Genomic DNA, 57,671 nt, shown 5'->3' with positions numbered 1-57,671 from the left:
TACTAGTGAATGACGGTATAAATTCACTGATAGAGGAAGTAGCGCATATCCACCATGAAATGAAGATGGTTATGATGCTTATGAATGCTGCCGTACCACATGAGTTAAAAGGACAACCTTATATTTTGCTCGGACATACCAAAGAATGGTATGACCAAAGGATTCAATAAGTCTATGACGATTTGTCATAGACTTTTTCTTATTATAACGGGATAAATGAGGAGCCCTTAGCTTTTTTATTGAGTATGTTTAAATGATGTGGGAATCACACATAATAGATGGTGATAGAGGGGAGGGGGAGAAGTGGGAGCTACTTTTTACTGGTATGCCTGGATTCTTACGATTATCGTGTTTTTCTTTATTGGAAAACGCACATTACGCCATGACTTATTAATCTTCACTGGTATTTCAATGTGTACATATACGCTTTTGACATGGAGTCCAGCTAGTCATTTATATATACATGTCTCCTTTCTTCTATTATTCGGTACTCATATATGGATCAGGAGAAAAAGGCCGTTCTTCCACCATTTTTGGCCATTTATATTAAGTGTCGGCTACGCATCTATCAGCATGTTTTTTGTCATCCACCCGGTTTGGAGCAACTTTCCAGGGGTGTCGGTTGGATTAGTGGTTGCCATCATTTTAATGCGGATGATTATTTCAGATATTGAAGGCCTTATCGGTATTTGGTTGTTAATAAATGCTGGTGGCACACTGTTTTCTTACGGTATTTTTGCCATCTATGGAAATGAAGGTTTAATTGAGAGTCAAATGATGATGGTATTTGTTTTAAAAGGTATGTTGGTCCTTTTTTTGTTTCATGGCATCGATCATTTAAAAAGGATCAACCTGAAGAAAAAGAAATCCTCATCTAAAGGAGCTGCTTTAGTTTGAATGAATATACTTATCCAATCCTTTTCGGTATTCTCGTGGGGACAGCATTGCGTTTATTTATGCTGCGGACGGATTACCGGCAATACCCTACTTATTTGCATGGGAAAATCATCCACTTATCTCTTGGTTTTATCGCAGCAGCTCTTGGCACTATCGCCATACCATCCATTATGGAAAAAGAATTCACCGCCGTGACATTCCTGACGTTAGCGGCATCACAGTTCCGGGAAGTGAGAAACATGGAAAGGAATACGTTGACGGAAATGGATGGATACGAGCTTGTTCCGAGAGGGAATACTTATATAGAGGGGATTGCCGTCGCTTTTGAGAGTAGAAATTACCTAGTGATTTTCACCTCCTTCCTTGTTACTTTATGTTACTTAACATTCAATATATGGGCAGCGATAGGGGCAGGGGTCGTCTGTTTCATTATTTCAAACTTCTTGATGAGTGGTTCTAAATTGTCAGATATCGTAACAGTGGAACACTCGCAGATTTCCTTTGATGGAGCTGGGCTGTATGTAGATAATATCTATATAATGAACATCGGTCTTCCTGAACGGCAAAAGGAAGTTATGGAATATGGGATGGGGTTTATATTAACTCCAAAAGACTTTAGTGTCCGTTCTACCATAGCGAATCTGGGCCAGCGACAAGCAATACTCCACGATGTTTCTGTAACCCTTGGGGTATTCCGCGATTCAGGGACTCCTGCTCTTGTTCCGCTTATCAAGAGGGATTTGAATGACGGAAGGATAGGAGTGTTTATTCTTCCTCAAGTCAAAGATCCAAAAAGAGCGAAAGAAATCATCGAGCATGTCCCTGTCCTTGAAAACGCGATCCAGATGCCTACAAAGAAATAGTAGGAGGAAGATGTAAATGAAAATGGAGAAAGCGATTTTAGCTTCCGTAACAACACAAGAGGGTAAAGTGCATGGGAGTGCAGCTGTTTTCAAATGTGAGACAAAAGAAGAGATGGAAGCTATAGCAGCAAATTTGGAGGCAATCCTAGATGGAATCGCTCATGCGCTTAGTGATCAGCTATATATTATCGTAAAGCATTGAATGAATACTAGAAGTATAAATTGTTTCTTTTCGTAAAATTTGCTAAGATAAGAAAGTTAATGGCTTCCTGCTGTTCGTCGGATCATGGGCTTATTAACCATGCCACCGGAGAAGAGCAGTATTTTTTTGCTTTTCACTACTGACGAAACATGAAATAATTAAAAATAGAAATAGAGAAAGGATGATCCTTTCATGAGAAAATCAGTGATAGCTATCGTAGGACGACCGAATGTTGGTAAGTCTACAATTTTTAACCGTTTGGTCGGTGAAAGAATTTCAATCGTAGAAGATACCCCAGGGGTTACGAGAGATCGAATCTATGCGGAGGCAGAATGGCTGACGACACGGTTTAACATTATCGATACAGGTGGTATTGAACTAGGAGATGAACCGTTGCTTGTCCAAATGAGAGCTCAGGCACAAGTAGCGATCGATGAAGCGGATGTTATTGTCTTCATGGTCAACGGACGTGACGGCATAACCGGAGCAGACGAAGAAGTAGCTAAAATCCTATTCAAATCAAACAAACCTGTCGTACTCGCAGTAAATAAAGTAGATAATCCAGAAATGAGAGAAAATATCTACGAGTTCTATTCTTTAGGTTTCGGAGAGCCTTACCCAATTTCAGGGACACATGGTTTAGGCCTTGGAGATATGCTTGATGAAGTCGTCAAGCATTTTCCGGAGAAAATCCAGGAAGAAATTGATGATGACACCATCCGTTTCAGCTTAATAGGAAGGCCCAATGTCGGTAAGTCGTCTCTAGTTAACAGCCTGCTTGGTCAGGAACGCGTGATTGTCAGTGATATAGCTGGAACCACAAGGGATGCCATTGATACGCCATTCTCAAAAGATGACCGGGATTATGTCATCATTGATACAGCGGGCATGAGAAAACGTGGGAAAGTGTATGAGTCTACGGAAAGGTATAGCATCATGAGAGCATTGAAAGCCATCGAGCGTTCGGATGTGGTTCTTACCTTGATTGACGCAGACGCAGGAATTCAGGAACAGGACAAGAAAATCGCCGGATATGCACACGAAGCAGGTAAAGCGGTTATTATCGTTGTCAACAAATGGGATACAGTGGAAAAAGAAGAAAAGACAATGAAAGAGTTCGAAGATAAAGTCCGAGACAATTTCCGTTTCTTGGATTATGCTCCAATCGTTTTTCTTTCTGCAAAAACGAAAAAGCGTATCCACACATTGCTTCCGAAAGTGTTAGAGACTAGTGAGAATCACGCTAAACGTGTTCAGACGAACGTGTTGAACGAAGTGATCATGGATGCATTAGCCATGAATCCTTCTCCATCGATCAAAGGGCAAAAATTGAAAATATTTTATGCCACTCAAGTGGCCGTCAAACCACCTAGTTTTGTTGTTTTTGTTAATGAACCGGAATTGATGCACTTCACTTATGAACGATTCCTGGAAAATAGAATCCGTGAAGCCTTCGGTTTCGAAGGGACTCCGATTAAGATCTTTGCACGAAAACGGAGCTGAATGGTTATCTAGGAAGGGAGTAGGTAATATGGGAAAAGTTGCTGTACTTGGCGCAGGGAGCTGGGGAACCGCCCTGGCTCTTGTTCTTGCGGATAATAAACATGATGTTCATTTATGGACCCATAGAGAAACGCTGGCAAACGAAATCAATCGAACACATAAGAACGAAAAGTATTTAAATGATGTAGAGTTACCTTCATCTATTAAAGCAAGCAATGATTTAGCATCTGTAGTAAGTGGAGCAAAGCACGTTATACTTGTGGTTCCTACGAAAGCCATGAGAGAAGTTTGCGGTCAGTTGAAACAGGTGTTGAATGATAAAACGATTCTCACTCATGCTTCTAAGGGCATAGAGCCAGGTACTTTCAAACGTGTATCCGAAGTGATTCGGGAAGAGATACCTTCACACCTTTATGAGGATGTTGTTGTCTTGTCTGGGCCAAGTCACGCAGAGGAAGTAAGTCTAAGGCAACCGACAACAGTGACTGTTTCTTCGAAAGAGCTCGAAGTTGCTGAAAAAGTTCAAGACTTATTTATCAACCGTCAATTCAGAGTTTATACTTCACCTGATTTGGTCGGCGTAGAACTTGGTGGAGCATTAAAGAATATTATCGCTCTGGGCGCAGGAATTTCAGATGGACTAGGATATGGAGATAATGCAAAAGCAGCGCTTATCACCCGTGGGTTAGCGGAAATTGCCCGTCTAGGGACATCCATGGGGGCAAACCCATTGACTTTTTCAGGGCTGACGGGCATTGGAGATTTGATTGTTACATGCACAAGTTCCCATAGTCGGAATTGGCGTGCAGGAAATAAATTAGGCCAAGGGTACCCTTTGGATGATGTACTTGAACAGATGGGGATGGTCGTAGAAGGGGTGCGAACAACCAAAGCAGCCTATCAGCTTGCTCAAGGACAGAATGTAGAGATGCCGATCACTTCAGGTATCTATCGCATTTTATTTGAGTCAGCGGAACCAAGGGACGTTGTAGACCAGCTGATGACAAGGATTCGCCGTCATGAAATGGAGGACCTGACGAATATTTTAGATGAAAAAATGAATGAATGACACATATCTGCCCTCGTGCATATACTACACAGAACCTAATGCACGAGGAGGTCAATGATTCATGAATGATTTTCAGAAAAATATTTTCGATCATCTGAAGAAAAAGGCGAACATCGATCCGGATGATGTGTTCAAAGTTGCGAACTCTATGCAGAATGCAGACTTCAGTGATGAAAAGACTGTCCGTCGGCTAGTGCGTCAATTAGCTAAAGTTGCAAATAAAAATGTATCGAAGCAAAAAGAAGACAAAATCGTTGAAGCAATTACAAAGCAGAATATGCCTCTTGATATGAATACGTTAGGCAAATTTTTGAAATAAAATGCTAACCAGTAGGCGCCTGAGGAGGCGGTCCTTCTAACGTATGCATAAGATATTACGCAGCAATCATTACACATGAGCTAGTTAGGGAATTGTTTAGTCACCCGGGGCAAAGGGTATTGCCCCGCTTTTTTTTTGCTCTATTTTCCCTTTTACCCGGTAATAAAGACTTGGGGGCAAGCTTTAAGAGGACACGACAGCTATTCTTGTCAGGCAGATAAGTAAGTTAAGATAGCTTTAACTTTTCTAACTGTTCTTTTCAAATAAAACGACACTTATCTGCATCTGCTCATGTAAAGCGGTCGATTCTGTCGGGGAAGAGTGACTTATGGTATAATATCCTAAGCAAAATGTGCTTGAAGGAGGAAGAAACGTTGTCAGAATCAATGCTCAAAATGTACATATCATTCGCAGGGATTATTTCCTTGTTCCTGGCGGTTGGTCTGATTTATTTAAGCAGACATAAATTAAATGGAGTTTTGGCTGGAGTCGTCGCTACCTTTGCCTACTTGTTTATGATTTTCGGTGGTATTATTATTTTCTATATTGTCTTGAGCGGGCCGACAGCATGAGGAAGGAGGGCTCTGCATGAAACCGCTATTATATTTTCTGCTACCATTGACCGCCTTGTTGCTCACAGGGTGTTTATATCCGAATAATGAACTTCAAAAAAACAAAATACCGAATCAACAGCAGCTGGAAATGGTCCAAAATGCTGTGGATACTTATCAGGAACGAAAAAACGGCCTACTGCCAATCAAAACGAAAGACCAGGATACACCTATTTTCCAAAAATATCCTGTTGAGTTTGGAAAGCTTAAAGAATTGAACCTCATTGGGGAATTGCCAGGCACTTCTTTTGAAAATGGAGGGCATTATCAATATGTGATCATTCATCCAGACACGGATCCGACCGTCAAAGTCCTTGATCTTCGTACAACAGAAGAAGTACGCTCATTGCAAGTGAAAGTTAAGTTTTATAGAGATAACAATAGGTATCCGCCTTTAGGTGATTTCGTAGCTCCTGGGGTTTATGAGCTGGATTATGAAAAACTGGGTATGGACGAACCTCCTATGATCAACAGTCCATACTCTGAGCATAAACTTCCTGTTTTTTTAGACGAACAGGGACAAGTATATATTGATTATCGAAAAGACTTATACACTTACCTCAGGGAAGAAGAACACAATTATGAAACAGGAGAAGATATTCGTTACTTATTGACGGATCACACACCTTTTGTTCCTGCTTATTCTACGACATATACAGTAGAAGATGGAGAGCCGGTATTTACGAGTGATGAACCATCTACATGATATTTAAAACCGCTTCTTGCATAGAGAAGCGGTTTTTTTCATAGATTTCTAGGAAGCCTAAACGAGATTCTTAATGAAGATCATAGGAGGATAGGGTTAAGCTAAGGAACTATGGCACCATTCCTAAGTGGTCTCCTTTCCGAACTTATTAATTTCTTGCATAATCCACTAGGACAACGTCATAGAATTAGATTGTCTAGGCTTGTATGATGGTGAAATTTTATTTGGGAGGGGATCCTTTGGAGAAGGTTGATATCTTCAGTGATATTTCCAAACGGACAAATGGAGATATTTATTTAGGAGTCGTCGGGGCTGTTCGTACCGGAAAATCCACATTTATAAAGAAATTTATGGAGCTTGTCGTTTTGCCCAATATGGAGGAAGAATCAGAGCGAGAACGAGCATTAGATGAACTGCCTCAGAGTGCGGCAGGGAAAACAATAATGACTACAGAGCCTAAGTTCGTCCCTAACCAAGCGGCTAACATCAACATCGATGATCATCTGGATATACGAGTACGTATGGTTGATTGTGTCGGGTATGCCGTCAACGGTGCTGTCGGGTATGAAGATGAACATGGACCGCGTATGATCCATACACCATGGTATGAAGAAGCTATTCCTTTTCATGAAGCAGCTGAAATTGGTACCCAGAAAGTTATCCAAGAGCATTCGACAATTGGGATAGTGGTCACCACGGATGGAACGATCGGGGAAATTGCCAGAGAGGACTATGTAGAAGCAGAAGAGAAAATCGTGGAGGAGCTGCGGGAAGTTGGAAAACCATTTATCATGATAGTCAACTCTGCTCAGCCTCACCATCCGAATACAGAGAAGCTGAGAGAAAAACTCTCTGAGAAATATGATATTCCTGTTCTCGCCCTTTCCGTTGAAAGTATGCGGGAAAACGATGTCCAAAGTGTGCTCCGAGAAGCGCTGTTCGAATTCCCTGTACTAGAAGTTAATGTGAATTTACCGAGCTGGGTGATGGTATTGGATTCACGTCACTGGCTGCGAAACAATCTTCAGGAAGCAATTGAAGAAACTGTAAAGGATATAAAGCGTCTCCGCGACGTAGATACAGTTGTCGGTAATTTCGACCAATATGAATACATCACCGGGGCACACATTTCGGGAATGGACCTTGGGGAAGGGATTGCCGAAATCGACCTTCAAGCACCGGAACATTTATATGACCATGTTCTAAAGGAAATTGTAGGAGAAGAGATACGCGGCAAAGATCATTTGCTTGAAATCATGCAGGACTTTGCCCATGCGAAGAGAGAGTATGATCAAGTGGCTGATGCCATGCAGATGGTCAAACAAACGGGATATGGCATAGCGGCCCCTACGTTAGAGGATATGACCCTTGATGAACCAGAGATCATCAGACAGGGCTCCCGATTCGGTGTCAGATTGAAAGCAGTAGCCCCTTCCATTCATATGGTGAAAGTGGATGTGCAGTCTGAATTCTCCCCAATTATAGGTACAGAAAAACAAAGTGAAGAATTGGTTCGCTACTTGATGCAAGATTTTGAAGAGGACCCATTATCGATTTGGAACTCTGATATCTTCGGTAGATCCTTAAGTTCGATTGTCCGGGAAGGGATTCAAGCTAAACTTGCTTTGATGCCTGAAAATGCCAGATATAAACTAAAAGAAACACTAGAACGAATCATCAACGAAGGTTCTGGTGGTATGATTGCAATCATATTATAACGGCTCCGAGGGGGCCGTTTTTAATTTTTTTCAGCAAAATTTACTTCATAAAGAGGAGTTTTCCATATGGATGTCGTAATTAGCAAAGAGAAGAAGGGAAAATGCTCTTAAATCCCGTCATGACAGGCTTCATCAGTTTTTGCGTAATGCTCGATATTTTGTTACACTACATGTGAAATGAAGGGGTATTCAGCCCTGAAGTCGCGTTGTTACGCGATTTTCAAAGGATTATCTATTGAAATTCGGGGAAAACTCGTTTATGATAAGGCATGTCATCAAATGATGACTGTTAAATAAACATTTGAAGCGGTTCTCACACTGCTTTGAAAGAGTTTAACCTTCTCGGGAGGAGGTGAATGTCATGAATAAAACAGATCTAATCAATGCTGTATCTGAAAAAGCTGATCTTTCCAAGAAAGATGCTACACAAGCTGTAGATTCTGTATTCGAATCTATCATGGATTCACTAAAAGACGGTGATAAAGTCCAATTGATCGGATTCGGTAACTTTGAAGTACGTGAGCGTGCGGCTCGTAAAGGTCGTAACCCACAAACAGGAGAAGAAATCGAAATCTCCGCAAGCAAAGTACCAGCGTTCAAACCTGGTAAAGCCCTTAAAGATGCGGTTAAATAATTAGCTACATAGGGCTTCGAAAAAGGGTGCATGTGCACCCTTTTTCTTTTTATTCCCATTAAATCAATATGTTTATGGCCATACTGGTTGTAATACAGCTCGAAATATGGGCTCTCAAGGTGGATGTTTTGACAAAAGTCCGCACAATAAGAGATAGTAGTGATAAATAGAAGGAGGCAATTCTAAATGTCTACATCCAATAATGACTTTTTTGTAATTAAAGCTCTTGAAGATGGGGTGAATGTCATTGGATTGACAAGAGGTACGGATACAAGGTTTCACCATTCAGAAAAGCTAGATAAAGGGGAGGTCATGATTGCCCAATTCACTGAGCACACTTCTGCTGTCAAAGTTCGTGGTAAAGCTGTCATACAGACTAGCCATGGAGAGATGAACAACGACGCAGAGTGATCCTCCCTCAGGAAGACATACATAACGAACGAGCGGTAGATGGTGAGTTATGCTATAATAGGAGTGTTAAAAAGTGTTCAGGAAGGGACCAGGTGATCATGTTGAATACTGCAGATAACGACATAAAACAACTTAAAACGAAAATCGCATCGAAAGTTCGCCACCCTTATTTAGTTCGATTCATCCCTGAGCCGGCAATCGACGAAGATAAGCTTGTCATCTTGTCATCCATTATGGATCACACCAATCTCTCAGATGTAAAAAAAGAGCAATACATCATTACGACAATGCTAGTGCAAGTCGCACTGGACACCCATGATCTCGTTACACTTTCCGATGAGGACGATGATCGGGAAACGGTAAGAAATAGGCAGTTGACTGTTCTGGCAGGGGATTATTACAGTGGCCTGTATTATTATCTGCTGTCACAATTGGATGACATTCCGATGATCCACACACTCGCTGGTGCCATTAAAGAAATTAATGAATTGAAAATGGAACTTTACTATAAAGATGTCGAATCCTTTCAGGAATTCTTGGATGGACTGAAGAAAATTGAATCTTTACTTATTCAGAGAGTCGCCTCTTATGTTCAAAAGACAACTATCAATGATATGGCAGGGGAATGGCTGCTCACAAAAAAGTTACTAGTAGAGAAAAGAAGCTATCAGGAAGGGAATTTTTCTCCCTTGATTGACGCTTTGATCAACCGTTCGTCATTACTTGGTAACAGTACACAAATATTGGTGAACATTGAACAAATGATTCAAAACCATGTGCATCGGTTGGAAACCACTGTTACTCAGCTCCCTGTACATTTCAATTGGTTGAAATCGTACATGCACACTGCGATTCACCATCAATTCAACCATAGAAAGGTTGCGGAAGAAGGGTGAAAATGGAACCACAAACGAAAGAAGAACGAGTACATCACGTATTTGAAAAAATATACAACCGCTATGACAGTATGAATTCCATTATTTCTTTTCAACAACACAAGCTTTGGCGAAACGATGTAATGAAACGTATGAATGTGAAAAATGGAAACCGAACGCTGGACGTCTGTTGTGGAACGGGTGATTGGACAATGGCTCTCGCAATGCAAGTGGGTACTAAAGGCAAAGTCATTGGACTTGATTTTAGTGAAAATATGCTTTCTGTCGGTATCAAAAAAAAGCTGGCCGGAAAAGTAGGACAAGTCGAATTTCAACATGGAAACGCGATGGCTCTTCCATATCAAGACGATCAATTTGATTTTGTAACCATAGGATTCGGCCTGCGTAATGTCCCTGACTACAAACAAGTGTTAAAGGAAATGTACCGGGTCGTCAAACCAGGCGGGAAAGTCGTCTGTCTTGAAACTTCCCAACCTACGAATCCTGTGTTCAAGAGATTATATTATCTCTACTTCGGTAATGTAATGCCACTGTTCGGAAAGTTATTCGCTAAAAGCTATCAAGAATATAGCTGGCTTCATGAATCAGCGAAAGACTTTCCAGGGAAGAAAGAGTTAAAAACGATGTTCGAAGATGTCGGTTTTGTTAATGTAAAAGTTAAATCCTATACTGGCGGCGTTGCAGCCATGCATATGGGGGAAAAGCGATAACTAAGGATGAAATACCATGAAACTAGCTATGATCTATTCTTTTTTAAAAAATGATTTAGCCGTCATTGAGAAAGCTGTCAATCAAACGATTCAGTCAGACAATACGGTGCTGAGGGAAGCGTCAAGCCAATTATTGCAAGCGGGCGGGAAGAGAATCCGTCCTGTATTTGTCCTGCTCGGTGGTAAGTTCGGCGATTATGATATAGACCGGATGAAAGCTGTAGCCGTTTCCCTTGAACTCATACACACTGCTTCTCTTGTTCATGATGACGTTATAGATGAAGCGGAGGTAAGGCGTGGCGAACCGACCATCAAATCTCGTTGGGACAATCGGATAGCAATGTACACAGGAGATTACATATTTGCGCGCTCCCTGGAGAATTTATCCGTGCTTGAAAACCCTCGTGCCCACCAAATTTTAGCAAACACGATGGTAGAATTATGCCTGGGTGAAATAGAACAAATTAAAGACAAATACAATACAGAGCAAAACCTCCGTACATATTTAAGAAGGATTAAACGGAAAACGGCCCTACTAATTGCTGCAAGTTGTCGCCTTGGGGCTATAGCTGCTCATACGAAAAGTGAATATGAACGAGCGTTATATCAGTATGGTTACTATGTTGGGATGTCTTACCAAATTATCGATGATGTATTGGACTTTACCGCATCTGAAAAAGAACTTGGTAAACCCGCAGGAAGCGACCTGCTCCAGGGGAATATCACTCTCCCTGTTCTTTTGTCTATGGAAGATCCTAAATTCAAAAATGATTTGGAAATCGCTTTTGAACGGAAAGAGGACTTGACAGCTGAAGAACTTCAACCTTTGATTGCAATGGTTCAGTCCAATGGTTCCATCCAACGCTCCCTTGAAATTAGCGATCGATATTTGAATAAAGCCTATCAATCTCTAGCTAAACTTCCAGCTAATCGTTCCAAGCAGACATTGAAAGGAATCGCTAGATATATTGGAAAAAGAAGGGCATAATCTATTGCCTTTCTTCCTTTTGTTTGATAGACTTTTTTATGGCACTTATAAAAGCGCTTTCAGACTATACATAAGATGAGGTGTTTGTCATGGAAAAAACTTTTTTGATGGTTAAACCAGATGGTGTACAACGCAATCTAATCGGGGATATCGTAGCAAGATTTGAACGAAAAGGCTTTAAATTAGCAGGAGCGAAATTGATGGCCATCCCTAATGAGCTGGCTGAAGAGCATTATGGTGAGCATAAAGAAAAACCCTTCTTCGGAGAACTGGTAGACTTTATTACGTCAGGTCCTGTTTTCGCTATGGTGTGGGAAGGCGATGATGTAATTGCCACAGCACGTAAAATGATGGGTGCCACAAAGCCTGCAGAAGCTTCTCCTGGTACGATCCGTGGTGACTTCGGTGTCACAGTCGGTAAGAACGTCATTCACGGTTCTGATTCGAAAGAAAGTGCTGAACGCGAGATCGGCTTGTTCTTTGAAACAAGCGAACTCGTTAATTACGAAAAAGACCAATCTACTTGGGTTTACTGATTTCCGATCAACCACCTTCACGTGAGGGTGGTTTTTTTGTTGTTTAGTTTTTTGATTAGGGCTCTTTTACCAGCGGCGCTTACCTTCTCGTATTTTCAGAGCATCTATTCGTTCCTGAGAGACTTTGTTTAAAAATGTGTTGGGCAAGCGTTTATTCATTTACAAGAGGGACATGCTGGAGTACTCTTAATGGGAACAGACAGGAAAGTAAGGAGATTCAGAAATGAGTAACGATTATTTAAGTTTTGTAAAAAAAAGTCCATCAAAAGACAGGTGTAGATTTATCCCAATATAAAGAAGCACAGATGAAGCGGCGTTTGACGTCATTAAGAGAAAAGAGAGGATATAACAACTTCGGCTCTTATTACGAGGCTATAGTGGAAAACTCCTCGCTCATGGATGAATTCTTAGATAGGATGACAATCAACGTATCAGAATTTTACCGTAACCGTAAACGCTTTGAAGTGCTTGAACATAAAGTGATTCCGTATTTACTGGGTAAAAAGAAACGATTGAAAATTTGGAGTGCTGCATGTTCCACAGGAGAAGAACCTTATACTTTGGCTATGATATTGAGTCGGTACATATCTCTTGATCAAGTTGATATTCTTGCTACGGATCTTGATCGTAATGCTCTCGATCGTGCCAAAGAAGGCTTGTATCATGAAAGGTCTCTGAAAGAAGTTACACCGCAAGTTAAACATAACCATTTCACAAAAGAAGGCTCCTATTACCGTGTTGGGAAAGATATAAGAGATAGTGTCACATTTAAAGAACACAATCTTCTTGCGGACAACTACCCGGGCGGTTTCGATCTCATCGTTTGCAGAAATGTAATGATTTATTTTACAGAACAAGCGAAACAAGTCATCTACCAAAACTTCAGTCAGGCTATGAATGAAGAAAGTATTTTTTTCGTTGGTAGTACAGAGCAGATTTTTTCCCCACAAAAATATGGCTTTGAAGTTTATGATACATTTTTTTACAAAAAAGTATAGAATGTTTTACAGAAAGCGCTTTCTGGTCATTTTTATAAAAATTCCGATATTTTGACGCCACAAATCTACATCCATATGATATAGTAGTATCTAAAATTTATAACAGCTGATCATTCAACTGAAAAGCTAACACATAGGAGGTACGTTATTGATGCGCTACTTAACCGCTGGAGAATCACACGGTAAACAATTGACGACAATAATCGAAGGGGTGCCGTCTCATCTGCCACTCCTCAAAGATCAAATAAACGAATCATTACTCCGACGCCAAGGCGGATATGGGCGTGGCAAGCGTATGCAAATCGAGAAAGATCTCGTGGAAATAACGAGCGGTGTCCGCCATGGATACACCTTGGGCTCACCGATCACACTCGTTGTACATAACGATGATTTTAAACATTGGACGGATATCATGGGGGAAGATCCTCTTCCTGAAGAAACACAAAAGATTCGACGGACAGTAACAAAACCACGCCCTGGTCATGCGGATTTGAATGGTGGCATGAAATATGGGCATAGAGATATGAGGAACGTGCTAGAACGCTCATCTGCTAGAGAAACGGCAGCACGAGTTGGTGCTGGAGCAGTAGCTAAAGTGTTATTGAAAGAATTAGGGATTGAAGTAGCCGGGTATGTCAGGGAAATTGCCGGCATTGTATCTGATGTCGACGAGAATTTGACATTGGCGGAACGACGAGAGATATCTGAAGCTTCTCCTGTGAGAACATTTGATGAAGCAGCTGCAGAAAAGATGATGTCTGCAATAGACGAAGCGAAAAAAGAAGGAGATTCAATCGGTGGAGTAACAGAGGTTTATGTGGAAGGGATGCCACCAGGATTAGGGTCTTATGTACAATACGACCGCAAACTGGATGCCAAGATTGCAGGTGCAGTCATGAGCATCAACGCCTATAAGGGTGTGGAATTCGGAATCGGATTTGAAGCCGCTAGAAGAAATGGCAGCAAAGTGCATGATGAAATATTGTGGAATGAAGAAAGAGGCTATTACCGCCGTACGAATCGTCTCGGAGGATTCGAGGGTGGTATGACGACAGGAATGCCGATTGTAGTCAAAGGAGTAATGAAGCCCATTCCTACGTTGTATAAACCATTGCAAAGTATTGATATCGAGACAAAAGAGCCATTCAATGCAAGCATCGAACGCTCCGATTCATGTGCAGTACCTGCCGCCTCAGTAGTCATGGAGCATGTCGTAGCGTTTGAAATCGCCAAAGCCCTTACAGAAGAATTTCCATCTGATTACTTCCCTCGCTTAAAACGAGCTGTTGAAGATTACCGTCAGGAAGTACGTGAATTTTAATGGCTGCACTTACAATACATGCGAAAAGCCATGATTATGATGTCCTTGTTGAGCGAGGAGTACGTCACAAGGTAGGGGAATTCATCAAAGGGCGATATGCTTCGATCTTTATCATTACAGATGAAGCAGTCGAAAAATATTATCTGGAAGATGTTAAAAAGAGCCTGAACGGAATCGCTGATGTGTCTACAGCAGTGGTTCCCCAGGGTGAATCTTCGAAAAGTATGAGGCAGTACGAGCATTTATTGAATAGTTGTGCAGAAGCGAAACTTGACCGGAAATCCTTGATCATCGCTCTAGGTGGAGGAATGGTCGGAGACTTGGCAGGATTTGTGGCATCCACTTATTTACGAGGTGTCGACTATATGCAAATGCCGACAACCATTCTTGCTCATGATAGTAGCGTTGGGGGAAAGGTTGCCATCAATCATCCCAAAGGCAAGAATCTGATTGGATGCTTTTATAACCCTGAAAAAGTGATCTACGATATAGAAACAATCGAAACATTATCAGAAAAAGAAATCCGATCAGGCTATGGTGAAGTGGTTAAACATGCAATGTTAAGTGATGATGTATGGTTTAATGAACTCTTGGAAAGAGATATTCTGGATTTCTCTGATAGCAAATTGGAATCGGATCTTACGAAAGGTATTCAAGTAAAAGCTGCAATCGTTCAGCAAGACGAAAGAGAAATGGATCTCAGAAGACACTTGAACCTAGGTCATACACTCGCACACGCAATCGAAACAGAGTTAGGGTATGGGGAAATTACACATGGGGAAGCTGTAGCTATCGGTCTACTATTCACACTGAGATTAAGTGAATCGCTTTTTAATGTCTCATTGCCTGTTGAGGAGTATCTCACATGGTTACAGAATAACCATTACCCGTTATCAATCATATCGGAGCTTGACACAGAAGCTATCGTTGAGCGTATGAAATGGGATAAAAAGACGGTAGATGGAAGTATTAATTTCGTCTTAATCAAAAAAATCGGGGACATTTGTGTCGAACCTGTTCCAAATCAGCACCTGTCCGAACAATTGAATATGTTAAAAGCCGAGGTGAGCGGAATATGATCAGAGGTGTTCGTGGTGCAACGACTGTAGATAAGAATGAGCATGACGAAATAATATCGAAGTCTCTCGAAATGTTACAGGATTTAATAAACTTGAACAATATTACCGCAGAGGATGTTGTGTCTGTTTATTTTACTGTAACCGCAGATATTGATGCTACTTTTCCTGCGAAATCCTTACGCATGGTAGAAGGGTGGACCTATGTTCCTGTCATGTGTATGAGAGAAATTCCGGTACCGGGAAGTCTGGAAAAATGCATCCGTGTAATGGTTACAGTGAACACCGGTAAATCACAAAAAGAAATACACCACATCTATCACTATAAGGCAAAAAAGTTAAGGCCAGACCTTAAGCGTTGAGAGGAGATTAATCCTATGAAAGCAAAAGATATACTAAAAAATATGAAACCATATAAACCCGGAAAAGGTATCGAGGAAGTCAAAAAAGAATTTGGTTTGGAACGCATAGTGAAATTAGCGTCCAATGAAAACCCTTTTGGTTTTTCACCTGTCGTTGAAAAAGAGTTGCCGAAGCTGATATCGGATCTGGAAATTTACCCGGATGGTTATGGCGCTGAAATCCGGAAGAAAGTTGCTGCATTTATTGGAGTAGATGAAGAGCAGCTAATCTTCGGCAATGGGTCCGATGAAGTCGTCCAAATCATTTGTAGAACGTTTCTTGAACCGGGGGCAAATACGGTTATGGCCACCCCCACATTCCCTCAATATCGGCATAATGCCCTGATTGAAGGAGCAGAAGTAAGAGAAGTTCCTCTCATTGACGGCCACCATGATTTAGAATCAATGCTTGAAAACATTGATGATCAAACTCGTGTACTATGGATTTGTACTCCGAACAATCCAACAGGTGTACACATTGATCAAGACACATTACAAAATGTGCTAAAGCGAACTCCGGATCATGTGCTTGTTGTTATTGATGAAGCATATTTTGAATATTTAGAAGCAGAAGATGCTTTTGATTCTATCTCTGCATTAAAAGATTATCCTAATCTGATGGTTTTACGAACTTTTTCTAAAGCCTATGGACTTGCTGGCTTACGTATCGGTTATGGGGTGGGACATCCGGATATCATCCAAATTCTTGAACCTTCTAGAGAACCTTTTAATACATCAACCGTGGCCCAAGCTGCAGCAATCCTCGCTCTCGATGATCAAAAGTTTATTGAAGAGACAGTAAAAGAGAATCAACAAAACAAAAAAGAGCTTATGCGTTTTTGTGACGAAAATGGTCTGGGCTATTACGATACGCAGGCTAACTTTCTGTTGGTTCAACTGCCATGTACTGGGGACGAGATGTTTGAATATCTCCTGACGAAAGGGTTTATTGTGCGTTCTGGTGAAGCGCTTGGCTTACCAAATACCATTCGTTTAACTATTGGTAAAAAAGAAGATATGAAGGAAATCCAAGAAGCGATAAAACAGAAGGTCGCTTCTGAAGCAAGACAATGAAGCAGACTGTCCTGATTGTCGGTTTAGGATTAATAGGCGGTTCAATAGCCATGAACATAGCAAAAAAAGAAGAGGTCTTCATTATCGGAATCGACGGTGATGAAGATACTTTGAACATGGCTTTAAAACAAGGCGTTATTGATCAGGCGTCATTTAATTTCTCTGAGTCCGCTAAAGAAGCGGATATATGCATTTTGGCTACACCGATCTCCATCACTATTAATTACCTACAGCAACTACAGTCGATTGACTTGGACAAGCCATTGCTAGTAACCGATGTCTCGTCCGTCAAGAATCAAGTGTTGGAAGCGGCAAATAGATTAGAACATCCACTCTTATCATTTGTGGGTGGACATCCGATGGCCGGGTCCCATAAGCAAGGATATACAGCAGCAAAGCCGCACCTCTTTGAAAATGCTATTTATGTTTTAACGCCGTCGGTTCATGCTAATCAGAATGAGGCAGAGCGTTTGAAGGATTTATTGTCTGAAACCAATGCACGTTTTCTTACGTTTACAACGGAAGAACACGATGAGATGACGGCTGTTATTTCCCACTTTCCTCATTTGATCGCATCTTCCCTTGTTCACCAGGCGAAAGAATGGCAGGCAAGGCATCCTTATATTAAACATCTAGCCGCAGGTGGTTTTAAAGATATAACCAGGATTGCTTCGAGCAATCCTAAACTTTGGCAGGATATCTTTTTTCAAAATAAACGGCTTCTTATATCGATGCTAGAAGAGTGGATAGGTGAGATGGAACAGGTGAAAGAGTTTCTGACTAACGGGGAGAAAGAACGTACCTATCAGTATCTATCGGATGCAAAACAATACAGGGATGGGCTGCCTAGTAAAGAGAAAGGTGCAATTCCTGCATTTTACGATATTTATGTTGATATACACGACCAACCTGGGGCGATCCATGATGTTATCGGGATTCTTGCTGAGGTAGAAATTAGCATTAAAAACATACAGATTTTGGAGATACGAGAAGGCATTACAGGCGTATTAAGGATCAGTTTTGCTTCAAGTGAAGAGCAAAATATAAGCAAGGAAGTTCTTGCTGATCATCACTACGAAGTAATGATTCAACAATAAAGGAGGGTGTATTTTGTCCAGTATTGAGTTACAGCCGACTAAAAAGAGACTTAACGGGGAACTGCGTGTGCCGGGAGACAAGTCCATCTCCCACCGTTCTGTCATCTTTTCATCCCTGGCACACGGTACATCATACATTAGTAATTTTTTGACTGGAGAAGATTGTCTCCGCACAGTAGAAGCCTTCCGTCTAATGGGAGTGGAAATCGAACAAAAAGAAGATCAGCTGATTGTACACGGGAATGGTATTACCCATTTGAAAGAACCTGTTCATCCGATCAACTTTGGAAATTCTGGTACAACGGCCCGCTTAATGAGCGGTGTTCTTGCGGGGCTGCCTTTGTTCACAACGGCATTTGGAGATGAATCACTTTCCAAACGACCTATGGATCGTGTTGTTGTCCCCCTTAAAGAAATGGGAGCGGAAATTACAGGTAGAAATAACCACTCGCTTCTGCCACTTGCATTCAAGGGAAGAAAACTAAAAGGTATCCGCCATGAATTGAAAGTGAAAAGTGCCCAGGTCAAATCTGCTTTAATTCTAGCTGGGTTGCTAGGAGAAGGGGAGACCGAAGTTGTAGAACTCGGTGAAACCAGGAATCATACAGAAATGCTTCTTCCTGAGTTTGGTGTCCAATTGAAGGTCAATGGCCGTTCGATAAAAATCGAAGGAGGTCAAGAGCTGCAAGCCTCTAACATTAAGGTCCCTGGAGATATCTCATCTGCAGCTTTCTTTATTGTGGCTGCTTCTATTACTCAAGGTAGTGACCTGCTGATTCGGGATGTGGGCTTGAATTCAACCAGGGATGGAATTGTCCGGGCGATGAAACAGATGGGGGCGGATATTGAAACCAAAGTACATACACATGTGGGAAGTGAACCGGTGGGAGACGTTAGGATCCGTGGTAGGATGCTAAAAGGAATCACCTTAAAAGGAGACATTATCCCAAACCTTATAGATGAAATACCGATCCTTGCGCTAGCTGCAACACAAGCAGAAGGAGAGACAGTCATCAAAGATGCAAAAGAACTCCGCTTCAAGGAAACAGATCGAATTGAAGCAGTTGTTCAAACGCTCCAATCTTTAGGTGCGGATGTAGAAGGATTAGAAGATGGTATAATCATTAAGGGAAAAACGCAACTTAAAGGTGGTATAATCGATTCTTATGGGGATCACCGAATCGGTATGATGGGTGCCATCGCCTCTTTGATCAGCCAGGAGCCGGTTACTATTCAAGACAAAGATTGTATCAATATATCTTACCCTTCATTTTTTGAACATTTAAATGAAACGTTAAGCTAAATTAACTTCATAGTTTATGTAAAGCTCTCATACGATATAAAAAGCCTACTTGGAGGTTTTGTCGTATGGGAGCTTATTGGTTTCAAGGATATGTAGAACAAGACACAGGCCCTTGTTTCAGTGAACGGACCGTATATCAGGAAAAGTTTGTCAGAGATCGAATTGGTAAGGGACCTTATAAGAATATGGTGCTGGAAAATTTCTACGTTACTCCTGGCCGTGTATTAGTGGATCGAAAAGAACCGATTGCTACCTCTGACTCCCCAAAACTTAGTGCAGAAGGCTACATAAAAAGAGGGTGTACCTTGTTGCTCATACAACACCTAGTGACTAGCTTACGTCATTACCGAGCACATTATGACCACTTTTTAACAAGTTTAAAGGAACTACCTGTAGACTATATGGTAATTCCAGTGGTTCCGGCAAGAAGACTACGGCCTGAGTTGGTACGTTTTTTTGCCAGGAGAGGGAGCCCCTTTTTATGTGTAGAAGTGCAGGCTGGTGAGGAATTGTCAGAAGTATGTTGGGAATGGGTGGCTCAGGCGCAGGGATATAAAAGGATGCCATTGACATTGTTCGTCAAAGATACAGAAAATACGTCGGATAACTATTCAGAAATGTGGTCATCACTTTGCGAACAATATGGTATCATTAAGCTAACAGACGTACAGGACGATGACATGTTATCTTTGCAAAACCTGAAAGATAGTGGGATCTATCCTAAGAAGGGGAGTTTACTCCCTGGAAGTCAAGCAGATTATAATCTTTACTACTTGAAACAGGGCCCAACGTTTGATGAGCAGGAAGATTTCAGATATCATAATGCTGTTCCGAATGTAACGATTATGAATGGCCAAGTAAAACAAGTCGATCAGATTATTATAGATCGTGAGTCAGGGTCTCATATGAAAGTTAAGATTCACAAGCATTTTGTCTAATTTGGAAAGGATGTCATCATGGAGGAAATTCAAAAAGCTATCCGTCAAATGGAAGCACATAAGACGGAAGACGCAATAAAAACTTTAACACAATACCTACCAGAAGCTGATGAAGAAGAACGGTTCACGATAGCTGAGCTCTATATTCAATGGGGGATGTTGGAGGAAGCGAAATTAGTCCTTCAAGAACTGATCCAACGCTATCCGAAAGAACAGGAATTGAAAGTGATGATGGCAGAGATCCACATCGATTTGGATGAAGATGATGAAGCGATTGAATTACTTGACCAATTCGGTCCGGAAGACGAGGATTATTTACAAGCCCTTGTTCAACTGGCTGATCTTTATCAAGCACAAGGTTTATTTGAAGTAGCCGAGCAAAAACTATTAACTGCTAAGAATGTAGAACCGAATTCTGCGATTATCGACTTTGCTTTAGGGGAGCTTGCCTTCTCAAACGGGGAATATTCTAAGAGTATCCCTTATTATGAAAACGCGATGCATCACCAACCGGTCATCGGGGATATCGAAGTGGCGACACGCCTGGCTGAAGCTTATGCGGCTAACGGTGAATTCGAGCAAGCCCTTGAGTTTTTCCAAAAAGTGGAAGAGGAAAATCCGGATGTCATGTTCCGCTATGGTTTTGTAGCATTCCAGGCCAACCGTAACGATATAGCGATTCACGTGTGGGAAGAATTGATTGAAAAAGATCCATATTTCCAGTCTGTTTATCCCCATTTAGCACAAGCTTACGATTCGGAAGGAATGCCAAAGGAAGCATTGGAAATGGCTAAAAAAGGTCTAGCTAAGGACGAATTTAATAAAGAACTATACCATTTAGCTGGAACACTATCTCACCGGCAGGGTGAAAAAGACAAAGGTTATCAATACATGAGAGAAGCAGTGGCTTTGGATCCAGGCTATAAAGAAGCTATCCTTTTCTTAATTGAAAACTATAAAGCTGACGAATTACACGAAAATATCATTGACTTGATCAATGAACTGATCTCCTTGGGTGAAGAGGATCCGAATTACTTATGGGAACTTGCTCAAGCTTATGAAGAAGAAGAGAAGTTCAGCGACGCTTATGAACAATACAAACAAGCCTATCCATCATTGAAGGAAGATACAGATTTCCTGAAAACTTACGGCTATTTCCTCGTGGAAGAAGGTAGAATGTCTGAAGCACGTCAAGTGTTCGAAGAGTATTTAGCTATCGATCCGACAGATACGGAAATAGAAGAATTCGTTGAGCGACTGAGAGAACAATGAGCTGATTAATTAAGCGCAGGAGGGGCGCCTATGCAAACACCAATCTCTGTGGATGAGAAAAAAGACTTTGTCCGCTGGTTTTTGAATCAATTTCAATTGAAAAAAAGAGAAAGTGTCTGGATTCTTAATTATTTGATGAACCATGAATCTCTCTTGTCCAGTGTCCATTTCGTCCAGGAAGTGAAGTTTTGTCCGCGTGGTATGGAAATAAGCGCACAGGGTGTTTCAGACCCACCTTTCCGTTTTTACAAAGGCCAAGTAATGACGAATGATGCTGAAAAATCATTTCACGATTTGAGAATGAATCAAGGAGAGCCGATTTACATTCAAATGAATTTTGACAATGCTCAGCAGTGTTCCAAGTATGCATTGGTTCTAGAGGAAAACCCATATCTGCCTAAAGATTATTATTTGAATGATCGTGATAAAAATGAGGCGGAGAGGCTGTTGTCTGTCAGTTTGCTGCAACATAGACAAAAGCGTATCGAAGAACGTATCGATGAGGCACTTATTAATGGGGAACGAGAGGTGTTTAAGACCCTTTGTTCGAAACTTGAAAAGGTCAAAGACGATTTGAACACGTTTTTACTAAGTTGAAAAATAACCATTCTGTTATAAGGCAAGATTGATGATGACTCAGTTTCAAAGACATTTTCATTTTCAGAAAGGGATGGTGGGTGGAAAAAACGGCTCTCCTTCCCCGACGCCCCTATCCCCTCACAAAAAAATTCGTCATCCAGCCTTTTAGATAAGGGAGCTTTCATATGATAGTGGGATTCAATAGTTGAATATTCAAAGCCGGGAAGCTCTTGGAGCATTCTCCGGCTTTTATTTTTGTTGTGATGTAGTAAAATGGAGAAAATGATTACATAAAAAAGGAATGATATGAATTATGCGATGGACAAAAGCAGATACTACTCAATATCTACCAGAAAAACAATACATTGACACAGTTTTAATTCCGTTAATTCCATTTGACCCATCTTCGGACCAACATATGGTCAAGCAAGCCTTTCAAAGGGAATTGAATCAAGTGTTCACTAACCTAATTGAAAAACAATATACGGGACGGATCTTCCTTGCTCCCGAATATTACTATATTAGTGAAACCAATCAAGAGGAAACAACCAGAGTGAATACGTGGGTGGAGAAATTCAAACAGCAACCTTTTGAACATGTGTTTCTTTTCACGTTTGATAGTAAATGGAAAAAATTCGAACATGATTTGGCTGGCCATCTTTTATGGGTGCCGGGGATGGGATCAGGGGACATACAATCAACGGAAACCCAATCTTTTGTGCGTGAACAAGCCCATCAAATCAGTGAATTAATCCAGGCCTATTGGTAAATGGTTAAAAGTTCCGACAAGGTTTGATAATTTATTGACCGCGCCTTGAGATTGCGCTATCATGGTAATGTCCTAGTAAACTGTGTGTAATCAATCCATGTCGCATGGATTACAGCATAGAGGGGGGAAAAGAATGAGCGATAAAAAACGAGTATCCCGTCGTCAATTTTTGAACTACACACTGACTGGTGTAGGCGGTTTCATGGCAGCAGGAATGCTTGCACCGATGGTTCGTTTTGCAATCGATCCTGTATTGACGAAGAAAGAAAGTGGAGATTTCGTCTCCGTAGCTTCTGTCGATGAAATCACGAATGAACCGCAGCGTTTCGAATGGACGATTGACCAAGTCGATGCCTGGTATGAATCGGAAGTTCAAAAGACGGCTTGGGTGTACAGAAATGAGAATGATGAAATTGTAGCACTATCACCTATTTGTACGCACCTTGGATGTACGGTAGACTGGGCTTCTAATGAGGAATACCCGAACGAGTTTTTCTGTCCTTGTCACGGGGGCCGTTATAAGAAGAACGGTGAGAATATTCCAGGAACACCGCCTACGGCACCATTGCCACATTTTGAATTCAAAGTCGAAGAAGGCATGCTTTATTTAGGTGAAGCTAAAGACACAGGAGGGGGGGTATAATACATGCTTCAGAAAATTTATGACTGGGTGGACGAGCGTGTAGATATCACCCCATTATGGCGTGATATTGCAGATCACGAAGTTCCAGAGCACGTAAACCCGGCACACCATTTTTCAGCATTTGTCTATTGTTTTGGAGGATTGACATTCTTCATTACTGTTATTCAAATTTTATCTGGTATGTTTTTGACGATGTATTACGTACCTGATATTGAGAACGCTTGGAAGTCTGTCTATTACCTGCAACGAGAGGTTGCTTATGGACAGATTGTACGTGGTATGCACCACTGGGGCGCTAGTCTCGTCATCGTCATGTTATTCTTACATACGTTACGGGTATTCTTCCAGGGAGCTTATAAGAAGCCTCGTGAGTTGAACTGGGTCATTGGGGTCCTATTGTTCTTCGTTATGTTAGGCTTAGGTTTTACTGGGTACCTGCTACCATGGGATAACAAAGCATATTTTGCAACTCAAGTAGGTCTTGAAATTGCAGCTGCTACACCATTTATCGGTGACCAAATTCGAACATTACTTGCAGGCGATCCATCGATCGTCGGTGCACAAACGCTTACACGTTTCTTTGCAATTCACGTATTCTTCTTGCCGGCTGCATTGTTCGGATTGATGGCGTTCCACTTCGTATTAATCCGTAAGCAAGGTATTACCGGTCCACTATAAGATGTAATGTAAAAAAGGAGGGAAAGCTGTGCATAGGGGAAAAGGGATGAAGTTCGTCGGTGATTCACGAATCACGGCAGAACAAAAAGCCAATTTACCAAAAGACTACTCAGAATATCCAGGTCGTACGGAAGCGTTCTGGCCGAACTTCCTATTGAAGGAATGGCTAGTAGGAGCTGTATTCCTGATCGGATTCTTAATTCTGACTGCTGCTCACCCATCACCACTCGAGCAACAAGCAGATCCAAACAACGCAAGCTATATTCCACTACCTGACTGGTATTTCCTATTCTTGTACCAATTCTTGAAGTACCAATTCGCAGGTGGAGATTATATTGTACTCGGTGCTATCGTCATGCCTGGACTTGCTTTCGGTGCATTATTGCTAGCTCCGTTCCTGGATCGTGGCCCTGAACGTCGCCCGCATAAACGTCCAATTGCAGTAGGGTTGATGCTATTAGGATTTATTGCAACGTTCTGGTTGACTTATGAATCTGTTTCTCACGCTGATTATGAAATGCGTGCTGAAAAGTATGGGGTTAACGTAGAGGCTGTTGAATCTACAATTAACAAGGAAGACCCTGGTTATGCCGTTTATGAAGCGAACTGTTTGAGCTGTCACGGTGATGCTTTACAAGGGCAAGGGAATTATCCTTCTTTGATTGATGCAGAACTTACTGTCGATCAAGTAAAAGATATTGCAGTCAATGGAATCGGTGAGATGCCATCAGGGATCTTTGGTGGTTCTGATGAGGAACTTCAGCAATTAGCTGAATTCGTTGTCAATGCTGGTGGCGGTGACGCTGGCGGCGGAGAAGGTTCTGAAGGAGAATCAGGAGAGGGATCTTCTGAAGAAGGTGGATCTGAGGAAGGATCTTCCGAAGAAGGTACAGCTGATGAATCGTCAGAGGGAGAGAACTCCGAAGAGGGATCTGAAGAAAGCTCCGATGAATAATTAGATAAGATATTAACTGTTAAGCCGCGCTTTCCATAAGCGCGGCTTGATTTATAGAGGAGGGTCTTTGAGATCATGAGAAACTTTTTAGCTTACATATTGCTCAATAGGACATTTTTGATACTTTTATTTCTCATAAACTTGCTTGGAACGATTTACGGTTACATTTGGTATGAACCACAATTATCCATAACGGACCCCATTTTTCTCATTTTTGTTCCTGATAGCCCTACTGCTAGTCTTTTTTTTACTATATTTCTTGGATTTTATCTGTTTGGTAAAAATGTTCCCTACATTGAAGCGCTAGCTATTATTACATTATTGAAATATGGTATATGGGCAGTAGTGATGAATGCTCTTACTTTGCTGGAATATGGCTCTTTACCATGGACTGGGTATATGCTGGTCATCTCGCATGGGGCTATGGCTGTGCAAGGATTACTTTATGCACCTTTTTATCGTATTCGCTTAAAGCATGTTATGGTTGCAGGTGTTTGGACATTACATAATGATGTCATCGACTATGTTTTCAATCAAATGCCTGTATACCCTGCTATTATGGACCATTTAGAAGCGATCGGATACTTTACCTTCTGGTTAAGTATAGGGTGTATTGGTGTTGCTTACTATGTTATGCGCTTTCAACGTCCATCGGTCTAAATATTATGAACCTCTCATAGAATGAATGTAAGACTCGAATGAGAGGGGAGAAAATACGGTGGGACGGGCAATTATCTTAATCTTAAGCTCCCTTATCCTCACACTGACATTAATAAACAATACTGAAGGCTGGGCGGCTAAAGCTCCCGATCCATGGGAATCCTTTATAGCCCAATATAGACATTTAGTATCGGATGGGAAGGACGAGCTCGCAGAACGCATGTGGAAAAACACATATCCTAAAATGGAAAAATATGCTCAAACGCTAACTCCCGATGAATATAATTTATGGAGTTCCTTAACGGAGGACCTGAATGACAAGAAGCACGATATGCGCTTTAATGTAGAAACGATTTTCTTTTTTCTACAAGTGACTTCTTCCGATAATTCCAATGCAATCATAGTGGAAAGGGTACATCAACTGGTTCGTCAAGTTGAACAGGAGCCTTCCACCTCTAGTGAGATAATCAACCAGTGGAAGTTGGTTAAGCCTGTTATAAACAGTTATACTATAAAAGAAGATATCATTTTAGTTGATGAAGCACTAAGTGATTGGTCTATTGCAAACTCTCAAAATTCAAGGACAGCAGTCATTAACAGTTTGAATAATCTAGTGGAACCTTTAAAATCAGATGAATCTGAAGCCGTGTTTTGGATGGCACTAATTGTTGGAGGCTCTATTACTTTAACACTAAGTTATGTAGGGGCCAGAATGTATCAAGGTCGTTCGAAAAATAGACACAAGTTGAAGAGTGGTTCTAGTTGATTTTTCTAAAGTTTTTGACTAAAATTGACCTATACACATTAAATGCTAAATGCGGAGGAATCCAAAGATGATGAGCTTTATTATTTATTTCGCCCTAATCATGATCATACCAATATGGGCGCAATCTAAAGTGAAAAAGACATACAAGAAGTATTCGCAAGTACCTACTTCATCATCCATGTCAGGTGCAGAAGTAGCTCGTAAAATATTGGATGATAACGGTCTTTATGATGTTTCCGTCGAAGAAGTTCGTGGTCATTTAACAGACCATTATGACCCACGCTCTAAAGTAATACGACTCTCTACAGACATTTTCCATGGACGTTCTACTGCTGGTGCAGCGGTTGCGGCACACGAAGTGGGACACGCGATTCAGGATGCTCAAGACTACGCCTTCCTGCGATTTAGAAGTGCCATGGTACCTGTAGCCAGTTTTGGTTCTAACATTTCCATCTTTTTGATTATTGGTGGGTTTTTATTAGGAATGGCGCAACTTGCATTTGTTGGTATCATATTTTTCGCAGCAGCCGTGCTGTTCCAGTTGATCACACTTCCGGTGGAATTCGATGCTTCTAACCGGGCCATGTCTCAATTAGTTTCAACTGGAGTCATCAGAAATGATGAAGAAAGAAAAACGAAAAAAGTACTCAATGCTGCAGCGATGACTTATGTGGCTGGTGCGCTAGTCGCTCTTGCTGAATTGTTACGTTTCGTGTTTATGTTTATGGGTATGAACGAAGAATAATCAAAAAATCCGATCCTGATTAAAGGATCGGATTTTTTCTAGTTTTATTGTAAAAAACTGGTTATATTGGATTTTGTTCATTTCTCGCATCTATTTCGTTTATTGGATAGGGTTTTTATTTTCGTCGAGAGTGAATCCTTCTCCCATAACATCATGAACATGACTGACTGCTACGAATGCGTGTGGATCAATATGATCAATGATCGATTTAAGTCTGACGATCTCGTTTTTTCCTATGACACAGTAAAGGACATCTCGTTTTGCGCCAGAAAAAGATCCGCGTCCATCAAGAATAGTTACTCCACGGTCCATTTCTTCCATTACCCGTTGCGATATTTCTTCACTTTTCTCTGAAATGATTGTTGTGCCACGGGCAGCGTAGGCCCCTTCCTGAATGAAATCTATCACTCTTGCCCCTATGAATACAGCGACGAGTGTGTACATTCCCCTAGTGTAGTCTAAATAGGTGATGATGGATATGAAAATAACAAAAGCATCGAACACAAACATGGCTCTTCCCATGCTCCAACCGATGTATTTGTTGATAAGTCGGGCGATGATGTCTACCCCTCCAGTAGTCCCCCCATAGCGGAAGATGATCCCTAGACCTACGCCAATAAATACACCAGCAAACAAGGCAGCTAAAGTTAAATCTTCGGCTAAGTCAAATTCGATCATATATCTTTGGGAAATAGCAATGAAAACAGATACGGCCACTATCCCAATAAGGGAATAAAAGAAAGTTGTCCGTCCTAATACTCGCCATCCTATAATGAGAACAGGAATATTGAGTACGATATTCATAATAGCAGGATCCCATTGGAACAAATATAGAAGCAATAAAGTAATGCCAGTAAACCCACCTTCACCTAGCTCATTTTGAATATTGAAATGAATGAGCCCAAAAGAAAAAATGGCAGAACCGATCAAAATCCAGAAAATATTTTTAATTCTTAAACCGTAATATTCCATTATGTCACCTCCGTATGTAATGGACACGATTTCTATTATAGAGAATGCTGCACATGCCGGCAACAATGAATACACCAGCTTGAAGTTCCCTTAAAAAACTCCTTCAACTTGAAGACCTGATTCCAAGGTATGGATAAGTCGATAAGGGGGACGGAAAATGACTTTCTTTCCTTGCCCTATTCCAACCTGAAAAAGTCATCCAATTCCCTAATATAATGGTTGTTTCAATAAGGGAGTTGACAGTTTAAGATTAAAGATTTGTCAAATGGACATGTTTTGGCTAACATTTAGAGAGAGTACATATACGAAACGAGGGTTTGACATGAACTATACGACTGAGGAGATTCAAAAGAGGGTCGATGATTACATATCACAATTCAAAGAAGGTTACTTTTCCCCACTTAGTCTTCAGGCGAGACTGACAGAAGAAGTCGGAGAGATGGCAAGAGAAATTAACCACCGATATGGAGAAAAACCTAAAAAGAATACAGAACAAGATAAAGCACTCCAAGAAGAACTTGGAGATGTTCTATTTGTTCTCACTTGTTTCGCTAATTCCTTGGACATGGATTTGTCTGATGCTTTCGAGCAATCCATGAACAAGATAGAAACGCGGGATAAAAATCGATGGACACGAAAAAACGGAGGTAATAATGATGAATAATATAAAAGTAATTGTAGCTGGCCCGCGTGGTAAAATGGGTAAAGAGGCACTGAACATGATTCAGAAACAATCAACACTTTCACTAGTTGCTTGTATTGATAGAAAAAATGAAGGACTGAAGGTTAAAGATATAGAAGGGCTTCCGAATTTTGATGCGATGATTTACACAGATGCTGCTCATTGTCTAAGTGAGGTAGAGGCTGATGTGCTGATTGATCTAACGACACCAGAAAACGGTTATAAACATACAAAATTAGCACTGGAACATAGTGTGCGACCAGTGGTAGGTACTACTGGTTTTACTGCAGAACAATTGAGTGAATTGACTACACTTGCAGAAGAAAAAAGGTTAGGTGCGGTAATCGCCCCTAATTTTGCAATAGGTGCTGTACTAATGATGCAATTTTCAAAGTGGGCAGCCAAACATTTTCCTGAAGTGGAAATCATAGAAAAACACCATGACCAAAAGTTAGATGCCCCTTCTGGAACAGCGGTAAAAACTGCGGAGCTGATTAAAGAAGTACGAGAGAGCCACAAACAAGGCCATGAAGATGAGGCAGAAACATTACAGGGGGCAAGAGGCGCCGATGTGGAAGGAATGAGAATTCATAGTATGCGTCTCCCTGGTCTTGTTGCACACCAGGAAGTGGTTTTTGGAGGTCTTGGCGAAACGCTCACAGTAAAACATGATTCAATTCACCGTGAATCATTTATGAGTGGAGTGAAACTTGCAGCGGAACGTGTTATGGATCTTGATGTGCTTGTTTATGGTCTTGAACACTTACTTGATTAAAAAGGAGAGCTTTAAGATGAATATAGCTTTGATTGCACACGATAAAAAGAAAGATGATATCATCCGATTTTCCCAAAAGTATCATTCCGTACTTTCCAAACATGAATTATTTGCCACAGGAACAACGGGTATGCGAATTGCCGATGAGGCAGATTTAAAAGTGACACGCTTTCAGTCCGGTCCATTAGGCGGGGATCAGCAAATCGGCTCTAAAATTGCAAATGAGGAAATGCATATGGTCGTTTTTTTCCGTGATCCATTAACAGCCCAACCTCACGAGCCTGACATCAGTGCATTACTTAGGCTCTGCGATGTGCATCAGATACCAGTTGCGACGAACCTTGCTATGGCAGAAATCATGATTCAAGCACTGGATCATAAGGATTTTGAATGGAAAAACATCATTGAGAAGAACAGAAAGCAGGAGTGAGTAGATATGGCTAAAATAGGTATCACCTGTTACCCCACGGTAGGAGGCTCAGGTGTTATTGCGACAGAGCTTGGTAAATTACTAGCTGAGAAAGGACATGAGATTCACTTTGTTGCTTCTCAAGTACCTTTCCGGCTAAATAGAGTCTATCCTAATATTTACTATCATGAGGTGGAAGTTAGTAATTACCCAGTTTTTCAACACCCCCCGTATGATTTGGCGCTCGCTGCTAAAATGGCTGATGTCATTAACCGTGAAGAACTCGACATTCTCCATGTCCATTACGCGATGCCACATGCGATTTGTGCTATTTTAGCCAAACAGATGTGCAATAGGGATGTTAAAATAGTTACAACTCTTCACGGTACGGATATTACAGTGTTAGGTATTGATTCAAGTCTTACACAAATGATCAAGTTCGGTATTGAACAGTCTGACCGTGTTACCGCTGTTTCTCATAGTCTCGTTCAGCAGACAAAGGAAATGCTACATACAGAACGGGAGATAGATGTCATCTATAACTTCGTTGATGAGAGAGAATATTACCGGAAGCCTGAATTACATTTAAAAGAAGATTATGGGATAAAAGAAGACGAATCTGTCCTTATCCATATCTCAAATTTCCGTCGTGTAAAAAGAGTAACAGATGTCATCCGTACCTTTGCTAACGTAAGGGATAAGATGCCTGCGAAACTACTACTTGTCGGTGATGGGCCCGAGTATTCTGTCTGTCATCAACTTGTGAGTGACATGGACCTTGAAGATGATGTGCTTTTTCTAGGAAAACAAGAAAATGTGAGCGAATTGTTATCTATCTCAGATCTAAAGCTTTTACTTTCCGAAAAAGAAAGCTTTGGTCTTGTTCTGTTAGAAGCTATGGCTTGCGGGGTACCCTGTATCGGCACGAATATAGGGGGTATTCCTGAAGTGATAGATCATGGAGATACAGGATATATCGCGGAACTTGGGAATATTGAGCAAATGTCTTATTTTGCCCTCAAAATATTAGAGGATATTCAATTACACCAAAATATGTCCATTAAAGCTAAAGAGGTAGTGAATGACAAATTCGCTACAGAGACAATCCTGAGACAATACGAAAATTTGTATGAACAGGTATTGAACAATGAAGCATAAGATTTTTTCTGGTGCTTTCGACGTGATAGATAAAATTGAAGAAGCCGGGGGAGAAGCTTATATCGTTGGAGGCTCTGTTCGGGATTATTTGAGTAATAGGACAGTAGGCGATATCGATATTGCTACCTCAGAACCTCCCCAGCGTATACAGGAAATCTTTGAGAAGGTAATACCTGTCGGGATTGAGCACGGAACGGTCATAGTGAGACATCGTTCTTGTTCTTATGAAGTTACCACCTACCGTACCGAAGAAGGGTATGAAGATTTTCGACGTCCGGATCACGTTACCTTCGTCCGTGATATCAAACTTGACTTGGCTAGAAGGGACTTTACAATGAACGCTATTGCGATGGATCGTCATGGGAACCTTGTAGATCCATTTCACGGCCGGGAAGCGATAGAGAAGAAGAAAGTCATAGCGGTAGGCAATCCAGTAGGAAGGTTTCGGGAAGATCCGTTGCGGATGATGCGGGCAATTCGCTTTGCTAGCCAGCTTTCTTTTGATATAGAAGGTAAGACAAGAGATGCATTATTAAAAGAATCCGAATTATTAGCACACATATCGATCGAGAGAATTGCTATTGAAATGGAAAAACTTTATGCCGGTGTCGATTACAAGTTTGGGATTAAGCTTTTAGAGGAAACAGGGCTGCGCCATCAACTGCCTATTCTGTGGGGAAGTAATATTACAAAAGACATTCCAGGATTCCCGCTATCTCATTGGCATGAAATCATTCCATACTATTTGATTCAACGGCCGTCTCTCTCTATCCAGGCGTTCATTAAATCATGGAAGCTTTCAAATGCAACAAGGCGAAAAGCAGAACACTTGGTCAAAGCGCTCCGAATGTATGATGAGAATCAAAGTGTGACACCATGGCTTGTATATCAACTTCCTGAAGAGTTGTATGAATCTTTTGTTAATATCCTTTTCGCTATAGGGTGGGACGATGATAAGTTAACCAATCGTTTATATACGATCAAACGGTCACTCCCCATCCAGGCGCCTCAGGATTTGGCTTTTCAAGCAAAAGATTTAATTTCTATTTTCAGTAAGCGTAAAAAAGGTCCATGGATCTCGGAGGTTATGAAGGAGATAGAATTTTACGTGGTCAGCGGGAAAGTAACTAATGATTATGAGAAAATAAAGGAATGGGTGATAAAATGGAATCCACCCGCAAGCAGTTAATTGAAATTCTGAATAAACAAGAGGGACATATATCTGGTCAGGAATTGTCAGATAAAATGGGGATATCAAGAACGGCTGTATGGAAGCATATGAATGAGCTTAAAAAAGATGGTTATGAAATTGAAGCCGTACAACGGAAAGGCTATAAGATACTGTCTTCCCCTGATAAAATTAGTGAAAACACTTTAAGATGGGGACTTGACACCAAATGGTTGGGACATAATCTTTATCATTTTGGACAAGTGGAGTCCACACAGGAAATTGTTCATGAAATGGCCAAGCAAGGAAAACCTCACGGAACAGTAGTCATAGCGGACGAGCAAGTGAAAGGGAAAGGAAGGATGGCTCGTACTTGGAACTCTCCTAAAGGAAAAGGAATTTGGATGAGTGTACTACTACGGCCGAATTTGCCACCTATGCAAGCCCCGCAGCTCACTTTGCTCGCTGCCACCGTGCTAGCAAAAGTGATTGCGGACAACTCGGATCTTAACCCTCAGATCAAATGGCCGAATGATTTGCTTGTTAATCATAAGAAGGTATCAGGGATTTTGACAGAAATGCAGGCGGAACAAGATTCAATCCAGTATATCGTACTTGGTATGGGGATTAATGTTAATCAAGATAAATCGGACATACCGGAAGATATACTTTATAAAGCTTCGTCTCTAAAAATAGAATCAGCAGAAGAATGGAGTATTCAACATACGATCCAGGAAATTCTAAGACGATTTGAAGATAGTTATGAACGATACGAACGTTTAGGGTTTGGCGCTATTAAGAAGGACTGGGAACATTTCGGTTATCGTATAGGGGAAGAGGTAACAATCTCTACAATGAGAAAAACATGGGAGGCCATCCTTGTTGGTATAGAGCCGGATGGTGCATTGCGGGCCAGATCAAAAGATGGGGAAGAAGAAAAGTTATATTCAGCTGAAATTCATTGGGGAGAGGGAGGTTATCATGCGTAATAAAAGTCAATTTCTGCGGATGAAGCAGGAAAAAGAAAAAATCGCTATGATCACCAGTTATGATTACCCTTCTGCAAAAATGGCAGAGGCGGCGAATGTGGATATGATTTTAATCGGAGACAGTCTTGGCATGACAGTGTTAGGATATGACTCCACGATCCCAGTCACTATTGATGATATGATCCACCATGGGAAAGCTGTAACCCGCGGAGCCCCAGATACTTTTAAAGTGATTGATATGCCATTCATGTCCTACCATATTTCAATGGAGGACACATTACAAAACGCTCGAAAAATGTATCAGGAAACAGGTGCACAGGCATTAAAGCTGGAAGGCAGTGGGGAAGTAACGAAGGCAATGGAAAGTTTAGTTGAAGCTGGTATCCCTGTAGTAGGTCATATTGGTCTGACTCCACAGTCTGTTAATGTTCTAGGAGGGTATAAAGTTCAGGGGAAAGATCGTGTCACTGCTGAACGACTTTTAGAAGAAGCGATAGAAATAGAAGCAGCAGGGGCGATGGCTATCGTCCTGGAGTGTGTGCCGCGTCAATTAGGGGAAATGATTACTTCCCGACTTTCTATTCCTACCATTGGAATTGGCGCAGGAAAAGAATGTGATGGTCAGGTTCTCGTTTATCATGATATTCTTCAATATGGGGTAGACGGTGTACCGAAATTCGTGAAAACTTACACAGATAGTAATCATATTTTAGGCGAAGCTGTTCAATCTTATGTCAATGAAGTTAAGAACAGGACTTTTCCTGAAGAAAAACATACGTTTACAATGGATGTTAACATGCTTCCAGGTGAGTAAGGGGTATAAGAATGAGAGTATCAAAGGAAATACATGAGGTACAAAAAGTGGTGAAAGATTGGACAAAAAAAGGAAAGTCCATAGGTTTTGTCCCAACAATGGGGTTTCTTCATGAAGGCCATATACGTCTCATCCAGGAAGCCCGGAAAGAAAATGACAAGGTTATTTTAAGTATTTTCATTAATCCCCTTCAATTCGGGGTAGGGGAAGATTTAGATACATATCCAAGAGATGCGGACCACGATAGGAATATCGCGGAAGAGCAGGGAGTTGATCTTGTCTTTCTTCCTGAAAATGCGACAATGTATCCTTCTCCATTAACGGTAGAAATGAGTGTTACAAAACGCACGGAAGCCCTTTGTGGTAAAAGTCGTCCGGGGCATTTTGACGGAGTCGTCACTGTTTTGACGAAGCTTTTTAATATAACACAACCGGACAACACGTATTTCGGAATGAAAGATGCGCAACAAGTTGCTGTAGTGGATGCGTTAATCAATGATCACAATATTCCTGTGAAATTAGTTGCCGTACCAACAGTAAGGGAAGAGGATGGCCTGGCTAAAAGTAGCCGAAACATCCATTTAACTGAAAAGGAAAGAAAAGAGGCGCCAGCTATCCAGGAATCTCTTCAAATTGGTAGACAGATTGTCCAGGAAGGACAAAAAGATCCTTCGGAAGTGATTCAAGCTACACAGAAGTTTCTTGAACAGCGAACTCATGGTAAAATAGATTATATTGAGTTATTATCCTATCCTGAGTTAGAATCTATAGAGGAAATCAATCGACCTGTCATTTTAGCTGTAGCTGTATTCTATGAAAAAGTGAGATTAATTGATAACGTCATTTTTTATGAAGATGGCGAAGATTATACAGGTTGAACGGCAAGGGGGAGCAGGAATGTTTCGGACTATGATGAAAGCGAAAATACATCGTGCCCACGTTACAGAAGCTAATTTGAATTATGTCGGTAGTGTAACAATCGACCAGAATTTGCTGGACCAAGTAGGGATTCTGCCTCATGAAAAGGTGCAAATAGTAAATAATAATAATGGAGAACGACTTGAAACATATGTGATAGCAGGGGAAAGAGGAAGTGGTGTCCTATGCTTGAATGGTGCAGCCGCTAGACTTGTACAGCCAGGGGATATAGTGATCATTGTTTCCTATGCGATGTTGAGTGAGGAAGAGCTTGCCGGTTTCCGACCTAAAATCGCTTTGATGGATAATCAAAACAAGGTGGTAGAAATCATTGAAGAAGAACCGCCATTGACAGCATTGCCTTTATGAAGAAAGACTAGCGAATCATGAAAGGATCTATGCCATTATGAATCGGCTGGGTCCTTCCTTTTTGTGGTGAAAGTAGGGATAACATGACGAGATTTGCAATTGTAGACTTAGAAACAACAGGAAACGCAGCTGTAAAGGGCGATCGGATTATTGAAATTGGTATCGTTGTAATGGCGGAAAGTGGAGAAGTTATCGAAAAGTTTTCTTCCCTTGTTTATCCAGAAAGGGATATTCCTCCGTTCATCCGATCTCTGACTGGAATTGAAGAAGAAGATGTACTTGAAGCTCCTCTTTTTTCTGAAATAGTCGAGGATATTTATCCTCTTTTTCAACATGCCTATATCGTTGCGCATAATATAGAATTCGATCTCGGCTTCTTGAACGACGAACTTAGAAGGTGCGGTTATCAGCCACTACATAACCCGGTCATTGATACGGTTGAATTCGCCAGGATCCTTTTACCTACTTCCCCTACATTTAAATTGGGACAGCTAGCAGAACGATTGGATATGGGACATGATCACCCCCACCGGGCTTTGTCAGATGCACAAGTGACTGCCGATTTATTATTCTTTTTACTCAAAGAGCTCCAAAGTCTGCCTGAACGAACGTTGACTCAACTTCTGAAAATAGAAAATAAGTTGAAGAGTGACTTTAGAGAATTTTTTCAGAAGTATATTAATGAGAAACGCTATGGGAAAAACGGGGAAGAGAACATAGTGATTAAGCATGGATTAGCAGTACGCAAGCCGTTTCGTGAGCAAACGAAAAAGCAGATCGAGTTACCTTTGTTCCAAGAATGGAAAAAACAAGTCTATGAAGGGGAGAACGGTCTGAAAAGTGTTGTTGCCAATTTTGAAAAGCGGCATGGTCAACAGAAGATGTCAGAGGAAGTACACCGGGCATTCCTTGAAAATAAACACGCAGTAATAGAGGCTGGTGCTGGTACTGGAAAATCAGTAGCCTACCTTCTTTCTGCTGTTTATCAGGCTATGAATACCGGGGAACGTGTCGTAATAACAACACACACAACCAGCCTGCAAAAACAATTGTTGGAAGAAGAGATCCATAAAGTGGAGCGGATGTTCCCACGTCCGATCAGAGCCGTTTTATATAAAGGGAAAAGTCATTATATCAGTCTTAGTCATTTTTATTACGAATTAGAGCGCTCCTACCAGGATAACTATGATATAGCATTGACTAAAGCGATGATTCTCGTCTGGTTGACATATACGCGCACTGGAGATGTCGATGAAATCCAACTTCCTTCTAATGGACGCCAATTCTGGCATAAAGTATCAGCAGAACAATCTAGTAAAACAGTCCAGCTAGGCTATGTGGACGATTCCTTTTTTCAATGGGCCCAAGAGAAAGCGATGCAAGCGGACCTTGTCATAACTAACCATGCCCTGTTCTGTATGGATATCATGAAGGAAGAATCCCTGTTACCGGATTATCGTCATGTCATCATTGATGAAGCACATCATTTAGAGAATGTGGCTAGCCGCTATTTTGGTGTGCGAATGGATTATCGTGAACTCCAAAGATATTTGACTCAATTTGGAGAAAGCTTCCAAAAAGGGCTATATAAAGAATGGTCCTTTCCTGATGGATTCAGTACTAATCTACTTAAAGGACAGCAGACGATTGATGAAGCGAAGGATGAATTGAGCAACTTGTCCCGGTTTATCTATCAGAATGTGAAGAAAGAAAGTCGACTAGGAAGAGGAAAAAGTGATATAGGCCGGACACAGCTTCTTTTAAAGGATGAAGAAATGCCCTCTTTCATGAGCGCAGCAAAAGAAATGTCCCATCGTTTCTTGGCTCTCATCCAGCAGTTGGTCTTTGAAATGGAAAAAGTCGAAGATCAGTTGAAAATGATTCTCACTGTAAAAGAAGATCATAATATTCCTATTTTGATAGCACGGCTGAATAATCAAATAGAACTGTGCCGTAAAATACGAGCGCAATTGATACATTATTTTGATTTTGACAGAAAAGAAGAAGTGAAATGGCTGGAAATTGAGGGAGAAGGAGCTTCCAATTCAATCTATTTATTCAGTGAGCCTTTCGATATTGCTCATCTCCTCCAACAACGTTTATTTAATGCAAAGGCAAGCGTCATTATGACGAGTGCGACATTAGCTACGAGTGGTTCCTTCAAATACATTCGGCAAACGGTCGGGCTAGAGAATGATACACGAACAGAAGAGGTATTGATTCCTTCGCCATATTCGTATGATAAACAGGTACAAGTTATGGTGCCAAATGATTTTCCGGATATAAAAAAAGACCAGGAAGCTTTTATTGAAGCTTTAAGTGAAGCGATTTATTCTGTTGCAGAAGTAACGAAAGGGAGGATGCTCGTATTATTCACCTCCTATGATATGTTGAAGAAGACCTATAGTCTGCTGAGAGAATTCATCGATCCTAACGAGTTTATGATTTTTGCTCAGGGCGTTTCAAGCGGTAGCCGAGATCGCTTGAAGAAAAACTTTCAAGCGTTCGATCAGGCGATACTCTTAGGGACGAGTTCGTTCTGGGAAGGGGTGGATATCCCTGGAGAAGATCTTTCTTGTCTTATGATGGTGCGGCTGCCTTTTCAGCCACCAGAACAACCTGTACAATCAATGAGAAATGAACGTATGAAAAAAGAAGGGAAAAATTCGTTTATGGATAAGTCTCTCCCTCATGCCATCATTCGTTTCAAGCAAGGATTCGGACGTTTGATCCGAAGCAATACCGATCGAGGGATTGTTTTCATATGTGATCAAAGGTTGATGGAAGCACGGTACGGGAAATATTTTCTGTCATCCTTGCCGGAGGTACCGGTCTTGTACTCATCGACCAGGCAATTGATCAATAAAATTGAGAATTGGTTGTAAGGAAAGAAAAAAGGCTGGACGTACCTGTTATAATAATAAGCGGAGTGCCGCAATTGGAGGTCTTAAAATGGAAAATAAAATAGAAACACTCTCAACGGTTAGAATACAAAAGTCTGATGACTTATATAAAATCGTTGATACATTGAACCGTACATTGAAAGAAAATAACCTTATGTTTGGATTGGCATTGGATGATGACGATGTGGAAACAGCAGTCTTCACCATATACCGTACCTAGTTGGTTGAAGTGGTGCCTTCTTATCCTTAGTGTTATTTTACTTCTTGTTTTAACCTTTGGTATATGGATGTACATCAATATCAATCAGGATCGGACGTCTGGTCATGATGAAGCCATTGATTTTGCAAAACAGCAGACAGGTCTAACAAAATTCGAATCGGTTACTACATATTACGGAGAAGGTGAGACCCAAATCGTCCAGGGGACAAACGGTAGTGGCGATGAGATAATAGTATTCATTGATTTAGAAGAAAATATTATATTGGATGAAATATCGGCCGAAAGAGTTCTTCCTTCCGACCAAATGCGTTCCCAATGGAAGGATACTTGCTCGGAATGTGAATTCAAAGATATCCAGTATGGGTACGAAGAGGATGAACCTGTCTATCAGTTGACATATATTGATAGTCAGAATAGGTACGTTTTAGATTACTTTACTTTAGAAGGTGAAGCATTCGATCAACGTTTTGCTTTCAGACAAAATGATTAAAATGATTATAAGGAGTGAGATTTTCATGCAATTAGCAGATCGAGTCCAATCTTTAACCCCATCCACTACACTAGCCATTACAGCTAAGGCCAAAGCATTGAAAGCAGAGGGACATGATGTCATCGGGCTAGGTGCAGGAGAACCTGATTTTAATACACCAAACTATATTCTGGATGCAGCTAAAAGAGCAATGGATGAAGGTCTTACAAAGTATACACCAGCTGGCGGCGTCCCAGAGTTGAAAAATAGTATCACCGCCAAACTCAAAAGGGATCAGAGTCTAACCTACACGAATGAACAAATAATCGTGACAACAGGGGCTAAGCATGCATTATTCACTTTATTCCAAGTGTTATTGAATGAAGGGGATGAAGTAATCGTCCCTGCACCATATTGGGTAAGCTACCCGGAACAAATTAAGTTGGCGGAAGGGAAGCCAGTGATTGTTTCTGCGGAAGAGTCCAATGATTTCAAAATCACACCAGAACAGTTGAAACAAGCGATTACAGCAAAAACGAAAGCTGTTATTATCAATTCACCAAGCAACCCGACAGGTATGATGTATTCGGAAGCCGAACTGAAAGCAATCGGTGAAGTATGTCTTGAGCATGATGTTCTTATTGTATCTGATGAGATTTATGAAAAGTTGGTCTATACGGAAGAAAAGCATGTGTCCATCGCTCAAATTTCTGAAGCGCTATACCATCAGACCGTTATTATTAATGGAGTTTCTAAATCCCATTCGATGACAGGATGGAGGATCGGTTTTGCTGCAGGAAACAAAACAATAATCAAAGCAATGTCAAATATGGCTTCCCACTCAACTTCCAACCCGACATCAATCGCTCAATTCGCAGCACTTGCTGCTTACACAGGCTCAGACGAAAAAGTGACAGAAATGAAAGACGCATTCAAACAGCGTTTAGAAGTTCTACACAATCTTCTTATCGAAATCCCTGGAGTGGAATGTGTAAAACCCTCTGGTGCGTTTTATTTATTCCCGAATGTGAAGAAAGCTGCAGAGTCGGGAGGATTTGAAAATGTAGATTCATGGGTGAAAGCTCTGTTGGATGAAGAAAAAGTAGCACTCGTTCCAGGTTCTGGTTTTGGTAGTCCGGATAATGTCCGATTATCCTATGCAACATCATTGGACCAATTGGAAGAAGCGGCTGAAAGAATCAAACGTTTTGTAAACAATCATCAATCATAAGTAATGTTGGAGGTTATATTGTGAAGACAACCATTTCAGAAGTAGCTAAGTACGTAGGAGAAGAAGTGACGATCGGGGCCTGGATCAGCAATAAACGTTCCAGTGGGAAGATCGCTTTTCTTCAACTGCGCGATGGCACAGGATTTATGCAGGGAATTGTAGTGAAAGCAGACATCGGTGAAGAGAAATTTCAGGAAGCAAAAGCGTTAACGCAAGAATCGTCCTTGTTCGTAACAGGAGTGATTGTAGAGGATACTCGTTCTCCACTTGGTTTTGAAATGCAAGTCAATGATTTCGAAATCATTCATGAAGCAGTTGATTATCCGATTACACCGAAAGAGCACGGGACAGAGTTTCTGATGGATCACCGGCACCTTTGGCTACGTTCGAAGCGTCAGCATGCCGTGATGAAAGTTAGAAACGAGATCATACGTGCGACTTATGAATTTTTCAACACCAACGGGTACGTCAAGATTGACCCACCGATTTTGACAGGATCTTCGGCTGAAGGTACAACTGAACTCTTCCATACGAAATACTTCGATGAAGATGCCTACCTATCTCAAAGTGGACAATTGTACATGGAAGCAGCAGCAATGGCTTTCGGAAGAGTGTTCAGTTTCGGGCCGACGTTCCGTGCGGAGAAATCTAAGACACGCCGCCACTTAATTGAATTTTGGATGATCGAGCCGGAGATGGCATTTATGGATCATAATGATAGTCTTGAAGTTCAAGAACAATATGTTTCTCATGTTGTCCAATCTGTACTGAAAAATTGCAAGATTGAGCTTGAGGCTCTTGGTCGTGACACGGATAAGTTAGAAAAAATCCAAGCGCCATTCCCTCGAATCAGTTATGATGACGCGGTTCAACTATTGAAAGATAAAGGGTTCGATGATATTGAATGGGGGGAAGACTTCGGTGCCCCACATGAAACAGCAATTGCTGAAAGTTACGACAAGCCTGTTTTCATAACAAACTATCCTGCTGATATTAAAGCCTTCTATATGAAGCCGGATCCTGAGCGTCCAGAAGTTGTCCTTTGCGCTGATTTGATCGCTCCTGAAGGATATGGAGAAATTATCGGCGGCTCTCAACGAATCGATGACCTTGAACTAATGAGACAACGTTATGAAGAACACGAACTCACTGGAGATGCTTACAAGTGGTATCTGCAGTTAAGAGAGTATGGAAGTGTACCGCATTCTGGATTCGGCTTAGGTTTAGAAAGGACCGTTGCCTGGATTGCAGGTGTCGAGCATGTTCGTGAGACAATTCCTTTCCCACGTTTATTGAATCGTCTTTACCCTTAATTGTTAATCATTTGAGGATGAAACACCGATAATTCGCCTAAGGGCGCCTATCGGTGTTTTTATCAGTCGATATCTTTTATGAAGGAGGGATTAATTTGGCTAAATATCAAAGTTTTCAAGACATCCTGGATAACCAAATGGTCGTTCCGAAACAACTTTTACTGAACTATAATAATCTGAAAATAAATGAAACAGAACTTGTCGTTCTTCTGCAAATCCATCGCTTCCGTACAGAGGGGAATGGCTTTCCGACTCCTGAAGAACTGGCTGATCATTTATCAATCTCAGCACAGGAATGTTCTCGTGTTCTGAGGAGTTTGATACAAAAACGATTGATGACCATTGAACAGGACCATAATGAAAATCGTGTACTCAATGAAAGCTATTCGTTAGAACCTTTATGGGAAAAACTTTTCACGGTCCTTTCATCAAAACCTAATAATGAAAAAAGTTTTGATGAAAATATCTTCCCATTGTTTGAACAGGAGTTTGGGCGTCCTTTATCCCCATTCGAGATTGAAACAATTAACATATGGCTGGATGAAGAAGAGCAGTCCCCGGCATTGATCAAGGCAGCTCTCAGAGAAGCGGTATTGATGAGTAAACTTAACTTTAAATACATCGATCGTATTTTACGGGAGTGGAAACGTAAAGGCGTCCGTACTGTAGAACAAGCCCGTGAACAGGGGAAACAATTCAGGCAAGGCCAACAAGCACCCCGAGTCCAGAAACAAGAAAATAAAAAGCGGGATATTTCATTATACTATAACTGGTTGGAGGAGGATTCCTAAAGGGGACTATGCTGAACAAAAAACAAATTCGATACTGTTTAGATATATTTGAAGAAATGTTTCCTGAAGCTGAATGTGAACTTACCCATCAGAACCCTTTTGAACTTCTTGTCGCAGTGGTGTTGTCCGCACAAGCTACAGACGCACTGGTGAACAAAGTGACACCTCAACTTTTTGAGAAGTATAAAACACCTGAGGATTACATCTCCGTACCCCTGGAAGAGTTACAAGAAGACATAAAACGCATTGGATTGTATCGTAATAAAGCGAAAAATATAAAAAAACTCTCCCAAACGCTTGTAGAGAAATTTGGTGGGGAAGTACCTTCCACTCAAAAGGATTTAGAAAGTCTGGCAGGAGTAGGGAGGAAAACGGCAAATGTCGTTGCTTCGGTTGCATTCGATGAACCCGCGATAGCTGTGGATACTCATGTGGAGCGTGTATCCAAGCGCCTCGGCATATGCCGATGGAAAGATTCTGTCCTAGAGGTTGAAAAAACACTCATGCGGAAGGTTCCAGTGGATGAATGGAGTGTCACTCATCATAGGATGATTTTTTTCGGGAGATATCACTGCAAAGCACAACGTCCGAATTGTGAAGAATGTCCGCTTTTAAGTTTGTGTAGAGAAGGACAAAAAAGGATGCGAAAAAATGTATAAAAAAATGACCACCTGTTAGGGTGGTCATTTTTAATTAGGCAGCATCTTGTTGGTCTTCGGAGTCTTCATCTGAGGAAGGAGGCTCTTCACCAGAACCATCCTCTTGCTCAGAATCAGAAGGATTTTCTCCTTCACCTTCTCCGTTGTTTCCGCCTTCGTTGTTTCCTTCGTCATTTCCTTCGTTTTCATTGCCATTACCATTGCCATTTCCTTCACCATTATTTCCTTGCCCATTACCATTACCATTGCCATTTCCTTCACCATTATTTCCTTGCCCATTACCATTATTGTTGTCTTGACCATTTTCATTCTCGTTGTCGTTTCCTTGATCATTTTCTTCAGAAGGATTGTCTCCTTCGTTCTCTTCATCTTCCGTTTCATCTGGTTGGTCAGGCTCAAGAGAACCAGGCGTTTGAACTTGGACAGTCGCGGGTTCGCTATTTTCTGAATTCCCGTCATCACTCATGGCTACAACAGCAAATTCGTAGCTAGCACCTGGATCAATATTTGTGATTTCGACGCTAGTTTCTTTCGTGGTCGTCAATTCTCTCATCTCGCCACCATCAATCGATGCAGCAATACGGAAAGTGACGCCTTCAGAATCTCCATAGCTCCAGTTCAGAGCGATGCTTGAAGATTCTTCATTGAATGTTCCATTCAATGAAGTGACAGGATCAAGCTGTTGATACACTTCTGAAACTTTTGATGGTTGATTGTCTACATGGAATAGCTCAGTGACTATTCGATCAGAAGGTGTATATTCACTAGGAAGTCGAGCAGGTCGTGAACCTTTTTCAACATCGACCCAAGTGACAGAGTCTGGCTTAGAGAAATCCGGGGTATCAATTCCCTCTGACAAACGAGACATTAATGGTTTATATATTTGTTTCGGAATGTCTTTGGCTGCTTGGGACAATCCATCTTCTTCCTCATATCCGGACCAAATGGAAATCGAATACTTGGTAGTATAACCATTGAACCATGAGTCAACAGCATTGCCACCACGGTTGGTCGTACCTGTTTTTCCTGCGTCATGAAGTCCCGGTACGTTAGCCGCTGTACCTGTACCTTCACTCATAGTGGTTTTCAACATGTTGGATATCATGAAGGCAGTGTAATTGTTCATCGCTGAGTTAGGCTCAGGAGTTAAGTCTACCGTACCTTCACCAGGAACTTCGACTTTTGTTACTGTATGCGGTTCATTGTAAACTCCTTCATTACCGAAAGCTGCATAGGCGGCAGCCATTTCTTTTGGATTGGTCCCCATGCCTCCTCCAATAGCGTCCGAAAGATGAAACCCATTCTCAGGTATCTTAAATCCTAATCCTGATGCAAACTCTTCCGATTTATCGACACCTACTTCTTCCATCGTTTTAATTGCTGGTATATTCAACGAACGACTTAGCGCGTATCTCGCAGAAACCCAGCCGCGGAATTTGTTGTCAAAGTTATTAGGTTGCCAGCCATTGCCTACATCAAATTCCACTTTTTCATCTTTAATTTGATGATATGTTGACATTTTATTATATTCAATCGCAGGGCCATAGGCTGTAATCGGCTTAAAGGTCGAACCAGGTTGACGGTTTATTTGTGAAGCGGTGCTTAAGTTTCCTTCTTGATAATTACGTCCACCTCCGATAGCTCGGATTGCACCTGTCTGAGTGTCGGTGACAGCTACCCCTGCCCAAAGCTCTTCATCCGGCCAGGGAATGCCGCCTTCATCACTCATGAGTTTTTCTACATATTCTTGGGCCGCTGGATCTAAAGTGGTATGAATTTTCAGTCCATCTTTGTATATATCCGCACCGTCCATTTTTTCTTTAACTTCTCGTTCCACTTCATCAATGAAAGCTTGATAAGGGGTTTCTTTTTCCGGTTGACGTTCCACCAGCATTTCTTCTATTTCTACGTTACGTGCCTCTTCTGCTTCTTCTTCCGTAATCTTGCCGTGTTGTACCATTAAGTTTAATACGATATTCATCCGTTTCTTAGCTAAATCAGGGTTTTCATAAGGCATGTAACCGCTTGGCCTCTGGGGTAAGCCTGCAAGCAAAGCAGCTTCGGGTAATGTTAGTTCATTCAAATCTTTCTTGCCGAAGTAGGTTTCCGCTGCTTCTGCTACTCCATAAGAACCGGCACCATAATAAATTTTATTCAAATACATTTCTAAGATTTTTTCCTTGGAATATTCCTGATCCAATTTGATAGCCAAGTATTGTTCTTGTACTTTACGTTTAATCGTTTTGTCCGTAGTTAAGAATGACTCTTTAACCACCTGTTGGGTAATTGTGCTGGCACCCTCTGCACCGAACCCGCCGGTGATATTGGCGATAATCGCACCACCAATTCTACGGAAATCAATACCTATATGGTCATAAAAGCGAACATCTTCCGTTGCCAAAACTGCATCTTCCAGAATAGGGGGAATATCGTTATAAGATATTTTAGTCCGTCTCTCGTCACCCGCTAGGTCGGCAACAAGATCACCGTTCTTATCATAAACTTTCGATGAAAAAGGATCGGATAATTTCGATTCATCCAGGTCCGGAGCAGCTGCTACATAATAGGCGAACAATCCTCCTACACTCAGCATAAGAATGATACCGATTGTTAACAGAGTCATAAAGACTTTTTTAAACTTTGATGTACCTTTTCCTTTTTTTGAAGCTTTCATTTGTTTCCTTCTTGCTGTGCGTGACTGGCTATCATTTGCCATTTATCTTTCCTCCATTTCAAAAATAAAGCTTATCAATGGCAGTAATATAATGGACCCTTGCCTGGTAGTGCAAAGGGATTCGCATTCCTTCCTTTTCAACATAAGTATAAGGTATAGATTTTCTCCCACCGTTCATTTGATCATCCCAATATTGAAAGAGTAGAGGGGAAGGAAGTAAAAACACTTCATCAAGGGGAGTGAATTTAATAATGAGAAAACTTATCCCCCCATGTTTGTGCACTTCTTTCATATGATCAATCTGATGTTGGTGTACATTGCTCAATGGGAAAGACGTTTTATTTTTCGTTTCTTTTGCCTCAAAATCAATATACTTACCACGATAAACTCCATTAAAGTCTGTCGTTGAAGCTTGTTTAAAATAAGCTTCTTTAATGACAGCAGCACTTCTTTTTGGGTAGTCGACGTTTACTATTTGGACAGGGGTCGGTTTCTTATGAACGACTGCAATTCCAGCCTGTAAATAGTATTCATTTGTTACATTAATATCCTCTTCTAAAGTCATTCCACGGTTACTGAAATCCGGTTTCTTTTTTCCTTTAGGAGCGAGATTCATGCTTGAGCCACGCTTCCCATTGGGATAATTCACTATCCATCCCTCCTTATAACCATGAAAGTATCATAACAAAATTTCATGTCCAAGGATATATATTGCACATTAAGAATAGACGTATGAACACCAAGAAAGTTTCATCTGTTCACAAGATTGACACAAACCTAAACTGTCCTCGACAAAATTACCCGAATTTTTTATAGTTGAAACTTATATATCTGTTCGGAAAATCTTCTGCTTTTTTGAGGATGGCGATCTGAAATTCCTGCCATTTATTGAAGGAAATATTATAAAGAATTTTAATGTAAAAAGAAGCTGTCGCTAAAAACAATAGCAACAGCTTCTCGACCACTTATGTTGAAGGACGGTTTTCACCAGATAATTTTGGATTGTCTGTTTTCGCTGGTGTCGGTTTTTTGTTTTTCTTTTCATTCTTCCTCTTAGCCATTCGGATTTCTCCTTTTTTGTCGAAGGTAAAGTCTCAATTGACTTGTTTTGTTGCTTTAGTTCTAGTCTTGTCATTAGTGAAGGAGATATGCATGGAATCGAGAAATTATAAAGCAACATAAAAAGGGGGATTAGTATCATGAAAAATAGCGTCGTCACACCGAACGAATTCGAAGAGCAGTTGTCTCAGTTGCAGGAAAAATTCTCCTTGCTTGAACGCCGCCTTACGTTGAAAGCTAATGAGGTTGTATTTACAATGACCGTCTCCCACCGTAAAGAGATCGACGAATTGAGAGATGAAGTTTTTTATCTTCGCGATGAATTAAAGAAAATGAAAAAAGAGAGGCGCCAGGATTACTTGGGTAAAGTTGCACAACAAGCGAAACGCCGCTCGGTTGGCTGATTGCTGATTTTTGTTCCCTCATGGTAAAGTGTAGTAAGAAAGGTGTGGGAACAATGTCTTTAAGAAAATATACGGAAGAGATGAAGGAACTTATTGATCGTCAACATCTCCGCTTTTTAAACACGGATGGACCTGTGGATAAAAAAAGTTATGAGTTCTTTGAAGAGGTGAAAAGAGAAACAGCTCCTATGTTTAAACTAAATAATGAATGGATGGAAGCAGCAGAAAGTTTTGTGAAGAACCGAAAAGCTAATGTTCATCCAAACCAAGTGAAGTCTACGCATGAAAATATGGAAATGATTATTCTTCACAGCTATTATTTAGATGTCCATCGGAAACGTTTCAAAGAACTGTATCAATCCTCCCATTATGTACTCGACATGATATTAAGTGATATAGAAAAAAATGAAAAAAGCTCCCAGTGAAGGGGAGCTTTTCTTATTTTCATTCTGAGTTTTTTTGCTTAGTAATTATCAAATAAAAAGAGGGGACAAGAAGTAAAGTTAAAATAGTGGAGAATAACAGTCCAGATACAATCGATATTGCAAGTGGCTTGAACAACACATCTCCAGAATAGATAATAGGCGACAAAGCTGCAATGGATGTTAAGGAAGTAAGAACGATAGGTCGCATTCTAGTCCTTCCAGCTTCAATGACTGCTTCCACTCTGTTTTTATAAAGATGACGATTTTGTTCCATGAATTCGACAAGAATGACAGAGTTCCTTACAACGATTCCCGATAGTGAAACAATTCCAAGCACAGCTAGAAAGCTGAGTGGTTCCCCTGAGACGAACAACCCTACAATTGCTCCAGTAACTGCTAAGAATACCGTACCAGTGATGAGTAAAGGCATTAAAAGGGAATTGAACTGTATAGCAATAGTCAAATATATGAGGAACAGGACGATGACGAACAGTTTTGCGACTTCGACAAAGAAGTCTGTACGAGCATCCGATTCTCCGCTTTTCACAAGCGAATAGTCTTCAGGTAATTGGTTTTCGATTTCTTCCACCGTTTCATTGGCGGAAGGATTGAATGTCTGTTCCATTCCTTCTTCTGGATATGCTTCTACTGTAATAGTACGTTCCCCATTCAAATGGGGGATGACGCCAATTCTTTCCGTAGAATCTGTCGTAATGATTTCGTTTAAAGAAAGAATTTCTGGAGGGCCATTTCCATTTTGGCTGAGGATATTCAACTGATCCAGAGCTACACCTTCTTCAACACCATCATCGATGATTACTTCCATTGGTAATCGATCGATACCATTATCAAAAGTACCAATAGGAACTCCAGAGTTAGCTAGTTGAATTTGTGAAGTTACTTGATCGACATTGATATCGTTTTCTGTAAGAACGGAACGATCTGGCCTATATTCAATAAATGGCTGGACTTCTGCATTGATTGTCGCAATCTCGGCACCTTCCACTTCACTTAACATTTGTCTTGCATTTTTTGCTTCCTCAATCAATGTTTCTATATTGGAACCTTGGATTTTCACTTGTACTGGTGGGGAGGGAGGAGGACCAGATACAATAGTTTCCAGAAAAATTTCCGCTTCCGGATACTTTTCCCTCAACGGTTCTTCCCACTCGTTCATAAATGCAGTGGCACTCGATTGTTCTCTGTCAATTCGAACAAGCACTTGGCCAGTGTTTTCTCCAGATCGGTTAAGACCAGAACTGAAAAGATTCGGCAGGCCAGATCCAGCATATACAGCTGTCTCTGTAACATCCTCATCGGCTGATTCGAGAAAACCAGCCATATCTCTTAATTGCTCTTCCGTATCTTCTAGTGTTGTTCCCTGCTGATTTTCTATAGAAATTGTTACTTCTGGACGGTCCGCAGCAGGGAAAAACTCGAATGGTATACGTATCACTAACAAAGCGAGTAGTACACATAATAGCAAACCGGCGAAAGCTGTAATGAATGGTTTTTTGGTGGTTAAAGGTAATATACGGTCCGCATAAACACCCTCTAGTCGATCGAAGACTTTGCCTAGTATACCGTTTTTTGCTTTTGTCCTCTTTTTCCGCCTTCTTTTCCTAACATACTGTACGGTAGGAATGAAGGTCAGAGCAATAATAGTCGATGCAATGAGTGTAAAAATGAGAACGGATGGTAAAGCCCGAATGAAATCACCATTTGTCCCTGATAAAAAGGTCAATGGAAAAAAGCTGAATATAATCATCAAGGTAGAGGTGATAATAGATTTTCCGACTTCCTTGACTCCCCTGAGGGTTCCTTCAAGTGGATCGTCCCCGAGTTGGAATCTACGTTGGATATTATCATTCACGACGATGGCATCATCCACAAGTATTCCTATAGCGATAATCATTCCTATAATGGAAATTTGGTTTAAATCTACCCCGACATAAGGTAAAGGTGTTAAACCGATAATAATGGAAATCGGGATGGCAAGTGCTACCAAAAGTGCGGACGATATTGGCAACCCTAAGATCATAATAATGATGACAGCCAGGAAAGATATAGAAAAGGAAGTAAGAAGACTTGAGAACACTTCATCGATGACTGTGCTTTGGGTATAAAAGCGATCGACGGTTATACCTGAAGGTAGTTCTTCTGATAATCCCTCCATACGGTCTGTCAGTTGATTTTGAAGGGCACTGATATTGACTCCTTCTTCTGCAAGGATTGTAACAGATATGGCTGATTGATCATCATAGGAAATGAGATCATCCACGTTTTGATTTGTTATTTCAATGCTTCCAACATCCTTTAAGGCTATCGATTCTCCTTCAGGTGATCGGCCAACATTGAGCTTCTCCATTTCTTCAATGTCTGTGTACTTAGTGAAAACCAGTTGTTTGATTTCACCATTGTTTTTTTCTGTACCAATTGCTGAAGGACTGATTTCTTCTTGTAACGTGCTAATAACCGAAAAGGGAGCTAACTGGTTTTCATTCAATCGATCATTATCTAAAGTTACCGAAACTTTTTCTTCTGGTAGTCCTTTGATTAATATGGAATCGACCCCGGGTATACTTGTTAATTGATCTTCCCATTCACCCATTACATTTCTTAGATTGTACAATGACGAACGGTTATCCGCTAAAAGGTGGTAAGAGGCTACTGCTGATGTGGAGAGATCTGTATTAACACTCGGATTCTGAACCTCATCTGGGAAATTACGTGAAACATCCGACACAGTCTGGCGTATTTGTGCTTTTGTTGTCTCGGTATTTACATCTCCTGATAAAGTAGCAGTTATTGTTCCAAATCCTGTAGTGGAAGCCGATGTAATTTCATCAATCCCTACCGTATCCAAAAGTTCTTCTTCAAGTGGATTGATTATCGTTCGTTCCACTTCTTGTGGAGTGGCCCCGGGATAAGCGGTAGAAATAGACGCAACATTTACATTGATTTCAGGGATTTCTCTCTTAGGTAGTTGAAAATAAGTAAAAATACCTGTGAATATCAACAGAATGACAAACATCCAGACGATTTTGTTGTAGGTAAGTATTGTCTTCATTTTTTCTCCTCCTATTGTTGCAGTTACTTCATCCTCTTCAGTATAAACTTTTTTCTGACACATGTGTCAATTATTTGTTTGCTCAATGTGCTGAAGGGAAATAAACTTGTAAACGCTTTACATTTTCAGAAAACTCGTATATAATTGCTATCCCATTGAATAGGGAGGGATAAATAATGGAAAAAAATCAATTAATAGATGAAGCTAAGAAAATTCGGGAGAGAGCATACACACCATATTCTAAATTCCCTGTAGGAGCAGCTCTTTTAACGGAGGATGGAACACTATTTACAGGATGTAATATAGAAAATGCTGCTTACCCAGTTACTTGTTGCGCAGAACGGGTAGCCATTTTTAAAGCTATCACAGAAGGATACTTCAAGTTTAGTAAACTTGCGGTTGTCGCTGATACACAGAGACCTGTACCCCCTTGTGGTTCATGTCGCCAGGTCATGAGTGAATTCTTCGGATCAGATGTAACGATTTTTACTACGAACCTTCAAGGGGAAACAAAGACTTTTACAATGGAAGAGATTCTTCCTTTTTCTTTTGCACCCTCGGATTTGCCAGAAGACCAATAAGGAAAGCACAAAAAAGAGAGGTGAAAAATCATCTCTCTTTTTTGTGCTTAACTGTGGAAGGATAAATATAAGAAGGAAAAATGCTCGTCTAATAATTTTCAGAGCCAGGATCCATCCTCCCTCGGAAAAGGAACTCAAACTTTCTCCATCCGTTTTGTTTATGGGCTTTTCTTGAGCCAGGGCGCTTGTGCTTTATTCCAAAAAGGCTATTAACTCTAATAAACTAATGGATATGATGATATCGCCTAGTACATTCATGGGTTTTGTGACATACGCTGATAAGGAATACAGAACAAGGAGTGAAAGCATAATGCATCAACAATCTATGCAGGGCTCTTGCGGTTGTGGACCGATGTCACCAGCAGGGAATCGCCGCCCGGTTGTATGTCCCGTCCAAAACTGCGTAGTAGATAATTATTTCTGTGAAAATCAGGATTATATCCACCCGACGCATATTTTAGTAAGAAATAATCACATGTTGAACAATAACCATTACTTCCCATATATGGTTTCTGAACAAAACAATTTTCAGACACAGGATTTCGCTTTTCCTCAAGGGTCTTCCCCGGATTATAATTGGATGGACTATATGAACCCACAGGAAATGGGGCAAAGTCAAATGCCCATGATGAACGATGATGATATGGAAGGCATGATGGGGCAAGGTCAGATGCCGATGATGGGGCAAGGCCAGATGCCGATGATGGGGCAGGGCCAGATGCCCATGATGGGGCAAGGCCAGATGCCCATGATGGGGCAGGGCCAGATGCCGATGATGGGGCAGGGCCAGATGCCGATGATGGGACCTGGATCAAACGGATAAGGATAATAAGCCACTAGTTGTGGCTTATTTCTTTTTTTATCAATCCATTATAAAATAATAGGTACCCATTTTAAGGAGGGATCAACATGAAGACTCTGGTGGTAACAGGATACAAGCCGATGGAAATGGGGATTTTTAAACAGAAAGACCCTAAGGTAGAATTTGTTAAAGAAACGATTAAAAAGAGACTCTTATCATACATAGATGAAGGACTGGAGTGGGTGCTCATATCTGGACAAATGGGGGTGGAACTTTGGACAGCTGAAATTGTTTTAGATTTAAAAGAGGAGTTTGAAATTAACCTGGGCGTCCTCCCGCCATTTGAGAATCAAGAAGAGAGATGGCCGGAAGATTTGAAATTGATTTACGAAGAAATGTCCATGCTTGCTGACTTTTATCAGCCGATATATAAGAAAGGTTATCAAGGACCATACCAATTCAGGGCTAAAGACCAATTTCTTATCGATCATTCCGATGGTTGTCTTGTGCTTTATGATGAAGATACGGAAGGTAGCCCGCAATACTTCTTACGCCTGGCTAAAAAAGCTCAAGAACAGGGAAATTACCAAATATTATATATCACTCCCTTAGATATAGATGAAACGGTCGAAGAACTTCGAATGGCTGATCCCGATTACTGGAGCCAATAAAAATTTAGAATGAAATTGACAATTAAGCGACCTTCTGAAAAAATAAAGATAATGTGTTGAACAGAGGTGAAAAAAATGAACTTAGAAGAGTATCATTTGAGCGGTAAGGATATACTGGAGAAAGACTTTAAAACTTCTATGCGTGGGTACAATCAGGAAGAGGTAGATGAGTACCTTGATTTGATTATCCAGGATTACGACCGTTTTCAACAGGAGATTGAACGGTTGGAGCAAGAGAATGAACGTCTGAAAAAGATGTCCTCCCGTGAGTCGACTCAGCGGCAGAGACAAACACAAACATCAACGAATAACCATCAAGTCAACTATGACATTTTGAAGCGTGTATCTAATTTAGAAAAGGCTGTTTTCGGAAACAAATATGCCGATTGATTCACCTGGATTTTCCATGTGACAAAGGTTCGGCGATTTGTTATAATGAATTAGCACGTCAATTATGACGTTCCTAACTTCATTAAAACCAAAACATTTGAATACTCGGGTAATCGCTGCTTGGTTCAACCATGCAGAGGAAAGTCCATGCTCGCACAAGCTGAGATGCTTGTAGTGTTCGTGCTTGACGAAACCATAAGTCAAGGGAGTTCTTAAGAACTTACGGCAGGGAAAATTCCTACGTCTTCGGATAGGGAATGAATACCTTGAAAGTGCCACAGTGACGGAGTCGGAGTAGAAATACTTCGAGTGGAACGAGGTAAACCCCACGAGCGAGCAACCCAAATATAGGTAGGGGCACTTTTTAATGGGAAATGAACCAGAGAAGAGGCCGTTTAACGGCAGATAGATGATTGCCACCGGAGTACGAGGTTGACCACCGATTGCAGTACAATGGGACAAAACATGGCTTACAGAGTATTCAAAGGTCGCTAATGATACAATTCACACCCTTCTGAAAAGCCTAAAGCTTTTTAGAAGGGTTTTTTATTGTTACATAATAGGAGGTAATAAAATGCCAAGAAAGGTTACTTTAATTGCAACATCAGCTATGGGACTGGAATCCATTGTTGGGAAAGAGGTTAAAGCACTGGGTTATGAAGATATCCAGGTGGAGAATGGCCGTGTCGTTTTTGAAGCGGATGTGTCTGCGATTCCGAGAGCTAATCTATGGTTGCGTAGTGCAGATCGGGTTAAGTTACAAGTCGGAAGATTCAAAGCTACAACTTTTGATGAACTATTTGAAAAAACGAAAGCTTTACCATGGGAAGCATTCATAGATGAAAAAGGAGAATTTCCTGTGGTCGGGAAATCGGTAAAGTCTAAATTATACAGTGTTCCTGACTGCCAATCTATTGTAAAAAAAGCGATTGTCGAAAAACTTAAAATGAAACACGGGATTTCAACTTGGTTAGAAGAGACAGGGGCTTTTTACCGGGTGGAGGTAGCCATTCATAAAGATGAAGCCCTTCTGACCCTCGACACGTCAGGCAGTGGTTTGCACAAGAGGGGTTATCGTGTGGGGCAAGGAGAAGCACCACTCAAAGAAACACTCGCGGCTGCTCTTGTACAAGTTACGAACTGGAACCCTGATCAACCGTTTGTAGATCCGTTTTGTGGATCAGGGACTATTGCTATTGAAGCCGCATTGATTGGGCAGAATATTGCACCTGGCTTCAATAGGGAGTTTGCTTCTGAAAATTGGGGGTTCATTTCCCAAAAAGTTTGGGACGAAGCTTTCCAGGAAGCAGAAGAATCTGCTAATTATGATCAAGCATTGAACATTGTGGGATCAGATATAGACCCTGGCTTGATTGACATTGCTAAGAAAAATGCGATGGAAGCAGGACTCGGTGATTTGATTACATGGAAGCAAATGCAGGCAAGCGATTTTAATCCGAAGCAGGAAAATGGCTACCTTGTGTCAAATCCTCCTTATGGAGAGCGAATGGGTGACCGTGAAGAAGTAGAAGAGATGTATCGTGATCTTGGTTCTATTATGCGCGACCACCCAACATGGAGTGTATATATCCTTACTTCCCATGAAGGGTTCGAGAAGCTTTACGGTGCATCCGCAACAAAAAAACGAAAGCTCTTTAATGGATTTATCAAGACCGATTACTACCAATATTTCGGCAAGAAATTGAAGTCTAAGCCGAATAATGGAAAAGGCTTTGGCTTTTAACGTCCTAATCCATTCAAGCAGGCATCATTTTATGTAGGGAGAGATGGCTTTGAATCGTACAACAGAACAAAAATTCATGGATCTTTTAAAAGAACAGTCAGCTTATGGGGAAGCGATTGGATTGATGGCATGGGATATGCGGACAAAAGCTCCACGAAAAGGGATAGAAGGTCGCTCAGAAGTTTTAGGTGTCCTGTCGCAAAAAGTTCATGAAATCCAGACATCCCCTGAAATGCGTGAGTATATCGATGAACTGAAAGGGAATGTAGACGATTCGGTTTTGGAGAGGGCTCTGGAGGAAGCAGAAGAAACTTATGATAAAACCGCAAAAATACCAACAGACGAATATCGGGCTTATGTCACACTCCAATCAAAAGCTGAGTCGATGTGGGCAGAAGCGAAAGAAAACAATGATTTTGAGAGCTTTCGCCCATATCTAGAGCAGCTTGTAGAGTATAATCGTAAGTTCGCTGAATATTGGGGATATAAGAACCATCGTTATGATGCGCTGCTCCATAATTATGAACCAGGTGTTACCGTCGAGGTATTGGATGAAGTGTTTCCTAAAGTAAGGAAAGCCTTGACGGATTTACTGAATCAGACCCAGGAAGCTCCTATCCAACCAGACCCTTCTGTTCTCGAAGGTCATTTCCCGAAAGAAAAGCAGGCACAGTTTAGTGAAGCGATTTTAGCACGGATGGGATATGATTTCGAAGCAGGCCGTTTAGATGAAACTGTGCACCCTTTCGCTATCGGTTTGAATACGAATGATGTTAGGGTCACTACCAAATATGATGAAAAAGACTTCCGAACAGCAGTTTTTGGTACGATTCATGAGGGTGGGCATGCGTTATACGAGCAAAATATCAATTCGAAATTAGCTTTCACTCCCCTGGCAGATGGGACAAGTATGGGTATTCATGAATCACAGTCTCTGTTTTGGGAAAATTTTATTGCACGAAGTAAAGGGTTTTGGAAAAGCCATTACGAGTTATTCAAAACATACGCTCCCGATAGCTTTCAAAGCTTACCATTAGAAAAATTTTACCGGGCTGTCAATGAAGTGAAACCGTCTCTTATCCGAATTGAAGCTGATGAACTTACCTATTGTTTGCATATCATGGTACGGTACGAATTAGAAAAAGCACTTATTGGCGGCGAAATTGAAGTGAAGGACTTACCTGAGCTTTGGAATCAGAAAATGAAAGATTATCTAGGTGTTGTCCCTGAGAATGATGCAGAAGGATTGCTTCAGGATATTCATTGGTCCGGGGGAGACTTCGGATATTTTCCTTCTTATGCCTTAGGTTATATGTATGCTGCACAGTTAGATGCAAAAATGCGAGAATCTATTGATGTGGACAAATGGGTTGAAGCTGGAGATTTTAAAGAAATTAAAAATTGGCTTACACAAAATGTTCATCAATATGGCAAGATGAAAAAACCTTTGGAGATTATGAATGATGTAACAGGAGAAGGATTGAATCCTGATTATCTTGTTCACTACTTGACTGAAAAGTATAAAAAGATTTATGGTTTCTAAATATCCATTATAGTTGAAGTTTGCAGGCAATATTAAATTTAAAAAGCCCGACTGCCATTGCAGTCGGGCTTTTTAAATTTATCATCGTATCTATTACGACATTTCTTTCATCAAGTTAGGTGTAGCTGGGAAGCCTGCATCCTGAAGTATTTCACCGAATTGATCGTTGAATTCAGTAAACTTTTCTTCAGCAGCTGTAAAATCAGCATTCTCCATGTTGTCTGTCAAAGCAGTTTCTACTTCTTCATAATAAGCTTGAAGAGCAGGAAGTGTTTCTTCAATGTTTGTTTTCATCTCTTCTGGCAAATCTGCCTCCACTGCATAATCACCTGCCGCTGCAGCTCCCTCACTTGCAGCTTTTTTCGCTTCTTCACCAGTTTGTTGGATCGCTTGTTCATCTACTTCTTCTGCTGATAGAGCTTCTTGATAAGCATTGATTTTTTGTTGGAAAGTTTTGAACGTATTTGTCAAGTCCATTTGAACATTAAGTAATTCTTTCTTCACCGCTTGCTCATCCATCTCTTGATTCTCGCTTGTTTGTTCTGTTTCGTTATTTGTTTCTCCATTGGTGCCTTCTTCTGAATCGCTTCCACAACCAGCGACGGCTACTACACTTAAAATTCCTAAGGCGAGTATCCATTTCTTCATTTTTATGACCCCTTTCTACTGTATACAAACATTATTCTATGGCAGGCACATAATTATGTAAATAATTTGCAAAAATGTTATACTATACTGAAAATTCAATGTTATTTATGGAGGATTTTTAATGTACTTACCAGACTTCAGGTTAGATAATAAACTGGCGGTTATTACCGGTGGAACAAAAGGGATTGGTAAAGCCATAACACTAGCTTTTGCAGAATCCGGATCAGATGTGATTATCATTGCAAGAAACGAAAAGGATCTGCAACAAACAAAAGGGGAAGTGGAAGCGTTGGGGCGAAAAGCCTTTACGATTTGCCACGATATTAATGAATACCCACAAATTAAATCAGAAGTAGAAAAAGTACGAGAAGGCCGTTCCTTGGACGTGTGGGTGAATAATGCGGGAATGAATATAAGAAGTGAAGCAGAGCATGTAACTGAAGAAGAGTGGGATCAAATCATTTCTACGAATATGAGAAGTG

Annotated in this window: 63 protein-coding genes and 1 other RNA gene (2 of these 64 cut by a window edge); 59 read left to right on the top strand and 5 right to left on the bottom strand. The window is 41.0% G+C overall.

Annotated elements, in window-relative coordinates; translation table 11 throughout:
• The 33 genes from fni to BMZ58_RS11510 all read left to right on the top strand — a co-directional run.
• On the top strand, positions 1 to 170 hold the end of the coding sequence (fni, locus tag BMZ58_RS11670) for a type 2 isopentenyl-diphosphate Delta-isomerase (protein ID WP_075036734.1). It extends 850 nt beyond the left edge of the window; 170 of the gene's 1,020 nt are visible here — the last part of the coding sequence; its start codon lies off the left edge, out of view; its stop codon occupies positions 168 to 170.
• A 133-nt stretch (positions 171 to 303) separates the two neighbouring features.
• The gene (locus BMZ58_RS11665) at positions 304 to 897 is read left to right on the top strand and encodes a YphA family membrane protein (protein ID WP_075036733.1); all 594 of its coding nucleotides are present in this window, start codon (positions 304 to 306) and stop codon (positions 895 to 897) included.
• The gene (locus BMZ58_RS11660; RefSeq protein WP_075036732.1) at positions 894 to 1,760 is read left to right on the top strand and encodes a YIEGIA family protein; all 867 of its coding nucleotides are present in this window, start codon (positions 894 to 896) and stop codon (positions 1,758 to 1,760) included. Before BMZ58_RS11665 ends, BMZ58_RS11660 begins: the two co-directional genes overlap by 4 nt.
• Positions 1,761 to 1,776: 16 nt before the next feature.
• A complete protein-coding gene (locus tag BMZ58_RS11655) occupies positions 1,777 to 1,962 on the top strand; it encodes a capping complex subunit for YIEGIA (RefSeq protein WP_075036731.1) in 186 nt (61 codons plus the stop codon).
• Between the two features lie 192 nt (positions 1,963 to 2,154).
• The gene (gene der / locus BMZ58_RS11650; RefSeq protein WP_075036730.1) at positions 2,155 to 3,465 is read left to right on the top strand and encodes a ribosome biogenesis GTPase Der; all 1,311 of its coding nucleotides are present in this window, start codon (positions 2,155 to 2,157) and stop codon (positions 3,463 to 3,465) included.
• A gap of 28 nt (positions 3,466 to 3,493) precedes the next feature.
• Positions 3,494 to 4,534, top strand: coding sequence for an NAD(P)H-dependent glycerol-3-phosphate dehydrogenase (locus BMZ58_RS11645; protein WP_075036729.1), 1,041 nt, complete (start codon positions 3,494 to 3,496; stop codon positions 4,532 to 4,534).
• A 61-nt stretch (positions 4,535 to 4,595) separates the two neighbouring features.
• A complete protein-coding gene (locus BMZ58_RS11640; RefSeq protein WP_075036728.1) occupies positions 4,596 to 4,853 on the top strand; it encodes a stage VI sporulation protein F in 258 nt (85 codons plus the stop codon).
• Between the two features lie 374 nt (positions 4,854 to 5,227).
• On the top strand, positions 5,228 to 5,425 hold the full coding sequence (locus tag BMZ58_RS11635; protein ID WP_075036727.1) for a DUF2768 domain-containing protein: 198 nt from the start codon (positions 5,228 to 5,230) through the stop codon (positions 5,423 to 5,425).
• A 16-nt stretch (positions 5,426 to 5,441) separates the two neighbouring features.
• A complete protein-coding gene (locus BMZ58_RS11630) occupies positions 5,442 to 6,170 on the top strand; it encodes a hypothetical protein (RefSeq protein WP_075036726.1) in 729 nt (242 codons plus the stop codon).
• A gap of 239 nt (positions 6,171 to 6,409) precedes the next feature.
• Positions 6,410 to 7,888: a stage IV sporulation protein A gene (gene spoIVA / locus BMZ58_RS11625; protein ID WP_075036725.1), complete on the top strand. Its 1,479-nt coding sequence runs from the start codon at positions 6,410 to 6,412 to the stop codon at positions 7,886 to 7,888.
• Positions 7,889 to 8,249: 361 nt separating this feature from the next.
• A complete protein-coding gene (locus BMZ58_RS11620) occupies positions 8,250 to 8,522 on the top strand; it encodes an HU family DNA-binding protein (RefSeq protein WP_008638574.1) in 273 nt (90 codons plus the stop codon).
• 186 nt (positions 8,523 to 8,708) lie between these two features.
• The gene (gene mtrB / locus BMZ58_RS11615; RefSeq protein WP_075036724.1) at positions 8,709 to 8,933 is read left to right on the top strand and encodes a trp RNA-binding attenuation protein MtrB; all 225 of its coding nucleotides are present in this window, start codon (positions 8,709 to 8,711) and stop codon (positions 8,931 to 8,933) included.
• A gap of 98 nt (positions 8,934 to 9,031) precedes the next feature.
• The gene (locus tag BMZ58_RS11610; RefSeq protein WP_244151557.1) at positions 9,032 to 9,829 is read left to right on the top strand and encodes a heptaprenyl diphosphate synthase component 1; all 798 of its coding nucleotides are present in this window, start codon (positions 9,032 to 9,034) and stop codon (positions 9,827 to 9,829) included.
• Positions 9,830 to 9,831: 2 nt separating this feature from the next.
• Entirely contained in the window at positions 9,832 to 10,539 is a 708-nt protein-coding gene (locus BMZ58_RS11605; protein WP_075036722.1) for a demethylmenaquinone methyltransferase, read from the top strand.
• A gap of 16 nt (positions 10,540 to 10,555) precedes the next feature.
• A complete protein-coding gene (hepT, locus tag BMZ58_RS11600; protein ID WP_075036721.1) occupies positions 10,556 to 11,527 on the top strand; it encodes a heptaprenyl diphosphate synthase component II in 972 nt (323 codons plus the stop codon).
• 89 nt (positions 11,528 to 11,616) lie between these two features.
• Entirely contained in the window at positions 11,617 to 12,063 is a 447-nt protein-coding gene (ndk, locus tag BMZ58_RS11595) for a nucleoside-diphosphate kinase (protein ID WP_075036720.1), read from the top strand.
• A gap of 305 nt (positions 12,064 to 12,368) precedes the next feature.
• Complete coding sequence (locus BMZ58_RS11590; protein ID WP_244151541.1) at positions 12,369 to 13,061, top strand: CheR family methyltransferase; 693 nt, start codon at positions 12,369 to 12,371, stop codon at positions 13,059 to 13,061.
• A gap of 151 nt (positions 13,062 to 13,212) precedes the next feature.
• The gene (aroC, locus tag BMZ58_RS11585; RefSeq protein WP_075036719.1) at positions 13,213 to 14,382 is read left to right on the top strand and encodes a chorismate synthase; all 1,170 of its coding nucleotides are present in this window, start codon (positions 13,213 to 13,215) and stop codon (positions 14,380 to 14,382) included.
• On the top strand, positions 14,382 to 15,461 hold the full coding sequence (gene aroB / locus BMZ58_RS11580) for a 3-dehydroquinate synthase (RefSeq protein ID WP_075036718.1): 1,080 nt from the start codon (positions 14,382 to 14,384) through the stop codon (positions 15,459 to 15,461). Before aroC ends, aroB begins: the two co-directional genes overlap by 1 nt.
• The gene (gene aroH, locus BMZ58_RS11575; protein ID WP_075036717.1) at positions 15,458 to 15,820 is read left to right on the top strand and encodes a chorismate mutase; all 363 of its coding nucleotides are present in this window, start codon (positions 15,458 to 15,460) and stop codon (positions 15,818 to 15,820) included. The genes aroB and aroH overlap by 4 nt, the downstream gene beginning before the upstream one ends.
• A gap of 15 nt (positions 15,821 to 15,835) precedes the next feature.
• On the top strand, positions 15,836 to 16,933 hold the full coding sequence (gene hisC, locus BMZ58_RS11570; RefSeq protein WP_075036716.1) for a histidinol-phosphate transaminase: 1,098 nt from the start codon (positions 15,836 to 15,838) through the stop codon (positions 16,931 to 16,933).
• On the top strand, positions 16,930 to 18,030 hold the full coding sequence (locus BMZ58_RS11565; RefSeq protein ID WP_075036715.1) for a prephenate dehydrogenase: 1,101 nt from the start codon (positions 16,930 to 16,932) through the stop codon (positions 18,028 to 18,030). The genes hisC and BMZ58_RS11565 overlap by 4 nt, the downstream gene beginning before the upstream one ends.
• 13 nt (positions 18,031 to 18,043) lie before the next feature.
• Positions 18,044 to 19,333: a 3-phosphoshikimate 1-carboxyvinyltransferase gene (gene aroA, locus BMZ58_RS11560; protein WP_075036714.1), complete on the top strand. Its 1,290-nt coding sequence runs from the start codon at positions 18,044 to 18,046 to the stop codon at positions 19,331 to 19,333.
• Between the two features lie 65 nt (positions 19,334 to 19,398).
• Entirely contained in the window at positions 19,399 to 20,271 is an 873-nt protein-coding gene (locus BMZ58_RS11555; protein WP_075036713.1) for a hypothetical protein, read from the top strand.
• An 18-nt stretch (positions 20,272 to 20,289) separates the two neighbouring features.
• Positions 20,290 to 21,543, top strand: coding sequence for a tetratricopeptide repeat protein (locus tag BMZ58_RS11550; protein WP_075036712.1), 1,254 nt, complete (start codon positions 20,290 to 20,292; stop codon positions 21,541 to 21,543).
• 30 nt (positions 21,544 to 21,573) lie between these two features.
• Positions 21,574 to 22,140 carry a ReoY family proteolytic degradation factor gene (locus tag BMZ58_RS11545; RefSeq protein WP_075036711.1) on the top strand — a complete coding sequence of 189 codons (567 nt, stop codon included), beginning with the start codon at positions 21,574 to 21,576 and terminating at the stop codon, positions 22,138 to 22,140.
• 295 nt (positions 22,141 to 22,435) lie between these two features.
• Positions 22,436 to 22,891: a YpiF family protein gene (locus BMZ58_RS11540; protein WP_075036710.1), complete on the top strand. Its 456-nt coding sequence runs from the start codon at positions 22,436 to 22,438 to the stop codon at positions 22,889 to 22,891.
• Between the two features lie 133 nt (positions 22,892 to 23,024).
• Entirely contained in the window at positions 23,025 to 23,534 is a 510-nt protein-coding gene (locus BMZ58_RS11535; protein ID WP_075036709.1) for a QcrA and Rieske domain-containing protein, read from the top strand.
• Between the two features lie 3 nt (positions 23,535 to 23,537).
• A complete protein-coding gene (gene qcrB, locus BMZ58_RS11530; protein WP_075036708.1) occupies positions 23,538 to 24,212 on the top strand; it encodes a menaquinol-cytochrome c reductase cytochrome b subunit in 675 nt (224 codons plus the stop codon).
• Positions 24,213 to 24,240: 28 nt separating this feature from the next.
• A complete protein-coding gene (locus tag BMZ58_RS11525) occupies positions 24,241 to 25,167 on the top strand; it encodes a menaquinol-cytochrome c reductase cytochrome b/c subunit (RefSeq protein ID WP_075036707.1) in 927 nt (308 codons plus the stop codon).
• A gap of 75 nt (positions 25,168 to 25,242) precedes the next feature.
• Complete coding sequence (lhaT, locus tag BMZ58_RS11520; RefSeq protein ID WP_075036706.1) at positions 25,243 to 25,827, top strand: lipoprotein heptaprenylglyceryl N-acetyltransferase LhaT; 585 nt, start codon at positions 25,243 to 25,245, stop codon at positions 25,825 to 25,827.
• 58 nt (positions 25,828 to 25,885) lie between these two features.
• Positions 25,886 to 26,593, top strand: a complete 708-nt coding sequence (locus BMZ58_RS11515; RefSeq protein WP_075036705.1) for a sporulation protein YpjB — start codon at positions 25,886 to 25,888, stop codon at positions 26,591 to 26,593.
• Between the two features lie 70 nt (positions 26,594 to 26,663).
• Positions 26,664 to 27,338, top strand: a complete 675-nt coding sequence (locus BMZ58_RS11510) for a zinc metallopeptidase (protein ID WP_075036927.1) — start codon at positions 26,664 to 26,666, stop codon at positions 27,336 to 27,338.
• A gap of 99 nt (positions 27,339 to 27,437) precedes the next feature.
• On the opposite strand, the gene BMZ58_RS11505 is transcribed toward BMZ58_RS11510, so the two are convergent.
• Positions 27,438 to 28,310, bottom strand: coding sequence for a YitT family protein (locus BMZ58_RS11505; protein WP_075036704.1), 873 nt, complete (start codon positions 28,308 to 28,310; stop codon positions 27,438 to 27,440).
• Positions 28,311 to 28,632: 322 nt separating this feature from the next.
• Between BMZ58_RS11505 and BMZ58_RS11500 the strand changes: the two genes are divergently transcribed.
• The 16 genes from BMZ58_RS11500 to nth all read left to right on the top strand — a co-directional run bounded on the left by BMZ58_RS11500 (position 28,633) and on the right by nth (position 43,178).
• Positions 28,633 to 28,974, top strand: a complete 342-nt coding sequence (locus BMZ58_RS11500; protein ID WP_075036703.1) for a nucleotide pyrophosphohydrolase — start codon at positions 28,633 to 28,635, stop codon at positions 28,972 to 28,974.
• Positions 28,967 to 29,767: a 4-hydroxy-tetrahydrodipicolinate reductase gene (gene dapB / locus BMZ58_RS11495; RefSeq protein ID WP_075036702.1), complete on the top strand. Its 801-nt coding sequence runs from the start codon at positions 28,967 to 28,969 to the stop codon at positions 29,765 to 29,767. Before BMZ58_RS11500 ends, dapB begins: the two co-directional genes overlap by 8 nt.
• Before the next feature lie 16 nt (positions 29,768 to 29,783).
• Positions 29,784 to 30,197, top strand: a complete 414-nt coding sequence (gene mgsA, locus BMZ58_RS11490) for a methylglyoxal synthase (protein WP_083412706.1) — start codon at positions 29,784 to 29,786, stop codon at positions 30,195 to 30,197.
• A gap of 6 nt (positions 30,198 to 30,203) precedes the next feature.
• Entirely contained in the window at positions 30,204 to 31,334 is a 1,131-nt protein-coding gene (bshA, locus tag BMZ58_RS11485; protein WP_075036701.1) for an N-acetyl-alpha-D-glucosaminyl L-malate synthase BshA, read from the top strand.
• The gene (locus BMZ58_RS11480; protein ID WP_075036700.1) at positions 31,324 to 32,523 is read left to right on the top strand and encodes a CCA tRNA nucleotidyltransferase; all 1,200 of its coding nucleotides are present in this window, start codon (positions 31,324 to 31,326) and stop codon (positions 32,521 to 32,523) included. Before bshA ends, BMZ58_RS11480 begins: the two co-directional genes overlap by 11 nt.
• Complete coding sequence (locus tag BMZ58_RS11475) at positions 32,487 to 33,491, top strand: biotin--[acetyl-CoA-carboxylase] ligase (protein ID WP_341864786.1); 1,005 nt, start codon at positions 32,487 to 32,489, stop codon at positions 33,489 to 33,491. Before BMZ58_RS11480 ends, BMZ58_RS11475 begins: the two co-directional genes overlap by 37 nt.
• Positions 33,484 to 34,305 (top strand): 3-methyl-2-oxobutanoate hydroxymethyltransferase, encoded by an 822-nt coding sequence (panB, locus tag BMZ58_RS11470; protein ID WP_075036699.1) that lies wholly within the window; start codon positions 33,484 to 33,486, stop codon positions 34,303 to 34,305. The genes BMZ58_RS11475 and panB overlap by 8 nt, the downstream gene beginning before the upstream one ends.
• Before the next feature lie 11 nt (positions 34,306 to 34,316).
• Positions 34,317 to 35,183 (top strand): pantoate--beta-alanine ligase, encoded by an 867-nt coding sequence (gene panC, locus BMZ58_RS11465; RefSeq protein WP_075036698.1) that lies wholly within the window; start codon positions 34,317 to 34,319, stop codon positions 35,181 to 35,183.
• A 19-nt stretch (positions 35,184 to 35,202) separates the two neighbouring features.
• Positions 35,203 to 35,592 carry an aspartate 1-decarboxylase gene (gene panD, locus BMZ58_RS11460; RefSeq protein ID WP_075036697.1) on the top strand — a complete coding sequence of 130 codons (390 nt, stop codon included), beginning with the start codon at positions 35,203 to 35,205 and terminating at the stop codon, positions 35,590 to 35,592.
• Between the two features lie 83 nt (positions 35,593 to 35,675).
• Positions 35,676 to 38,477, top strand: coding sequence for an ATP-dependent DNA helicase DinG (gene dinG, locus BMZ58_RS11455; RefSeq protein ID WP_075036696.1), 2,802 nt, complete (start codon positions 35,676 to 35,678; stop codon positions 38,475 to 38,477).
• 67 nt (positions 38,478 to 38,544) lie between these two features.
• Entirely contained in the window at positions 38,545 to 38,715 is a 171-nt protein-coding gene (locus BMZ58_RS11450) for a YpmA family protein (protein WP_075036695.1), read from the top strand.
• Positions 38,678 to 39,205 (top strand): cell wall elongation regulator TseB-like domain-containing protein, encoded by a 528-nt coding sequence (locus tag BMZ58_RS11445; RefSeq protein WP_139207334.1) that lies wholly within the window; start codon positions 38,678 to 38,680, stop codon positions 39,203 to 39,205. Before BMZ58_RS11450 ends, BMZ58_RS11445 begins: the two co-directional genes overlap by 38 nt.
• Positions 39,206 to 39,230: 25 nt before the next feature.
• Positions 39,231 to 40,415, top strand: coding sequence for a pyridoxal phosphate-dependent aminotransferase (locus tag BMZ58_RS11440; protein WP_075036693.1), 1,185 nt, complete (start codon positions 39,231 to 39,233; stop codon positions 40,413 to 40,415).
• Between the two features lie 20 nt (positions 40,416 to 40,435).
• A complete protein-coding gene (gene asnS, locus BMZ58_RS11435; protein WP_075036692.1) occupies positions 40,436 to 41,728 on the top strand; it encodes an asparagine--tRNA ligase in 1,293 nt (430 codons plus the stop codon).
• A gap of 95 nt (positions 41,729 to 41,823) precedes the next feature.
• Positions 41,824 to 42,519, top strand: a complete 696-nt coding sequence (locus BMZ58_RS11430) for a DnaD domain-containing protein (protein ID WP_075036691.1) — start codon at positions 41,824 to 41,826, stop codon at positions 42,517 to 42,519.
• 8 nt (positions 42,520 to 42,527) lie between these two features.
• Entirely contained in the window at positions 42,528 to 43,178 is a 651-nt protein-coding gene (gene nth / locus BMZ58_RS11425; protein ID WP_075036690.1) for an endonuclease III, read from the top strand.
• A 34-nt stretch (positions 43,179 to 43,212) separates the two neighbouring features.
• Here nth and BMZ58_RS11420 read toward each other — a convergent pair whose 3' ends face one another.
• Together BMZ58_RS11420 and recU are read right to left on the bottom strand one after the other, a co-directional pair.
• Positions 43,213 to 45,894, bottom strand: coding sequence for a penicillin-binding protein 1A (locus tag BMZ58_RS11420; protein WP_075036689.1), 2,682 nt, complete (start codon positions 45,892 to 45,894; stop codon positions 43,213 to 43,215).
• Between the two features lie 16 nt (positions 45,895 to 45,910).
• Positions 45,911 to 46,501 (bottom strand): Holliday junction resolvase RecU, encoded by a 591-nt coding sequence (recU, locus tag BMZ58_RS11415; RefSeq protein ID WP_075036688.1) that lies wholly within the window; start codon positions 46,499 to 46,501, stop codon positions 45,911 to 45,913.
• Positions 46,502 to 47,051: 550 nt separating this feature from the next.
• Between recU and BMZ58_RS11410 the strand changes: the two genes are divergently transcribed.
• Both BMZ58_RS11410 and BMZ58_RS11405 read left to right on the top strand, forming a co-directional pair.
• On the top strand, positions 47,052 to 47,315 hold the full coding sequence (locus tag BMZ58_RS11410; protein WP_075036687.1) for a hypothetical protein: 264 nt from the start codon (positions 47,052 to 47,054) through the stop codon (positions 47,313 to 47,315).
• Positions 47,316 to 47,368: 53 nt separating this feature from the next.
• Complete coding sequence (locus BMZ58_RS11405) at positions 47,369 to 47,740, top strand: YppE family protein (protein ID WP_075036686.1); 372 nt, start codon at positions 47,369 to 47,371, stop codon at positions 47,738 to 47,740.
• Positions 47,741 to 47,759: 19 nt separating this feature from the next.
• Here the strand turns inward: BMZ58_RS11405 and BMZ58_RS11400 are convergent, their stop codons facing one another.
• Positions 47,760 to 50,810, bottom strand: a complete 3,051-nt coding sequence (locus BMZ58_RS11400) for an efflux RND transporter permease subunit (RefSeq protein ID WP_075036685.1) — start codon at positions 50,808 to 50,810, stop codon at positions 47,760 to 47,762.
• Positions 50,811 to 50,986: 176 nt separating this feature from the next.
• Here BMZ58_RS11400 and cdd point away from each other — a divergent pair, with 176 nt between their 5' ends.
• The 7 genes from cdd to BMZ58_RS11365 all read left to right on the top strand — a co-directional run bounded on the left by cdd (position 50,987) and on the right by BMZ58_RS11365 (position 56,541).
• The gene (cdd, locus tag BMZ58_RS11395) at positions 50,987 to 51,391 is read left to right on the top strand and encodes a cytidine deaminase (RefSeq protein ID WP_075036684.1); all 405 of its coding nucleotides are present in this window, start codon (positions 50,987 to 50,989) and stop codon (positions 51,389 to 51,391) included.
• 310 nt (positions 51,392 to 51,701) lie between these two features.
• Positions 51,702 to 52,214, top strand: a complete 513-nt coding sequence (locus BMZ58_RS11390) for a CotD family spore coat protein (protein WP_075036683.1) — start codon at positions 51,702 to 51,704, stop codon at positions 52,212 to 52,214.
• Between the two features lie 86 nt (positions 52,215 to 52,300).
• Positions 52,301 to 52,864, top strand: coding sequence for an SLOG family protein (locus tag BMZ58_RS11385; protein ID WP_075036682.1), 564 nt, complete (start codon positions 52,301 to 52,303; stop codon positions 52,862 to 52,864).
• Positions 52,865 to 52,939: 75 nt separating this feature from the next.
• Complete coding sequence (gene gpsB / locus BMZ58_RS11380; RefSeq protein ID WP_075036681.1) at positions 52,940 to 53,254, top strand: cell division regulator GpsB; 315 nt, start codon at positions 52,940 to 52,942, stop codon at positions 53,252 to 53,254.
• Positions 53,255 to 53,355: 101 nt separating this feature from the next.
• Positions 53,356 to 53,732, top strand: an RNA gene (gene rnpB, locus BMZ58_RS11375) — RNase P RNA component class B.
• Between the two features lie 96 nt (positions 53,733 to 53,828).
• Positions 53,829 to 54,998: a THUMP domain-containing class I SAM-dependent RNA methyltransferase gene (locus BMZ58_RS11370; RefSeq protein WP_075036680.1), complete on the top strand. Its 1,170-nt coding sequence runs from the start codon at positions 53,829 to 53,831 to the stop codon at positions 54,996 to 54,998.
• A gap of 43 nt (positions 54,999 to 55,041) precedes the next feature.
• A complete protein-coding gene (locus tag BMZ58_RS11365; RefSeq protein ID WP_075036679.1) occupies positions 55,042 to 56,541 on the top strand; it encodes a carboxypeptidase M32 in 1,500 nt (499 codons plus the stop codon).
• A gap of 93 nt (positions 56,542 to 56,634) precedes the next feature.
• Here the strand turns inward: BMZ58_RS11365 and BMZ58_RS11360 are convergent, their stop codons facing one another.
• Positions 56,635 to 57,189: a hypothetical protein gene (locus BMZ58_RS11360; RefSeq protein ID WP_075036678.1), complete on the bottom strand. Its 555-nt coding sequence runs from the start codon at positions 57,187 to 57,189 to the stop codon at positions 56,635 to 56,637.
• A gap of 121 nt (positions 57,190 to 57,310) precedes the next feature.
• Here BMZ58_RS11360 and BMZ58_RS11355 point away from each other — a divergent pair, with 121 nt between their 5' ends.
• Positions 57,311 to 57,671, top strand: the start of a protein-coding gene (locus BMZ58_RS11355; protein WP_075036677.1) for an SDR family NAD(P)-dependent oxidoreductase. The gene runs 407 nt beyond the window's last position; only the first 361 of its 768 coding nucleotides appear in the window; its start codon is at positions 57,311 to 57,313; its stop codon lies beyond the right edge, outside the window.

Origin of the sequence: Halobacillus dabanensis, from assembly GCF_900114165.1 — a bacterium.
GTDB lineage: Bacteria > Bacillota > Bacilli > Bacillales > Halobacillaceae > Halobacillus > Halobacillus dabanensis.
Note: the sequence above shows the minus strand (reverse complement) of the source record. Positions and strands in the feature narration are given on the sequence as shown.

Coding starts and splice junctions, on each gene's coding strand:
- BMZ58_RS11445 (WP_139207334.1), top strand. CDS start 38,678: ATGTGGAAACAGCAGTCTTCACCATATACCGTACCTAGTTGGTTGAAG.
- bshA (WP_075036701.1), top strand. CDS start 30,204: ATGGCTAAAATAGGTATCACCTGTTACCCCACGGTAGGAGGCTCAGGT.
- nth (WP_075036690.1), top strand. CDS start 42,528: ATGCTGAACAAAAAACAAATTCGATACTGTTTAGATATATTTGAAGAA.
- BMZ58_RS11450 (WP_075036695.1), top strand. CDS start 38,545: ATGGAAAATAAAATAGAAACACTCTCAACGGTTAGAATACAAAAGTCT.
- BMZ58_RS11405 (WP_075036686.1), top strand. CDS start 47,369: ATGTCTTTAAGAAAATATACGGAAGAGATGAAGGAACTTATTGATCGT.
- BMZ58_RS11535 (WP_075036709.1), top strand. CDS start 23,025: ATGAGCGATAAAAAACGAGTATCCCGTCGTCAATTTTTGAACTACACA.
- BMZ58_RS11510 (WP_075036927.1), top strand. CDS start 26,664: ATGAGCTTTATTATTTATTTCGCCCTAATCATGATCATACCAATATGG.
- BMZ58_RS11360 (WP_075036678.1), bottom strand. CDS start 57,189: ATGAAGAAATGGATACTCGCCTTAGGAATTTTAAGTGTAGTAGCCGTC.
- BMZ58_RS11620 (WP_008638574.1), top strand. CDS start 8,250: ATGAATAAAACAGATCTAATCAATGCTGTATCTGAAAAAGCTGATCTT.
- qcrB (WP_075036708.1), top strand. CDS start 23,538: ATGCTTCAGAAAATTTATGACTGGGTGGACGAGCGTGTAGATATCACC.
- BMZ58_RS11590 (WP_244151541.1), top strand. CDS start 12,369: ATGAAGCGGCGTTTGACGTCATTAAGAGAAAAGAGAGGATATAACAAC.
- BMZ58_RS11655 (WP_075036731.1), top strand. CDS start 1,777: ATGAAAATGGAGAAAGCGATTTTAGCTTCCGTAACAACACAAGAGGGT.
- BMZ58_RS11505 (WP_075036704.1), bottom strand. CDS start 28,310: ATGGAATATTACGGTTTAAGAATTAAAAATATTTTCTGGATTTTGATC.
- BMZ58_RS11440 (WP_075036693.1), top strand. CDS start 39,231: ATGCAATTAGCAGATCGAGTCCAATCTTTAACCCCATCCACTACACTA.
- BMZ58_RS11370 (WP_075036680.1), top strand. CDS start 53,829: ATGCCAAGAAAGGTTACTTTAATTGCAACATCAGCTATGGGACTGGAA.
- BMZ58_RS11480 (WP_075036700.1), top strand. CDS start 31,324: ATGAAGCATAAGATTTTTTCTGGTGCTTTCGACGTGATAGATAAAATT.
- ndk (WP_075036720.1), top strand. CDS start 11,617: ATGGAAAAAACTTTTTTGATGGTTAAACCAGATGGTGTACAACGCAAT.
- gpsB (WP_075036681.1), top strand. CDS start 52,940: ATGAACTTAGAAGAGTATCATTTGAGCGGTAAGGATATACTGGAGAAA.
- BMZ58_RS11365 (WP_075036679.1), top strand. CDS start 55,042: ATGGCTTTGAATCGTACAACAGAACAAAAATTCATGGATCTTTTAAAA.
- aroB (WP_075036718.1), top strand. CDS start 14,382: ATGGCTGCACTTACAATACATGCGAAAAGCCATGATTATGATGTCCTT.
- BMZ58_RS11605 (WP_075036722.1), top strand. CDS start 9,832: ATGGAACCACAAACGAAAGAAGAACGAGTACATCACGTATTTGAAAAA.
- aroC (WP_075036719.1), top strand. CDS start 13,213: ATGCGCTACTTAACCGCTGGAGAATCACACGGTAAACAATTGACGACA.
- dinG (WP_075036696.1), top strand. CDS start 35,676: ATGACGAGATTTGCAATTGTAGACTTAGAAACAACAGGAAACGCAGCT.
- BMZ58_RS11555 (WP_075036713.1), top strand. CDS start 19,399: ATGGGAGCTTATTGGTTTCAAGGATATGTAGAACAAGACACAGGCCCT.
- BMZ58_RS11545 (WP_075036711.1), top strand. CDS start 21,574: ATGCAAACACCAATCTCTGTGGATGAGAAAAAAGACTTTGTCCGCTGG.
- lhaT (WP_075036706.1), top strand. CDS start 25,243: ATGAGAAACTTTTTAGCTTACATATTGCTCAATAGGACATTTTTGATA.
- BMZ58_RS11400 (WP_075036685.1), bottom strand. CDS start 50,810: ATGAAGACAATACTTACCTACAACAAAATCGTCTGGATGTTTGTCATT.
- mtrB (WP_075036724.1), top strand. CDS start 8,709: ATGTCTACATCCAATAATGACTTTTTTGTAATTAAAGCTCTTGAAGAT.
- panC (WP_075036698.1), top strand. CDS start 34,317: ATGAGAGTATCAAAGGAAATACATGAGGTACAAAAAGTGGTGAAAGAT.
- BMZ58_RS11390 (WP_075036683.1), top strand. CDS start 51,702: ATGCATCAACAATCTATGCAGGGCTCTTGCGGTTGTGGACCGATGTCA.
- BMZ58_RS11640 (WP_075036728.1), top strand. CDS start 4,596: ATGAATGATTTTCAGAAAAATATTTTCGATCATCTGAAGAAAAAGGCG.
- panD (WP_075036697.1), top strand. CDS start 35,203: ATGTTTCGGACTATGATGAAAGCGAAAATACATCGTGCCCACGTTACA.
- BMZ58_RS11475 (WP_341864786.1), top strand. CDS start 32,487: ATGGGTGATAAAATGGAATCCACCCGCAAGCAGTTAATTGAAATTCTG.
- BMZ58_RS11610 (WP_244151557.1), top strand. CDS start 9,032: ATGTTGAATACTGCAGATAACGACATAAAACAACTTAAAACGAAAATC.
- BMZ58_RS11410 (WP_075036687.1), top strand. CDS start 47,052: ATGAAAAATAGCGTCGTCACACCGAACGAATTCGAAGAGCAGTTGTCT.
- BMZ58_RS11630 (WP_075036726.1), top strand. CDS start 5,442: ATGAAACCGCTATTATATTTTCTGCTACCATTGACCGCCTTGTTGCTC.
- BMZ58_RS11500 (WP_075036703.1), top strand. CDS start 28,633: ATGAACTATACGACTGAGGAGATTCAAAAGAGGGTCGATGATTACATA.
- cdd (WP_075036684.1), top strand. CDS start 50,987: ATGGAAAAAAATCAATTAATAGATGAAGCTAAGAAAATTCGGGAGAGA.
- BMZ58_RS11420 (WP_075036689.1), bottom strand. CDS start 45,894: ATGGCAAATGATAGCCAGTCACGCACAGCAAGAAGGAAACAAATGAAA.
- panB (WP_075036699.1), top strand. CDS start 33,484: ATGCGTAATAAAAGTCAATTTCTGCGGATGAAGCAGGAAAAAGAAAAA.
- BMZ58_RS11385 (WP_075036682.1), top strand. CDS start 52,301: ATGAAGACTCTGGTGGTAACAGGATACAAGCCGATGGAAATGGGGATT.
- BMZ58_RS11645 (WP_075036729.1), top strand. CDS start 3,494: ATGGGAAAAGTTGCTGTACTTGGCGCAGGGAGCTGGGGAACCGCCCTG.
- BMZ58_RS11565 (WP_075036715.1), top strand. CDS start 16,930: ATGAAGCAGACTGTCCTGATTGTCGGTTTAGGATTAATAGGCGGTTCA.
- hepT (WP_075036721.1), top strand. CDS start 10,556: ATGAAACTAGCTATGATCTATTCTTTTTTAAAAAATGATTTAGCCGTC.
- aroH (WP_075036717.1), top strand. CDS start 15,458: ATGATCAGAGGTGTTCGTGGTGCAACGACTGTAGATAAGAATGAGCAT.
- dapB (WP_075036702.1), top strand. CDS start 28,967: ATGAATAATATAAAAGTAATTGTAGCTGGCCCGCGTGGTAAAATGGGT.
- BMZ58_RS11550 (WP_075036712.1), top strand. CDS start 20,290: ATGGAGGAAATTCAAAAAGCTATCCGTCAAATGGAAGCACATAAGACG.
- mgsA (WP_083412706.1), top strand. CDS start 29,784: ATGAATATAGCTTTGATTGCACACGATAAAAAGAAAGATGATATCATC.
- BMZ58_RS11540 (WP_075036710.1), top strand. CDS start 22,436: ATGCGATGGACAAAAGCAGATACTACTCAATATCTACCAGAAAAACAA.
- hisC (WP_075036716.1), top strand. CDS start 15,836: ATGAAAGCAAAAGATATACTAAAAAATATGAAACCATATAAACCCGGA.
- der (WP_075036730.1), top strand. CDS start 2,155: ATGAGAAAATCAGTGATAGCTATCGTAGGACGACCGAATGTTGGTAAG.